Source organism: Paenibacillus sp. IITD108 (genome assembly GCF_036541265.1).
In the GTDB taxonomy this organism is placed as follows: Bacteria; Bacillota; Bacilli; order Paenibacillales; family Paenibacillaceae; genus Pristimantibacillus.
The window spans coordinates 57,223-113,116 of sequence record NZ_JAZHCT010000007.1; the positions used below are offsets into that span (position 1 = coordinate 57,223).

Here is a 55,894-nt window from a genome sequence, read left to right on the forward strand (position 1 = left end):
CATAAGCAAGCGCTCTTTCTCATAAGGTGTACAAAAAGATTGCTGGACAATCTGTTGCGTGCGGAAAGGGGCTGGACATGATCGTTTTTTCATTTCGGCAATGGCTTAATCGAGTGCTGTTTATCGTATTATTTGTTATTCTATTAATAGTAGCTGTTGGAGGCTACCGCTGGCTGCTTGGGGTCGTCTCCCCGATACATCCCCATAAAGAGCCCCGCGGAGCGGCAGTTAAAGTATTTGTAACGGATCCTGCCTCGCCTGACGGCAATAAAACGTTGGATCGGCTGCGCTGGTTTTACTGGTATGGCGAATAAGCCGAAGAAGCGCTGCGGCAAAATAGTGCGGAGAGGAAATAAGTATGGAACTGGAATGCGAACAGTATATGAACTATTTAAAGAAGGATCGCCGGCTATCCGATAATTCTTTGGCTTCGTACAAGCGCGATCTTTCTTTTTTGCAGAAATATATGAAAGGGCTCGAGCTGGCTTCTTGGAGCGACGTGCAGAAATATCATATTTCAAAATATGTGCATGCACTTAAGGAGGAAGGACGCAAGCCTGCAACTATAGCAAGAAAAATTGTAACGCTGCGCGCCTTTTTTCAATATTTGACAACCAGTCAGATCATTCCAAAAAATCCTGCTGATCAGATTGAGTCACCGAAAAGTGAGAAGCGCTCGCCCGCTATTATGAGCCAGAAGCAGATAGTTGCTTTGCTGGATGCTCCGGGCATATTGAATGCTGTAGGAAAACGGGATAAAGCGATGCTGGAGCTGCTCTATGCAACCGGCATTCGAGTAACTGAGCTGATCAGCTTGAATATTGAGCATGTTCATGTTGAGCTGGGCTATATTCAATGTACAAGCAGTTCTTATAAAGAGCGTATCGTGCCGATCGGCCAAGCCGCCAAACAGGCGCTTGCCAGCTATTTGGAGGAAGGCAGGGAAGAGCTGGTCACCTCAAGAACAGACAGCTCTGCGTTATTTTTGAATCATTTGGGAACTAGATTGACGAGGCAGGGCTTTTGGAAAATATTAAAAAAGCATGCAGGAGAAGCGGGGATTGACGAGGAAATAACTCCGCAGATGCTGCGCCATTCTGTAGCTGCGCATTTGCTGGAGAACGGAGCAGATATACGAACCGTGCAGGAAATGCTCGGACATGTTGAAATTGCAACAACTTTGAAGTATATTCAAAGTGCTTCGCCTCGGCTTATGGACGCGTACCAGCAAGCACATCCGAGAGCATGATTGGCGGCATTATTTTAGGAATACGGAGGATTACAATGAACAATTTGACGATTACTCATATTAAAGAAGCAGCGCAATACATACTGGACAAGGCTGACAGCAAACCGGAGATCGGGCTTATTATGGGCTCGGGCCTGGGCGTGCTTGGTGACTATATCGAACAAGCAATAACGATAAATTATAAAGATATCCCTCATTTTCCTGTCTCAACCGTAGAAGGCCATGCAGGCGAGCTTGTTATCGGCACATTATCGGGCAAGACGGTTGTATTGATGAGAGGCAGATTCCATATGTATGAGGGCTATGAGCCCGCTCTGACGGCTTTTCCTGTTCGTGTAATGAAAGAGCTTGGCGTACAGAAGCTTGTTGTTACGAATGCAGCTGGAGGTATTAACACAGCATTCGCTTCAGGCAATTTGATGTTGATCGCTGACCATATTAATATGACTGGAAAAAATCCGCTGATTGGTCCAAACGATGATGAGCTCGGTCCTCGTTTTCCGGATATGTCGGAAGCATACAGCAAGCGTCTTCGCAAAATTGCGCATGAAATCGCACAGGAGCAGCAACTGGCTTTGCAGGAAGGCGTGTATGCCGGGCTGCTTGGGCCGAGCTATGAAACACCTGCAGAAATTAGAATGCTTAGAACACTCGGAGCAGATGCTGTCGGAATGTCGACTGTTGCCGAAGTTATTGCAGCAAGGCACTGTGGTATAGAAGTTGTTGGTATTTCTTGCATTAGCAATATGGCTGCCGGAATTTTAGATCAGCCTTTGTCACATATTGAGGTTATGGAGACGACTGAGCGTGTAAAATCGCAATTTTTAGCCTTAGTTTCTACCTTAATCGCTAAAATTTAGACAAAACTGTAACACAATTGTAATATGTTGCTCGACGTAAACTGACAGTATTTGAATGCTTATTCGTCGTATAATGTCCATGATCATCAAAGAAAGATGGAGTGTTGTTAGAAATGGACAAGCAATTTTTACTACAGCTAGAGCTTTTACGACATGAAATGGTTGAAACTGCGATGCAAGAGCAGAATTTATTACATCATGATGTTATACAGCTTAGCCAATCGCTTGATGAAATGATTAATATTGTTCAATCGCATCAACGAGAATTAGTCAAAGTTATTCATTGAATAGTATCAATTGCGAAATCAATTGTTGAGCATAGCAGATGCAGCCATGTAACAACAAGAAACGCCTGCAAAAGTATTTATACTTTTGCGGGCGTTTCTATTTCCCCCGCCCAAATGAGCCTTCGAATGGAATAATTTTCATAGTTGATGTCAACAATGAGAACGATAGTGTAATTAATAAGGAGGAGCTACTCAATATGAAGTTAAAATCTATGAAGCTATTTACACTTTTTATTGCATGCTTGTTGCTTGTGCCAAGCGGCGCTTTTGCGATGGAGGAAAGTGCGGAGCAGGCAGCTGAGCAGCAATCGGCAACGCCTGATCTGGCCCCTTCAGCGATGTCGGCAATTTTGATGGATGCGGAGAGCGGTACGATCATTTACGATAAAAATAGTAATGAGAAGCTGCCGCCGGCGAGCATTACGAAGGTTATGACGCTTTTGCTCATTATGGAGTCATTGCAGGATGGCAAAATTAAAATGACTGATAAAGTGCGCACAAGTGAGAGAGCTGCCTCCATGGGCGGATCGCAAATATTTTTAGAGCAAGGCGAGGAAATGACGGTTGAGGAGATGCTGAAGGGCATCGCTCTTGCATCCGGAAATGACGCGTCTGTAGCAATGGCGGAGAAGCTGGCTGGCACCGAGCAGCAATTCGTCGACATGATGAATAAAAGAGCTAAAGAATTAGGCATGAATAATACCCATTTTGTTAATGCAAGCGGTTTGCCGGCAAACAATCATTATTCAACTGCGCTGGATATAGCGATCATGTCGCGAGAGCTGCTGAAGCATCCTGAAGTGCTCGCATATACAGGGCTGTATCAGGATTATTTGCGCAAAACCTCGGAAAAGCCTTTTTGGCTTGTCAACACTAATAAGCTTGTAAGGTTTTACAGCGGGGCTGATGGTTTGAAAACGGGCTACACAAGCGAGGCGAAATATTGTCTCACTGCAACTGCCAAACGCGACAACTTGCGCGTGATTGCCGTCGTAATGGGAGAGCCGACGACCAAGCAAAGAAATGCTGAAGTATCGCAAATGCTTGACTATACGTTCTCTCAATATATGAATCACACATTGGTTAATAAGGGCGATACGATCGGCCAGCTTGCCGTGGAGAAGGGCAAGGAGTCGCAGCTGACGCTTATGGCTGACAAGCCGCTCACCATGTTGCTTAAAAAGGGAACGCCTGTTGAAAATATTCGTCAGGAGCTGCATTGGAATGAGCCGTTGAAGGCGCCTATTAAGCAAGGAGAGCAGCTTGGAAAGCTGAAGGTTTATCAAAATGAACAGCTGGTGAAGGAGTTTGACATCACTGCGCCACAGTCTATTTCAAAGGCGAATTGGTGGCATTTGCTGAAGCGTTCTGTATCCGGACTGTTTACGTAGCATAAATGAAGTCGAATTTATTAGCGGATAATGTCAGCTTGTAGATGTTTGCTTCTAGTTTTGTCGCCATGCAGGAATCATAGAGCGCTATGGAGAAATGCTAGTCAATCGCGCAATATAATAACCTGAAGGAGATGAACAGCTTAATGAGCCTACAAGCAGAACTGGAACAGTATCGCAATGTGCTGATCGTGCGATTGAAAGGCGAGATGGATCATCATACCGCCGATGCTGTTCGCTATAAGATGGAGGAAGCATTGCTGCGCGGAAGCGTAGAGCATATCATCTTAAGCCTCAAAGATTTGCAGTTTATGGACAGCTCCGGCATTGGCGTTATTCTTGGCAGATACAAGCAAGTAAGAGGCAAGGGCGGCAAGATGGTTGTCTGTGATGTTAATCCGAATGTTCATCGGCTGTTCGAGCTTTCCGGATTGTTTAAAATTTTGACAGTGCATGACAACGAACGAAATGCAATTTCAAGCCTGGAGGTGGTGTCATGAAAGGCAGAAATGAAATGACTTTCACATTCAGCGCTCTATCGCAAAATGAAGCTCTGGCCCGTATAACCGTTGCTGCCTTTGTATCACAGCTTGATCCGACGATGGATGAGCTGAATGATCTTAAAACGGCAGTTTCTGAGGCGGTAACCAATGCGATTATTCATGGCTATGAAAGCGATCCGACCAAGTTTGTCAGGCTGGAGGCTGTCATTGAAAATGATGTTGTAACGATAGTTGTATCCGATGATGGAATTGGCATTGAGGATTTGGAGCTGGCAAAGCAGCCTCTATATACGTCGAAGCCTGATTTGGAGCGCTCAGGCATGGGCTTTACGATTATGGAAAACTTCATGGACAACTGTGAAATTGTTAGCAAACCAAATGGCGGTACGACGATTTCAATGATGAAAAGAATTGAATCAAAAAAAGCGCTTTACAACTAGTGCATAGGGGTTGAACCTCATGAATGTCGATGTAAAACAATCCGCTCAGCCGTATTTGGATGATTCTGAGGTGAAGCGGCTGATTGCCCTGAGTCAGGCTGGCGATTCAGTAGCCCGGGACACGTTGGTTCAGTGCAATATCCGACTCGTATGGTCTGTTGTTCAGCGATTTATTAACCGCGGCTATGAGCCCGAGGATTTGTTCCAAATAGGCTGTATTGGACTGCTGAAGTCTGTTGACAAGTTTGATTTGTCCTACGACGTCAAATTTTCCACTTATGCAGTGCCTATGATTATTGGGGAAATCCAGCGGTTTTTAAGAGACGACGGCACGCTGAAGGTTAGCCGATCATTGAAGGAGACAGCCAATAAGGTTCGGAAGATGAAGGATGAGCTTTCCAAAACCTTAGGCCGCCTTCCAACGATCAACGAGGTTGCGGAAGCGCTTGAGCTGACGCCGGAGGAAGTCGTATTTGCACAAGAGGCTAACAAGCCTCCTACTTCCATTCACGAAACGGTATTTGAGAATGATGGCGATCCAATTACACTGATGGATCAAATCGCTGATGATTCCCAGGAACGCTGGTTTGACAAATTAGCTCTCAACGAAGCGATTGAAGGACTAGGCGAGCGGGAGAGGCTAATCGTTTATTTAAGATACTTCAGAGACAAAACTCAGTCAGAGGTTGCTAGCAGGCTTGGCATTTCGCAGGTGCAGGTGTCGAGGCTGGAGAAAAAAATATTGCAGTCAATCAAAGACCAAATTGCTCTTTAGAGCGATTTGGTCTTTTTCAATATGTAGGAAAGTATAAGTTTTTACTTTATACATGTTCCTATATTTCATCGGTAAACGCGCCTGTCTAAAGGACGGCGGACCGTTTATCCTTGATAGCTGGATTGAATTGGCTGATTAGAGAAATGCTTCAATTCTCATACTAAAGATTACATAAAAGATTGCAAGGCTTGGAAAGGATATCGTTAAGATGAATTCAAATCCAACACCTACTCTTTATTTGAGATTAAAACGGAAAATGTATATCAAGCCTGAGGAAACCGTTACACTCGGTCAAATCGCGAGGCTCGTTACAGATAACAAGGCGCTTGAGCAAAGGCTGATGGATGCTGAATTATATAAGCACAGGCAGGAGGACGGCAATCGCGTAGTCGTTGATTTGCTGCAAATTGTTCAAGCTATTCGTCAAATCGAGCCGCTGCTGTCTATTGAGTCATACGGAGACCCGCAGGTGCTACTGATGGTAGCCGAGAAGCGTGCCCAGCCGCGAGTGGCCGTGCTGCTAGTCAGCTGGGTGCTGCTGTTCTTTGGCTCAGGGCTGGCGATTATGAATTTTCATACAGATGTTGGGATGAAGGATGCGCAAATACGAATCGTAGAGCTGATTACTGGACAAAAAAGCGAGCGTCCGCTTTGGTTTCAAATTCCGTATTCGATAGGCATAGGAGCGGGAATGGTCTTATTTTTTAATCACTTGTTCCGCAAACGATTTAATGAAGAGCCTAATCCGCTGGAGGTCGAGCTGTTTATGTATCAGGAAAATATGAACGATTATGTTATCGCTGATGAGATGCGCAAAAAGTCGAGCCATGCGGAGCAGGAGGATTGAAATGGCGGGCTGGCTGACAGATGTTGGGCTTAAAGTATTTACCATCATGCTCGGAATATCCGGCGGCATAGCAGTAGGCAGCGGACTGGTCGCTCTTTTAATCGTATTTGATATGATTCCTCGTCTGGCTCAGCTTTCCAACGCTTTTCGCATGTCTATCTGGTTTGAGACAGCCATTATTAGCGGCACCCTGTATTGGACACTGGCGGATTTTCTTAACTTTAAAATGGGGCTGCCATCCCGGATGCTGCAGGCCGGCGCAGGGTTTCTCGATGGCATTTTTGTAGGGATGCTGGCCGCCGCGCTTACTGAGGTCATGAATGTGATTCCGATTTTTGCAAAGCGCCTGCGGTTGTCGCGCTATATTATCGCGCTTGTGATGGCGATGGTGCTGGGCAAAATAACCGGCTCCTTATTTGACTGGCTAGTTTATCAGCAATAAAAACAGAAATTAGGAAGGGGCCCATACCAATGACTAATGAAAAGAATAACAATAAGGAACAAGGCCAAAATGCAGATAATCAAAGCAGCGGCAAACAAATGATTCAGATCCGCAGAAATGGTGATACACTGCCTCCCAAGCCGGTAATTGCAAGCAAGCAAAAACGGGAAAACACCTTACAAAAAGAGAAGCAAAGCAGCAAAAAAACGGATCAAAACGACCAGGTGAAGCCCGATAAAAAAAGTAAAAATGACAGCAGTATAAATAAAGACGACAAAAACGGCAAAAACGATGAAATATCAACCAGTCTTGATCAAATCAAAACAAGATTGAAGGATGAGGTTGGCTACGAAATAAGCTTTGATATCGTCGTGCGGGAAATGACGATCGGAGATAAGCCGATTATTTTGTTTTACATGAACGGCCTTGTCAACAGCGAGCTGTTGACAGATGTGCTGAATCGTCTTACCTATGTGGATAAAGAGGAGCTTGGAGAACGCACCTATTATGACTTTTTGAAGCGCTACATACCTTCTAACCAGGCTTCCAAGGAAGAAAGCTGGAACAGCATGCTTACAGCTGTGCTGTCTGGCGCTGCGGCATTGTTTATTGAAGGCGAGCAGGCGGCAATTATTGTCGATGCAAAAGAATTCCCTTGCCGGAGTCTGGAGGAGCCTTCCCTTGAAAAGGTAGTGCGCGGCAGCCGCGACGGCTTTAATGAATCTTTAATGATCAATATTACACTTGTACGCAGAAGAATTCGCGATCCACAGCTTCGCTATGAGCTTATTCGTGTTGGCGAACGAACGCAGACGGATGTTTGCATAGCTTATCTTGACGATATTGTAGATAAAGAAATGCTTGAAGCTTATAAAAGCAAAGTAAAAGGCGTCTGTCTTGATGGATTGCCGCTAGCCGATAAGCAGCTGGAGGAAGCGACGGTCAATCGCGGTTGGAATCCTTTCCCTCTCGTACGATATTCAGAAAGGCCGGATACAGTATCCGAGCATTTGCTTGAAGGCTCGATGGCGGTTTTTGTTGATACTTCGCCGAGTGTGATGCTTTTGCCCACGACGTATACGGATTTGATCCAGCACGCTGAGGAGGCGAGGCAAACCCCGTTTATTGGAACGTATTTAAGATGGGTACGATTTTTTGGCATTTTGGCGTCGCTGATCATGCTTCCGCTTTGGCTTTTGTTTGTTACTCATCCTGAATTCAAGCCGGCGATGCTGGAGTTTCTTGGTCCTGAGAAGGAAGGGAAAATCCCTCTAATTTTGCAATTTTTAATTGCTGAGCTCGGTATAGACCTGATGCGAATGGCTTCGGTGCACACGCCATCCTCCTTGGCGACTGCCATGTCCTTAGTAGCGGCTATTTTGATTGGAGATATCGCTGTCAAAACAGGCTTGTTCAATAACGAAGTTATTTTGTATATGTCTGTTTCTGCGGTCGGCATGTTTGCGACGCCAAGCTATGAGCTTGGGCTAGCCAATCGTATCGTACGGCTTGTGCTTTTAATTGCCGTAGGGCTGTTCGGTGCGACAGGATTCATTGTAGCAATTACCATGATCCTGCTGTTCCTGGTAGGGGCACGCTCGCTGAATCGCCCTTACATGTGGCCGTTCATACCATTTGACTTTAAAGCCGTATTAGCGATAATTGTACGCAAACCTGTGCTGCTTAGTCGAAAAAGGCCGAAAATTTTACGAACACAGCAGCGCGATAAGATGCCGGAGGCAAATTCATGATGCAAATGCATAGAATATTGCGTTATACTATTAGGTATAAATTCTAACTGTAAGTAGGTAGAAAGTTGAGGGGAAACAATGGACTTGCACGGAACTAGTATAATTAATGACAAAGGACATCTTCAAATTGGCGGCTGTGACGCAGTTGACCTCGTTAGCCGATTTGGCACGCCATTATATGTAGTAGATGAGGCGCTAGTCAGGTTACGGGCCCGTCAATTTAATGAAGCATTTCAAGCTTCCGGATTGAAATATCAGGTTGCATATGCGAGCAAAGCGTTTAGCGTTATGGCAATGTGCGTTATCGCAGAACAGGAAGGGCTGTCGCTGGACGTCGTTTCTGACGGCGAGCTTTATACGGCGCTGCAGGCGGGCTTCCCGGCGCAACGCATACATTTTCATGGCAACAACAAAACAATAGCAGAGCTGGATATGGCTTTACATGCAGATATCGGCTGCTTTGTAGTTGATAACTATTACGAGCTGGAGCTGCTTAATGAGCGTGCTGCGCTGCAGGGCAAAACGGCAAATATTTTGCTTCGCATTACACCGGGCGTAGAAGCCCATACGCATGATTATATTTCAACGGGCCAGGCGGATTCCAAATTTGGCTTTGATCTGGGCAACGGGTCAGCGGAAGATGCGATCATACGAGCATCCGGCTATTCTCATTTGTCTCTTCTGGGTGTTCATTCCCATATCGGCTCGCAAATTTTCGAGGTCGAAGGCTTCAAGCTTGCAGTCGAAAAGCTGTCCCAGTTCGCTATTCGCATGAGAGATCAGCATGATATTGCTTTTACGGTTCTTAATGTGGGCGGCGGCTTCGGCATCCGTTATACTGCTGAGGATTCACCGCTCCCTGTCAAGGAATATATTGCTGCAATCGCAGATGCCGTGATTACGAATTTCAATTCGGCAAAATATGACATCCCGGAAATTTGGATCGAACCAGGCCGCAGTATGGTGGGCGATGCCGGAACAACCTTATATACGGTAGGTTCCACAAAAGATATTCCTGGCGTTCGCAAATATGTCGCTGTTGATGGCGGAATGACAGATAATCCCCGTCCTGCATTGTATCAGTCCAAATACCATGCGATTTTGGCTAATCGGGCAACTGAAAGCAATGAAGAGACCGTTTCGATCGCGGGCAAATGCTGTGAGAGCGGCGATATGCTAATATGGGATTTAGAGCTGCCGAAGGTTAATGCGGGCGATGTGCTTGCTGTATTCAGCACAGGAGCCTATAATTATGCCATGGCGAGCAACTATAATCGGATTCGCCGTCCTGCAGTTGTATTTGTTAAGGATGGGGAAGCCGATGTCGTAGTAGAGCGAGAATCGCTGCAGCAAATTACGTGCAACGATGTTGTCCCCGCAAGATTGCAAAAAACTTCACTTGCGAAATAAGGGGAGAATTGGTAACGTAGTCTTATTAGCACATAGAGAGGAAGATTAAATCATGGCAAAACAAGCAAAAATTACTTTGGCAACAGGAGAGGAAGTTATCCTTGACCTGTTTGATCAAGATGCACCAAATACAGTAGCAAATTTCGAAAAGCTTGCTAATGACGGCTTTTACAACGGTCTTACTTTCCACCGTGTTATTCCTGGCTTTGTAGCACAGGGAGGATGTCCTAACGGTACTGGAACAGGCGGTCCCGGCTACCAAATCAACTGCGAAATCAACCCGAACAAGCATGAGCGCGGTACGCTTGCAATGGCGCATGCTGGACGCAATACAGGCGGAAGCCAGTTCTACATTTGCTATCAGCCGCAGCCGCATCTTGACGGCGGACATACTGTTTTCGGCAAAGTAGCTAAAGGCATGGAGTTTGTTGACGCGTTAAAAGGCGGAGATAAAATGACTAAGGTAGAAGTGTACGAAGTCTAAAATTGGAAGCCCCGCCTTTGCTGGCGGGGCTTTGTTTAAAATATAAGAGACTGTCGATTCATTGTGGGCAACTATTGATAAGCAATGAGAAAGGGGAAACGGAGAGCAAGATTGGAAATGGAGAAGCGGCAGCGTCCGCCTTTGTAGGCCAATTCTATCCTTTACACCGGGTTATTTATTCATAAAAATTAGACTACAACAGCGGTCGGAATCCCAATCTTGATTGCAGTGATACCCCTTTCTATTGCTTGTTGCAACTATCCACAATGAATCAATCAATAAGTTCCTTTAAAAAAGCAACAAAGAAATTATATCCAACCAATACGGTTGAATTTTACGACGTTTAGTGGTAAGATGCAAATAACAATTTTATTAGATCAGCTTTCCTTCGGGGTGGGGTGCAATTCCCAACCGGCGGTGATCGGCAAGTATTCATGGAGCCAATGGGCTGCAAGCTTGCCGTCAGTCCGTGACCCGTATTAATGATTATTTCTTGCGAGAGAAGTAATGCAGTACATTTTTACGGTGGACCTGGTGCAAATCCGGGACCGACAGTATAGTCTGGATGGGAGAAGGAGAAGCGTCGACAGCTATGATTAGAATTTCACTCTACTACATGTGCATTTTTTCACATGCAGCTTGAGCAGAGCTTTTCTTTCATAGAGATCAATTGGGCACCGCTGCTGCGGTTTCTTTGTGAACGGCTCAAAGCCGATATCACTATATAAGAGCTGCAGTAGACAATCGTATGCCTTAATACATGGACGGCAGGGCCGCTCTTTGTTATTTGATCTGCATATGTTGACTTTCTCATAACCAATCACCCCTTTCGGTAAGCTGCCGATGGGGGTTTTTTTATTGATGGATGTTCTAAGCGATGAACATTATATGCGAATTGCGCTTGAGCTTGCAGCAGCAGCTTCAGGACAAACCGGAACGAATCCAGTCGTCGGGTGTGTAGTCGTCAATGAAGGCAGAGTTGTAGGCATGGGCGCGCATTTGAAGCAAGGGGAGGCCCATGCGGAAGTACATGCGCTCCAAATGGCCGGCGAGCTTGCCCGCAATGCCACCGTATACGTTACTTTGGAACCATGCAGCCATTACGGAAGAACGCCGCCGTGCAGCGATAGAATTATTGACGCAGGCGCAGCCAAGGTTGTGATTGCCTCGCTTGATCCTAATCCGCTCGTTGCAGGAAGCGGGGCTGCCAAGCTTAGAGCGCGTGGCATCGAAGTTGTTGAGGGGGTTATGCAGCGTGAAGCTCAGCTGCTTAATGAAAAGTTCAATCATTATATTACAACGGGCTTGCCATTCGTTACGATAAAGACAGCCAGCACGCTAGACGGCAAAATTGCCAGCCAATCGGGCGACAGCCGCTGGATTACGGGAGAAAAGGCAAGGGCGGAGGTGCATACGCTCAGACATCAGCATGAAGCGATTATGGTGGGGGTTGATACCGTAATTGCGGATGATCCTTCACTTACGACCCGAGCTGTTGTTCCTGCGCTGCTCCCAGTTAGAATTGTGGTCGACTCCAGCTTAAGAATACCGCTTGAGGCGAAGCTGCTGTCTGATCAGCTGGCACCGGTTATTGTGCTTACAACTTCTCGGGCAAATCAGGAAAAACTAGCTGGACTGACAGAAAAAGGCGTGCAAGTGATTAGCTGCGGCGAAGGTCCCAAGGTTGATTTGGCCGTGGCAATGAAAAAGCTTGGAGAGCTTAAAATCAGCTCTATTTTGCTTGAAGGCGGCGGCAAGCTGAATGGGGCCATGCTTCGCGCAGCGCTTGTCAATAAAATTATAATGTATTACGGTACGAAAATTATAGGCGGCTTTCATTCGCCCAGCTGCTTTGCTTTTGAAGGGATAGAGCGCATGAACGATGCGATTGAACTGGACAATGTTGCTGTGTCTATGGCTGGAAATGATATTTGTGTTGTCGGCTATCCCGTGTATTAAGCTGAGAGGAGGTAATTTGCGATGTTTACGGGTCTTGTAGAGGAAGTAGGGAAGCTTAAGTATATAAAGTCGCAAGGCGAGGCGCTTCTGTTGACGATCTCAGCAAGCAAAATATTGCAAGATGTGCAAGTGGGCGACAGTATTGCAGTCAACGGCGTCTGTCTTACCGTAACATCCTATGATTCAGTTTCCTTTATAGCCGATGTTATGCCGGAAACCTTTCGTCGAACGACATTGCAGCATTTAAAGCCGGGTGATTCGATTAACGTGGAGCGCGCAATGAGCGCTTCAAGCAGATTTGGCGGACATATCGTTCAAGGCCATGTAGATGGCGTCGGTAAGGTCGTATCCAGAGTAATAGATGCCAATGCGGTTGTTTTTACGATTCGTCCGAGTGATCCAGACGTATTTCGATATATTATCCCGAAAGGCTCTATTACAATTGATGGTATTAGCTTGACGGTCGTAGAAGCGGATGGCGATATTTTTTCAGTATCGATTATTCCGCACACTTTGGCTGAAACTGCGCTTAATGACCGCAAGGCTGGCGCCGAGGTCAATCTGGAGTGCGATGTAATTGGCAAGTATGTAGATCATCTTCTGCATTATAATAAGCCGGCTAAAAAAGAGAAAGGCTCAAGTATTACTGAAAGTTATTTAGCTGAGCATGGCTTTATTTGATCCTATAGGAGGGGAAAGAAATGAGACAAGAAGATGAAAATATGTTTGATACGATTGAAGCGGCAATCGAGGATTTGAAGCAGGGCCGTCCTGTTATTGTCGTAGATGACGAGGATCGGGAAAATGAAGGAGATCTGGTAGCGCTGGCTGAGAAGTCTACTCCTGAAATTATTAATTTCATGATAACTGAGGCAAGAGGCTTGGTATGTGTGCCTATTACGCCAGAGCGTGCCGAGCAGCTCGACCTTACGCCGATGGTAGCGCATAATACAGATTACCACGGTACTGCATTTACCGTATCGGTTGACCATATTAGCACATCGACTGGCATATCTGCCTATGAGCGTTCGCAATCCATCAAGGCGTTAATTGATAATACGACCAAGGCGGGGGATTTCCGCAGGCCGGGACATATATTTCCGCTAATCGCGAAAGCCGGCGGTGTATTGCGCCGTGCCGGACATACCGAAGCGGCTGTTGATTTAGCTACTTTATGCGGTTCAGCGCCAAGCGCTACGATATGCGAGATCATTAACGATGACGGCAATATGGCCCGCTTGCCTGATTTGATTGAATTTAAAAAGAAGCATGGCTTGAAGCTGATTACGATTGAAGAACTGATCCGTTATCGCAATGAGAAGGAAAAGCTGGTTGACCGCGTCGTAGATATTAAGTTGCCTACAGATTTTGGCGATTTCCGAATGGTTGCCTATACGAACCAGGCCGACGACAAAGAGCATGTAGCCTTAGTTAAAGGCGAAATTGATCCTGATAGACCTACGCTTGTCAGAGTTCATTCCGAGTGTCTTACCGGCGATATCTTTCATTCGCATCGCTGCGATTGCGGTCCGCAGCTTGCTGCTGCCTTGCAGCAAATTGAAGAAGAGGGCACTGGCGTGCTTCTTTATATGCGGCAGGAGGGCAGAGGCATCGGCTTAATTAACAAGCTTAAAGCCTATGCTTTGCAGGAGCAGGGACTCGATACAGTTGAAGCAAATTTGAAGCTGGGCTTTGCGGCAGATTTACGCGAGTATGGCATCGGAGCGCAAATTTTAAAGGATCTTGGCGTGTCGAAGATGAAGCTGCTGACAAACAATCCGCGCAAAATTAGAGGGCTTGAAGGCTATGGCCTTGAAGTGGTTGAGCGCGTGCCGATCAAAATGGAGCCTAATGAAAGCAACCGCGGCTATTTGCAAACTAAAAAAGCAAAGCTTGGCCATATGCTTTAATAGCTCAGTTCCCAGGAGAGCTTCGCTGTTTAATCCTTGAAAATTTAGCTGTTTAACAAACAATTATGCAAATATACAAGGATAAACGGCTCCGCCGTCCTTTTGAAAGGCGGCGCGTTTACCGATGAAATATAGAATCAGGATAAGTTAAAAACTTATACTTTCTATTATTTCAAAAAAAAACATTGAGAGGAAGTTAAGAAGATGGTACGTTATTATGAGGGAAAATTAGTTTCTGACGGTTTGAAATTCGGTGTTGTTGTAGGTCGTTTCAATGAATTTATTTCAAGCAAGCTGCTTGGCGGCGCGCTTGATGCTTTTAAACGCCATGGCGCAGAGGAAAGTGAAGTTGAAGTAGCTTGGGTTCCTGGCGCTTTTGAAATTCCGCTAATGGCACAAAAGATGGCTGAAAGCGGCAAGTATGACGCTGTTATTACATTAGGCGCTGTTATTCGCGGCTCTACACCGCATTTTGATTATGTTTGCAACGAAGCTGCAAAAGGAGTTGCAGCAATTGCTCTTAAAACCGGAGTACCCACTATATTTGGTGTGTTAACTGTAGATTCAATTGAACAAGCAATTGAGCGTGCAGGCACAAAAGCAGGAAATAAAGGCTATGAAGCAGCGGTTACCGCTATTGAAATGGCTAACTTAACGAAGCAGTTTCAGCAATCCTAATACCTGAGCTGCTTCTAGCAGGAGGTTGCACTCGTGTCAGTGCTATACAAGCTGGAAACGTTCGAGGGTCCTCTAGATTTGTTGCTCCATTTGATCGACAAGGCAGAGATTGACATCCACGAGGTTTCAATTAGTGAGATAACGATACAATATATGGATTATTTGCACGCGATGCAGGAGCTAGAGCTTGAGGTAACTAGTGAGTTTCTTGTAATGGCGGCGACGCTGCTTGCGATGAAGAGCAAGCAGCTGCTGCCTAAGCCGCCTGTATTCGAGGAGGAGGATTACTCGGATTGGGAGGATTATGAGCTTGATCCTAGAGACGAGCTTATTCAAAAGCTGATTGAGTACCGCAAATACAAGCAAATAGCAGAGCAATTGCGCGATAAGGAGCTTGAACGCAGTCTTGTGTATTCCAGAGAGCCTGAGGATATGACTCCTTATTTGAAGAATAAGGAAGTTAATCCCGTGGAAGGCCTCCACGTATCTGATTTGATCAGGGCTTTCCAGAAGGCGCTGCGCAGAGCGGCCAGACGCAATATTATTGCGACCGTGCATCGGGATGAAATATCTGTAAAGGATCGGATTAACGATATCGTTCAAGTGCTGCGAAAATTCGAAACGGTGCGTTTTTCCAAGCTCATTAGAACGAATATGAATCGCCATGAGATCGTTGTTACTTTTTTAGCAATTTTAGAGCTTATGAAGATGAAGCATATTCGTTGTTTTCAGCATGAGCTGTTCGAGGATATCGTGATTCACTGGAGAGGAGAAGCTTTGCTGGATGGAATATCAGAAGTTGAAGTCGATTATTGAGGGTCTTCTGTTTATGGCTGGCGATGAAGGGCTGACTAAGCGCCAATTAGCAGATATTATGGAAATTGATGCTGATTTCGCGGTCGATTTAGTATATGATTTACAGCGTGATTTGGAGCGTGAAGAACGGGGCATACAAATAAGCGAGGTTGCTTCATCTTTCCGGCTAACTACGCATAAGGATCACGCTGCTTATTTCGAGCGGATGGCCTATACGCCGACGCGTGCCCAGCTGTCACAAGCTGCGCTTGAGACGCTTTCCATTGTTGCCTATCGGCAACCCATTACAAGAATTGATATTGAAGAAATTCGCGGTGTCAAGAGTGAACGTGCCATACATACTTTAGTATCGAAGGATTTAATTGAAGAGGTAGGACGTGCGGAAGCGATTGGCAGACCGATTTTATATGGCACAACAAAATCATTTCTTGATTACTTCGGTTTGCCGTCCTTGAAGGAATTGCCTGAGCCGAAGGGTGATTTGGAGGAAGGCTTGGAAGAAGAAACTCAGCTATTATTCGAACGTCTTGAAGGCACGCAAATGACAATTGACGAAATGAAAGAATGAGATAAGACTGTTAGGTCATACTATATCCAATGTAATTTGGGATGAAAGGAAGCATGCTTATGCTGATGAACCCATATGCTTGGATTGTGGCCGGCAGTCTCTTTTTTTTGATTATAGCGATTGTTGTCTGGTTTTCCCCCATTATTATTGAAGGAAGCTATCGCAGACATGAGAACAAAGACGAAGCCTTCATAAAAATAAGCGGATTATACGGTTTAGCTCATTATAAGCTGTCTATTCCTGAAATGCGCGTTAAAGGGCTAAAATTATTTGTGAAAAAAATGTCAACGGTTCAGCAGCCGATATCTACCAACAAAAACCGGTCCGATGAGGCGATTTCCCCAAATGATATTGCCAATTACTTGGATACGGCTAAACGAATTATGCACGCTACAAAGGACTTGACCCAATGGATGAAGCGGGCGATTCGGCGTCTGGAGCTGAAGGATTGGCGATGGCATACCTCTGTTGGAACAGGAGATGCAATGTGGACTGCGATGATTACTGGAGGTTTTTGGACGGTTAAAACGACGCTGGTAGGCTTTTTGTCGCAGCATATGCGATTCAAAGCATTGCCTACAATGAAAGTGGAGCCTGTATATTCACATCCTTCTTTTTCAACTCAATGGTCATGCATAGCTGAAATTCGCTTCGGCAATGCTATTGTTGCAGGACTTGCACTTATTGTCCGTATGCTGAAGGAGAAAGGAGGAGTTAAAGCATGGCAGAGCATCCTATTCAAGGCTTGATGCAAACAGCAATGGAAAATATTAAACAAATGGTCGATGTGAATACAATTGTCGGCGACCCTGTACAAACTCCGGACGGTTCGATTATTATGCCGATAAGCAAGGTGGGGTTTGGTTTTGTAGCAGGCGGAAGCGATATGAGCTATGAGTATCATGAGCATTCCGATGCAAATAACGCTTCTGTTGCACTTCCGTTTGGAGGCGGGAGCGGCGGTGGTGTATCGATTACGCCTATCGCATTCTTAGTTGTAGGCGAGCAAGGCGTAAAGGTTGTACCGCTTGATAATCAGACTCATCTGATTGAGCGTGTCATTGACTATGCACCGCAAATGCTGGACAAATTCCAATCTTGGATAAAATCATCCAGCAGTACGGAAGTTGTCAAGACGACCGTCATTGATTAGAAAATAATAAGCTGAAAAATAAAAGAGCTGTCAGCACTGAACCTGGGTGCTGACGGCTCTTTTTCCCTCCCATCGCCATTGGACGAGTATACTCGCTAATGTACAAGCATATACTTCTATATATGCTGGTGGAATAAACAAGCTTTAGCTACAAGAATTTGAAAGGAGCGGCTTACATTTTGAGTTATTTTGCATCCAGACAGCGGCTTATTCATTTATTGTTATGCATCATGATTGGTTTAGGCAGCTCTTTGACGGTTAGTGATGCGGTGCTAGCGGACCGATCAGCCAAATCAAGCGCTGATGATCTCAATGAAGTAGATACAAGCGCAAAAGCCTCCGCATTGATTGACGTTACTTCAGGCAGGCTGCTGCATAGTGAAAATGGCGACAAGCCGATGAGAATTGCCAGTCTTACTAAAATTATGACAGCTATTGTTGCAATTGAGCACGGTAATTTGCAGGATATGGTCAAGGTTAACAAGTCGGCTGTCGGCAAGGAAGGCTCATCAATTTATATTCAGCTGAACGAGGAAATGAGCTTATCCAATTTGTTGTATGGGCTTATGCTCCGTTCCGGCAATGATGCGGCGGTCGCAATAGCTGAGCATGTTGGCGGTTCAGAGGAGGGCTTTGTTCATCTGATGAATGAAAAAGCCAGCTATATCGGTCTTGCTAACACTTCATTTAAAAATCCTCATGGTCTGGACCAGGACGGGCACTATTCCACGGCCAACGATTTGGCAGTGCTAACGGCTTATGCGCTTAAAAATAAGGCGTTTGCTGAAATTGTGAAGTCCAAGGAGAAAACAGCGCCAAACCCGCATGAGGATTGGGACTATCGCTGGAAAAATAAAAATAAAATGCTTACTTTGTATGAAGGAGCGGACGGGGTGAAAACAGGCTATACGAAAAAAGCATTGCGTTGTCTCGTAAGCTCTGCGACCCGTAATAAGCATCAGCTTGTAGCTGTAACGATAGCTGCCGGTGATGACTGGAATGACCACCGATTAATGCTTGACTGGGGATTCGAGCATTTCAAGCTGGAGAAGCTGGCGCAAAAAAACAAGCAGCTGCGCGGTTATCCTTATCAGGCGGGACAAACTTTTTATTATCCGCTTAAGCAAGTTGAAGCTGAACAAATTGAAGTAAAGGTAATTCCTTTTAAGGACGTGAAGCCATTTCGCTTTGGAATGCGCGGCAAGATGGAGTGGTACCTGAACAACGAGGCAATCGGCTCTATACCAATTTATGATGCGAAGGGCATAGCCGGCTATTAGCCTTAACTATTACTTAATATTACGCTCAAACGGGGGAGGAGAGCGCGTGGTAAACTGGATCTGGTTATTTTTTATTGCGAGCAGCGTTATTGTTGCTGCGGCGACTGGAAAGATGGAGGCTGTTACCCAAGCTGCGTTTGATGGCGCAAAGTCGGGAGTAACAGTCAGCTTTGGTTTGATTAGTATAATGGTTTTTTGGCTCGGCATGATGCGGATTGCGGAGGACGCCGGATTGCTCAGCAAGCTGGCTCGTTTAATGAGTCCTATAGTTACGCGTTTATTTCCTGATGTGCCAAAGGGACATCCTGCGCTTGGCTACATTATGAGCAATTTGAGTGCAAATATATTTGGCCTTGGCAATGCGGCAACGCCAATGGGCATTAAAGCGATGCAGGAGCTGCAAAAGCTTAATAAGGATGAAACGACGGCAACGCCGGCAATGTGTACGCTGCTGGCTTTGAATACATCAAGCATAACGATCGTGCCTACAACATTAATCGCCATACGAATGAATTATGAGTCGGCCAACCCCGCCGAAATAATAGGCACCACTTTAGCAGCGACCTTTATAGCAACGGCTGCGGCCATATTAGCGGATCGCTGGTATCGCCGCAAAGCATCTTCCTCCCCGCCGCACGGTCCGGACATCAAAGGAATTAAAGGGCGGGCTCTGAAAAAGTCAGACGACAGCCAGATGCCGGCGCCGGGTGGGGGTGGAAAGCTTGTATGAACTATTTTCTCAGCTTTCGATTTGGCTGATTCCTTGTTTGATCGTTTTTATTCCGCTGTACGCGGCTATGCGCCGCAAAGTTCCCGTTTATGAAACCTTTGTAGAGGGCGCAAAGGACGGCTTTGGCACGGCGATAAATATTATTCCTCATTTGGTAGGCATGATGGTAGCAATCAGCATGTTTCGGGCATCCGGAGCTATGGAACTCATTCTTTCTGGCGTCAGGCCGCTCTTTGATTCGCTAGGCATTCCTAGCGAGGTGCTGCCCCTAGGCTTGCTGAGGCCCCTCACAGGAGCGGGCTCGCTTGCGTTTACGGCTGATTTGATTCAAACCTACGGTCCTGATTCCATGATTGGCAGAATTGCTTCAACCATTCAAGGCAGTACGGATACCACCTTATATGTGCTGACGGTGTATTTTGGAGCAATAGGCATCCGACGTTCGCGCTATGCACTAAAAGTTGGATTATTCTCAGATATTGTAGGATTTTTTGCCGCTATTTTTATTTGTTTATACATATTTGGATAGTAGAGCTTGTGATTTATTCGCCATATCGCTATGATGGAGAATGAGGTGAATGAATTGGAACGTTTACAAAAAATACTTGCGCAGGCAGGCGTAGCCTCCAGACGCAAATGCGAAGAAATGATAAAAGCGGGAATGGTTGAAGTCAATGGAGAAAAGGTAACCGAGCTTGGCGTGAAGGCAGATCCTGCGACAGATACAATTACAGTGAACGGAAAGCCGATTCGTAGCGAAAAGAAGCTTTATTTGATGCTTAATAAATCGAAGGGTGTTATAACGAGCGCTCAGGATCCGCAGGGACGGAAGGTAGTATCCGACTTTTTGCCCGGCATTAAAGAAAGAGTGTATCCGGTAGGCAGGCTGGATTATGATACGGAGGGCTTGCTGCTGCTTACGAATGATGGGGAATTTGCCAATAAGCTGACACACCCGAGCTATAAGGTTCCAAAAACGTATTTGGCTACCGTTCGGGGCGTTCCGCATGGCACGCTGCTGGAAAAGCTTGCTTCCGGGATCGAGCTTGAGGATGGCATGACAGCTCCGGCTGAAGTGGAGTATTATGATGTTGATACAGACAATAATGTTGCGACTATTTCCATTACAATTTACGAAGGCCGCAATAGACAGGTGCGCCGCATGTTTGATGCGATTAACCATAAGGTCATTCGGCTTAAGCGCGTAAAATATGGGGAGTTAACGCTGGAAAAGCTTGGCCGGGGCAAATACCGCCATTTAACGGAGCAAGAGGTAAAGGACTTGCTAGGTCAAGCTGACAAGACACATAAAGTTCATAAAAAGTAATCGACGGCGGCAGTAATTGCCGTCGACTTTTCGTTATAATGATACTGGATTGTTGTGAATGCAGAATTGGTGGTGAAAGCAATAATGAAGAAGTCGCGCAGGCCGATGCAGATTGTTATATTAATTGCAGTTTTAATAATTGGCGGTTATGCCATCGGTTCAACGTTGTTTGAGAATGATAAGACAAAGGTAAAGATAGGAGCACCGCCTCCAGATTTTCACTTAGCAGATCTTAGCGGCAGTCCTGTTCAGCTGGCCGATTACAGCGGCAAGGCGCTCGTTATTAATTTTTGGGGCACCTTTTGTGAGCCTTGTGTGACTGAAATGCCTGAATTTGAGCGACAATATGAAAAGTGGAAGGATAAGGGACTAGTTATTGCAGCTATTAATTTGAGCGAAGACACGCTGACAGTGAACAACTTTGTCAAAAGATTCAATCTTTCTTATCCGATCCTACGCGATGTCAATCGAAAAACAGAAAGATTGTATGGCCTTCGATCATATCCTACTACTTTCTTTGTGAAGCCTGACGGCAATATAATGGATATCGTAGTAGGCGGCATGACTGAAGCAGCTATCGAGCAGCGAGTTACTCTACTGCTTGAGCAATAGGAGGTAGTTGTTTTGCTTAACATCAAAAACACAAAGTGCGAGTGCGGGCACCAAAATGCAGTGGGCACCGTACTGTGCGAATCATGCGGTAAGCCGCTTAACGAGACGGAAAAATCGAACGAGCCTCTTGAAATGCGCTATGACGGGGTAGCAAGGCGGTCACAGAAAAAAAATCCAAATCCGATTGATCGCGTGTGGAATTTCTTTTCATCAGTCAAAATTGCTATTTATTTAATTGTGATTACACTGGTTACCTCGATGCTGGGTACGATCTATCCTCAGGAAAGCTCTTTTATTAACAATTTTAATCCAGCGGTTTATTATGAGGAATCGTATGGTTTGCCGGGAAAGATTTACTATTTGCTAGGCTTGTCTCATACATATGAGAGCTGGTGGTTTATCACTTTGCTGGTCATGATCGGCACCTCTCTAGTTATTTGCAGTCTGGATCGCGTGCTGCCGCTGTATCGAGCCTTGAACAAGCAGCAAATACGCAAGCATCTTGATTTTATTTTACGTCAAAAAACGGTGTATAAGGCAAAGCTTGATGCTGATGCGGAGGAATGGGTCGAGGCATACGGCAAGCAATTGAAGCGCAAAGGCTACAAAGTTCATCGTGACGGCACAGCGCTCTTAGCCGAAAAGAACCGTTTCAGCCGTTGGGGGCCGTATATTAATCATATCGGGCTTATTCTGTTTTTGCTTGCTATACTGGCGCGAAGCATTCCAGGCTGGCAGATGGACAGCTATGTGACTGTTCCGGACGGCGACACGGTTCATATTACTGGCACCCCGTATTATTTGAAAAGCGAGAAGTTTACGGTAGAGTTCTATGAGGATGATGAGCTTCCAGACAGCTTGAAAGGACAAAATCGCGCCAAGCTCTTTAAGACAAGCGCTGTGTTGTACACTTGCACCAGCAATTGCGGAGACCCGCTTCAGGAGCCCGTACTGGAAGAATTGAAGCGGCATGAGATCATCGTTAACGAGCCTCTAGTATACAAGGGGCTTAAGCTTTATCAGTTTGATTTTGACCTGACGCCCAGATTGAACGCTGTTCATCCGACGCTGTTCAATAAGGAGACGGGAGAGGCTTACGGATCATTTGATCTTCCTATGAAAGAAGCAGCCCTGCATCATGAGGTTGGTCCGTATACGCTGGATTTGGTTGCAAACTATATGGAGTTTGCGCTGGATAGCAACGGTAAGCCGACGACGCTGTCGAGGGATCCGATTGCTCCTGCATTCGTATTCAGCATCAAAGGGCCAGGCCTTGACCCAGAGGGCGAGCCATATATTTACTTCCCGATGCAAAAGGATAAAGTGCGCTTTGCTCAGGATGTAATCAATGGCAAGCTGGCTGAAAAGCTGGAAATTAGAGTGGATGGCATGGAAAATGTTAATTTTTCTGAGGCGACAACCTTCTTGAATGTAAGAATTGACAAGGCTGTTCCTTATTTATGGATAGGCGCATTTTTCTCCATGCTTGGCCTTTTAATGGGCTCTTACTGGCAGCATCGCAGAATTTGGCTGCGCGTTGATGACGGCGAGCTGGCACTTGGAGCGCATACGAATAAAAATTGGTATGGCATGAGGGCGGATGTTGCTGCCGCTTTGAAGCAAATGGGTACTGAAATAGATCCTAAGCTGCTTGATAATGGAGGGAACAAAGGATGAGTTTGGTTGAACTAAGCAATAATGCGTTTTTAGCCGCATTTTTCTTGTATTGCTTTGCGTTTATGTTTTACGGGATTGCAATTATGGGGAAAAGGTGGAGCAACCGTAATGTGGAGCAGCATGAAAAACGCTGGGGACGCATCGCATTTATAGTATCCTCTGCAGGGCTGGCTGCTCACCTGGCCTTCTTCTTCTTGAGATGGATAGGCAGCGGCCAGATTCCAACCAGTAATATGTATGAATTTATTACGTTTCTTGGCATGGCTATTATGATTGCCTATACGATTGTTTATTTTATATACCGCAAGCCGCTGCTTGGCATGTTTGCCCTGCCGCTGACAATTATTATTATTGCATACGCATCTGTATTTCCGCAGGAGGTACAGCCGCTTATCCCGGCGCTTAATTCGATTTGGCTGAAGGTGCATGTTACGACTGCAGCGCTCGGCGAGGCATTTTTTGCAATCGGCTTTGCAGCCGGACTAATGTATTTGCTGCGCGTTGTCGATTTTAAAGATAAATCCAAGAAGTCGCGCAAAGCACAAAATTGGCTCGAATTCACACTTTATTCTATCGTATTAGTTGTCGGTTTTATTATTGTTGTGTTTGCCTTTAGAGGCATGGGATATTCAGCTGAGTTTTTAGAAGAAAAAGTAATGATAGACAGCCGTGGACAAGATAGCACGATCACTGAAAATGTGCATTATACATTGCCGCCGATCGTAAAGCCTTATAACAGTCAGACGGTTTCCGTAGATTCTTTCCTTGGCATGGATAAGCCGCTTATGGAAGCGCCTTACTGGATGAATGGCGTAAACGCCGGCCGAAAGCTGAATACAGTAGTTTGGTCGATTATTGCCGGTTCTCTATTATATGGCTTGCTAAGATTAGTATTCCGTAAAAAATTAGGGGCAGCAATCAGTCCGGCGCTTGAAGGCATAGATCCGGATGATCTGGATGAAATCAGTTATCGCGCAATTGCAATAGGCTTTCCGATATTCACATTAGGCGGATTAATATTTGCAATGATATGGGCAGACATTGCCTGGGGCAGATTTTGGGGATGGGATCCAAAAGAGGTATGGGCGCTTATTACATGGCTGTTCTACAGCGCATATTTGCATTTCAGACTATCGCGCGGCTGGCAAGGCTTTAAATCTTCATGGCTAGCTGTAATTGGATTTGTTATTGTATTATTTACCCTAGTAGGCGTAAACTTAATTATAGCAGGTTTGCACTCTTATGCTGGCGTATAAGAGGAGCTATAGACGTATGCTAATGGAAAGGAGCATCAGTAATGGCTGATTTCATTAATCGTATTTTAGTAGTAGATGACGAAGAACGCATACGGCGCCTTCTCAAAATGTACTTGGAAAAGGAAGGCTATGTTATTGATGAAGCGGAGGACGGAGAAACTGCGCTGCGCATGGCCACAGGCGCAGACTATGCGCTTATCCTGCTTGATGTCATGCTGCCGGGAATCGACGGTATTGAAGTTTGTTCCAAGCTGCGGCAGGTGAAAGCGACGCCTGTTATTATGCTTACGGCAAAGGGAGAGGAAATGAACCGCGTGCAAGGCTTCGAGGTTGGTGCGGATGATTATGTCGTTAAACCGTTCAGCCCGCGTGAAGTTATTTACCGGGTGAAGGCAATTTTGCGTCGCTCCTCCGCTACGGCATTTTTAACTAAAGAGCTGAATACAAGCAATAATATTGTATTTCCGCATTTGGTTATTGAGCATGATGCGCACCGTGTTACTGCAGGCGGCCAGGAGGTCAGCCTAACTCCGAAGGAATATGAGCTGCTGCATTATTTGGCGGTTACGCCGGACAAAGTGTTTTCCCGGGAAGAGCTGCTGAAGGATGTTTGGAACTATGAGTTTTTTGGCGATTTGCGCACAGTCGATACACATGTGAAACGTCTCCGCGAGAAGCTGAACAAAGTATCGGTCGAGGCAGCAGCCATGATTACTACGGTATGGGGCGTTGGCTATAAGCTCGAGGTGCCGAAATAAATGAAGCTATGGAACTATTTGTCCCGCTTGCTTTGGCATAGTGTAGTCGGTAAGCTTTGGGCTACAATTATGCTGCTGGTTGCAGTGGTTCTGTTAATACTTGGGGTTTTCCTGCTTCAATATATTGATATTTGGTTTGCTGAAAACTCAGACTCACATGATATTAAAGTATTGTTCGTAATTACAGCAATAATCGGCTTTTTGCTTTCCACCTTTTTTGCTTTCTTCTTATCTACCAAATTGCAGCAGCCGCTGCTGCAGCTGAAAAATGCTGCTGACTCTGTAGCGCAGGGAAATTATACGACGAGAGTCGATATTCGTTCCTCGGACGAGATTGGCCAGCTTGCGAATATGTTCAACCATATGACTGAGCAGCTGGACAAGCTGATTCATGATTTGAATCATGAGAAAAAGCACTTGGCAAGCATACTCAGAAGTATGGGGGATTCCGTTATTACGTTTGATGCTAAGGGTCAAATTATATTAACGAATCCCAGCGCCGATTTGTTGATTAATAACTGGTCTGATCTCGAAATTGCCAGACAGGAGCAATCCTTAGTTGCAGACTCGACTTACTTGGGTGTTCCGATGCCGCTGCGTGATTTGTTCCAAAATGTGATGAGTGAAGGCCGTGATATGACCGATACGGTTCATGTACACAGCTTTGTATGGTCGGTCGTAATGGCGCCGCTGCATACGAATCAAGAAGTTCAGGGCGCTGTAGCGGTCATACGGAATGTTACGGAAGAGCATAAGCTGGATAAGCTGCGACGCGATTTTGTAGCAAATATTTCGCATGAAATACGTACGCCGCTGTCTATGCTGCAAGGCTATAGCGAAGCGCTGCTGGATGAAATCGTAGTCGATCCTGAGGATCGCCGCGAGCTGGTGCAGGTCATTCATGATGAATCGCTTAGAATGGGACGGCTAGTAAATGGCTTTCTGGATATTGCCAGAGTTGAAGCAGGCCATATTGAGACGAATATGCAGGAAATTGATTTGCATTATTTAATTGCCCGTGTTCATCGTAAATTTTTAGTGCTATCCAAGGAGCACGAGGTGCACATGCATGTTGAAGCGGCAGAGTATCCGCTTATTCTTAAGCAAGCGGATGAAGACAAGCTGGAGCAGGTGCTGACCAATTTGCTTGATAACGCGCTAAGGCATACGCCAAGCGGCAAGGCAATTACGATCAAAGCTGACCAGCAGTGTCTGAACGGAAGCTACTACATTCAGCTGATCGTAGAAGACGAAGGACAAGGGATACCTCAGGAGGACCTTCCTTATGTGTTCGAACGCTTCTACAAGGCAGATAAAGCCCGCAAACGGGGTGCCAGCGGCGGGACAGGCCTCGGTCTTGCTATCGTGAAGAGCTTTATTGATTTGCATCAAGGGGAGATTACGGTTAAGAGTGCTAAAGGAAGGGGCACAACCTTTACGATGCTTCTTCCCGTTGAACCCAAAACAAAATAGCGGCCAGCTGGCAGCTATGCATAATTTAGAACAAAAAAAGCGTTCCTGCTGAAGGAACGCTTCTTTTGTTGAATGAAGCCGATAAATCTTGTTGCTCGTGAAACAATCAAGGGAAGTGAATCGGCTATTTATAAAGTAATTTCTTTAGCTGTATTGAGCTCGGAAATTTTTGTAAGCTGCGCAAGAACTGCTTTTGGCGTCACTTTATCTACACCAAGCACCATGATGGCAAGGCCGCCTACAAGCTTGCGTCCCACCTGCATCGTTGCAATATTAATTTCATTGCTGCCCAGCAAAGTTCCCACATGGCCGATAATGCCCGGTTTATCATTGTGCGAGATAAGCAGCAGATTGCCGTAAGGCGCAACATCGACTGGGAATTTGTCGATTTGCACAATTCTTGGGCCGTAGCCTGTAAGAAGCGTGCCTGCAACGTTGCGTTCCTCTTTATTAGTTTTCAGTGTAACTGTCAATAAATTTGTAAAGTCTTTTGCAGCGTGCGATTTTTGAATCACAATGTTGACGTCGCGGTTTTTGGCCAGATGCATGGAGTTGACGATGTTAACCTGATCTGCACCAAGGTGATGAGCGAGTACGCCTCTTGCAATATAGCGAGTGATTGGCTGAGTATCAACTTCCGCCAGATCGCCGGCATAGCTGACGACAATTTCCTGTACAGCACCTTCAGTTGCCTGAGCTATAAAGCTGCCAAGCTTTTCTCCAAGCTCGTAGTAAGGCTGGAGCTTGCTTTGAAGATTTGCTGGAATTGGCGGCATATTTACTGCATTCATAAACGGTTCATTGCGTAAAATATGAAGCACCTGCTCAGAAACGTCAATCGCTACATTTTCTTGTGCTTCGACTGTTGAAGCGCCAAGATGCGGTGTAACGATAATTTTTGGATGCGACAGGAACGGATGATCTGCTGCAGGCGGCTCAGCTTCGAAAACATCGAATGCCGCGCCCGCTACAATGCCTTCATCTATCGCTTCAACGAGCGCCAGTTCATCAATGATGCCGCCGCGCGCGCAGTTGACGATGCGCATGCCTTTTTTCATAATAGAAAATTTCGCCTTGTTGATCATGTGGCGTGTCTCGGCAGTCAGCGGTGTATGGACAGTCATAAAGTCTGCCTGCTGCACGATTTCATCTACCGATGCCAGTTTAATGCCGATTTTCTCAGCGCGTTCTTCTGTCAAGAACGGATCATAGCCTAGAATGGTCATGCCGAATGCTTTTGCGCGCTTTGCTACCTCGCTGCCAATGCGTCCCATGCCAAGAACGCCCAATGTTTTGTTGCGCAGCTCTACGCCCAGGAAGGATTTGCGGTCCCAAGTGCCGCTGATTGTTTTGGCATAGGCTTGCGGAATATGGCGGGCAAGCGCCATAATCATTGCGAAGGTGTGCTCGCATGTCGTAATCGTATTGCCGTCCGGCGCATTGATCACGATTATGCCGCGCTTAGTAGCTGCGTCGAGGTCGATATTATCTACACCAACACCTGCTCGCCCAACCACTTTAAGCTTTTTGCCTGCCTCCATAATAGCCGGAGTAACCTTAGTCTGGCTGCGCACAAGAAGTGCATCGTACTCGCCGATAATAGCGATTAGCTCTTCTTCGCTCAGCCCTGTTTTTTTGTCCACTACAACATCGTTTGCTTCTGTTAATTGCTGAATACCATGGTCGCTAATCGGATCAGAAACCAATACTTTAAACATCGAATAAAGCCTCCTAAAGCGGGCAGTGCTTGTACAAACGTACACAACGCCCAATAATTATGAACAGAAAAACCCTCTCCCCGGCACCGATGTGATGCAGCGGGTCGAGAGTTTCATCATCGAAATGTTAGACTTTACTATTTTATAGTAAGATCGGTCACAATTGCAATGCTTAAACTTGCTCAAATGTGAAAATTTCGTTATGATTCAAGCATAAGAAGCAAATTTCGACAAGTTTTTTAAAATATTTAGGAAAGCATAAGTTTCCACTTTATAGCACCTTACTTGGCGCCCGGGAAGAAATAAGGCACCTGCGGCATTAATTCATTTTGATAGTATTTGTTTTTGTTTCTAATAAAATCACCAGCGCGAACGGCTTCCGTATCAATGAGAAGCTGTACGATCTGCTCGTAGGTTTCCAGCATCATTTTATCTGCTTGTCCAGATTTGATAAAATCATCTATGCGGCTGGAAAGATCCTGCGGATAAAAAGGCAGCAGCAGCTTTTGCTCTTTCAGCTGCTCCGCATTCAAGCGATTTTTAATTGCGATTGGCAATGTGCTCCAATCGGACAGCTTGAGCGGTTTGGATGCTTTGTAGTCTTTCACAATATTAGGATCGATGGAAGATGCCCATTTCTCCATCGCTTCAAAATAAGCTTGCTGCGCGGCATAGGCTTCTTGTACGGCCTGGACATATATTTTTTCCTTTTCAATTTGATCCTTTAGATTACCTGCTTTTGCTGATTTGCCAAGGCTTGCTGCCTTGTCGGAAGCATCTTTGAACAGCTTCAAGCTGCGTATGTAACTGTTTTGGGCTTTTCCCAGCAGGGGTGACTTCTGCATATCAAAGGAGCTGGCTTCTTTGGCTTTGCTGCCGGCAAGCTTGGAGAGGCCTTTAAACAGTGCTGATTCATCGATCGTTTGACCTTGCGCCAGCTTGTTCATTGCGTCCAGCCATTCGTCCTGAAATTCTCTATACGGTGAAAATACGGTATGATAAAAGGAGACAAGATCCTGCTGCTGATAATGGCTTGGATCCGTGCTGCTTTTTTCATTCTCGGACGCATATTTGGCTTCTACCTTGGAGGAGCCGATATGCATGCCATAAAAAAAGGCTCCCACAGCGCAGACAAGCATAAATATAAAGCCGACACTAAATAACATAGCTGAGGTTGTTAAACGTTTTTCCATAAAATATAACTCCTTTTATACATAAGTAAATTAATAACAGCAATATTAAATACAATTGCAGACAGGCGGGTAAGCATGAAAAAGTTTGATTTTAAAAAAATTAGAGTTCGTAAAGTATCGATTGATGAATTGGATGACCGCATGCTGCTTGTCAATTTATATACTACGCAAGCACTTACTTTTATTATCGGTTTTATTTGGCTGTTATTTCAGCGGCAAAACATAATATCTTTATTTTCTTATCCCTATTCGCTTCATCCGCTTTGGTGGGGGCTCGGATTGGCCGGCGCCGTAATCATAGTCGATCTGGTCATTTCCAGATTTGTTCCCGATGAGGTTGCTGATGACGGGGGCATTAACGAGCGGATATTTCGCACCAGGCCAGTATGGCATATCGCGCTTCTTTCCTTCATTGTAGCTATTTGTGAAGAAACGTTATTCCGCGGAGCCATTCAGCATGCAATTGGTCCATATTGGACAAGCATCGTATTTGCCGCTATCCATGTCCGCTATTTGCGGCACTGGATTCCGACCGGTCTTGTTTTTTCCATCAGCTACGGGCTTGGCTGGATCTATATTCAAAGCGGCACGATTTGGGCGCCCATCATCGCCCATTTTGTAATCGATTTTGTGATGGGGTTAATTATTCGTTTCAGGAGGGAGCCATGAGCAGAAAGGAAAAGTTCAGCCGCTCCGCTAAAAAAATGCAATCCAAATTAGATCAATCGACGCCGGAAGCAAGCAGCAACGGATTGACCAAGCTTCCGCCGCGCAGTAAAAAATTCCCTTCAAGTAAGCACAAATTGACGAAATGGTATTATAATTTTTTATTTTTTTTATTTGTTTGCTTGGTAGCCTTTCTTTTTTGGTATGGCAATCGTTTTAGTGTGAGTGAGCCTTAATTGTAACATCTTGTCGAATTATCCAACAGGTTTAATTGTTTTTCCTTTAATTATTGCGCATTCAAATTTCATTGCGAGACACAATAAGAAATGCAGTTAATGATGAAATGGGGTGCAGACAGCATGAGGATGAGCAGTTTATTGGTAGGTTCAATTATGGGTGCAGCAGCTGTTATGGTATTGGCCCGCAAGCGGCCGGCCGCGATTGCGGCTGTAAACGATGCAGTATGCGATACAGCTTCTGCCATTAGCCACAAGTCGATGGAAGCTTTTGACGCCATGAAAAAAATGAATTGGAGAAGTGAGGGAAAGAAATACGTCCCAAAGTTTTCTGAGCGTGAGCCGAACGGCAGCGCAATCGAAAAAGGAATAGATAAAATGGAGGCTGCTATTGACGACGCCTCGCACATGACGGAAAGAGTTAAAAATAAAGCAGTTGACGCCGCATCGCAAGTTACGCACTAGATTATCCTTTTTAACACAATAATGGCATGAAAAAGGATCGTATATGGCTGAATTTGCCCCAGAAAATAAGGGGAAAGGCCCATATGCGATTCTTTTTTTTCAATAATAGTGCAAACGCTGATCATACATGATAAAGTATTTACATAGTATGATAAGATCAAGTGAGATATATCATGCAATTTTTATGGTTAAGAATGCTGCGGCAAAGGAGGATCCTGTCATGAAAATTGAACGCCTGAGTCAGGATAGAATAAGGATATTTCTGACATTTGACGATTTGTTGGAACGGGGGATCCAGAAGGATGATATGTGGCGTGAGCCGCCCAAATTGCATGATCTATTCAGTGAAATGATGGAACAAGCATATAACGAGCTTGGTTTCGAAGCGAGCGGACCGCTTGCAGTAGAAGTATTTGCAATGCCGGCTCAGGGCATGGTTGTGATTGTGACTAGAGGCAAGCCAGGCAGTCACGATCAGACTGAGGATGATTTGGACGATGAGCTGTACGAAATGGAAGTCACCTTGGAGCAAAGCGATATCATGATGTATGCTTTCCGTGATTTCGAGGATGTGATCTCAGTTTCTAAGCAGCTGGATGCTTCCAATCTGACAGAAAGCGGCAGATTGTATTCCTACAACTCCAAATGGATTCTTGCTTTGGAGCCGGCTTTAATCGATTCAGCCAAGCAAAATGCAGTCATTGCCCTGCTGGCTGAATATGGTGAAGCAACTTCAGTCACCTATGCGGTGCTTGAAGAGTATGGCAAGCTCATCATTGCAGAAAACGCCATCGAGCAAATCAATCGTCATTTTTCCTTCTAAAATCGAGATCCCTTGTAAAGTCGAAGAGCAACTGCGGGCTTTCTTAAGCTGCTTGCTCTTTTTTTGAAAATATGCAGCATACTATTTTAAAGTTAATTTCGCTTAATTCCATTAGCAGAAAGCAGGTTCGATATGCTGTTGTTTGCACTGTTAAGCGCAGCGGTTGCTCCCGGTGTATCGCTGCTTACTTATTTATATTTGCGCGACCGCTATGATTCGGAGCCGATTCATATTGTAGTCCGCATGTTTATATTAGGCTTAGTGATTGTTATTCCTATTATGGTTATTCAAAGAGGGCTGCAATTATTGCTCGGCGATGCCTCTTTATTATTTGCCTATGTAGAATCGGCCGGCGTTGAGGAATTTTTCAAATGGTTCGTGCTGTATCATTTTATTTATCATCATGCAGAATTCGATGAGCCTTATGACAGCATTTTATATGCAGCAGCTATTTCGCTTGGCTTTGCCACGATGGAAAATATTATGTACGCTGTATTTTCCAGCTCATCCTTTACAGTTATGATCGGACGAGCCTTGCTTCCCGTTTCTGGCCATGCCATATTCGGCATTATGATGGGCTATTATATGGGCAAGGCCAAATTTACGTCCAAAACAAGATATTATTTGCTTATCTCATTTTTGCTGCCCGTTTTTTTGCACGGCACTTACGATATGATTTTAATCAGCGTTAAAGCTAATTGGTTTTGGTTTGCCATACCATTTATGATTATGCTGTGGATATGGGGTGTGAAAAAAATGGATCGGGCGCATGCCAGGTCGCCTTATCGCTTACTTACTCGCGAGGATGAGGTTAATTTATAAAAAATTCGTCCATACTGCCATTTAGGAAAATTTGATGTCAGTAAGGAGGACCTTATGGAAGCGGCAAGAACGAAAGTGACGATACGCTGCAATGTATGCGGCGAAAAATTTATTTTACGGGGCAGACGCTCCAAATCAGGTATCGAAACCGGATTTAAGCAGTGTATCTGCAGCAATAGCGAGGACTTGGAAGTGGAAGAGCATCATTAAACTCGCCGTCTTCTTTTAAATGAAGCAGGGCGGAGCCGGTTATCCTTGTTTTACAAATTTCATTTAATAAAAAATGTATAAAGCTCCTTTATGCAAACCAAACTAACGGAAGGTTTTGTATATGAAAGGAGCTTTTGCATATGTATAAACGATTAAGTGCGATTATGTTTCCGATAGCGCTTGTGCTGCTTATTGGCTCAGTTTATTGGGGCTATCAGGAGCATCAAGAAAAAAATTCGATTCTGATCAAAGCGGAAAATCAATATCAGCGTGCTTTCCATGATTTGACCTATCATGTCGATAAGCTTCATCAGCAGTTAGGCAATACACTGGCTGTTAATTCAACCTCTCAAGGCTATCATCGCAAGGGACTGGTGAATGCTTGGAGATTGTCAAGCCAGGCGCAAAACGAGATCAGCCAGCTTCCGCTCAGCTACTTGCCATTTACGGATGCAGAGGATTTTCTATCACGAATCTCCAATTTTGCTTACAAAACCTCTGTGCGCGATTTAACGAAGCAGCCGTTAACAGAGGATGAGTTCAAAACTTTAAATACGCTTTATGAAAAGTCCAAGGAAATTTCTAAAGATTTAAATCATATGCAGCAGCAAGTGCTTTCCAATAATATGCGCTGGATGGACATTGAAATTGCAATCGCTAAGGACAGCGCCAAGGGCGGCAATATTATCGTGGACGGCTTGCGTGATGTAGACAAGCGAATTGGCGAATATCCCGAGTTGAACTGGGGGCCTTCTGTTGCAAGCATGTATGAAAAGCGGTCATTTAAAGCGCTTGGCGGTGAGGCGGTATCGGCAGAGCAAATTAAAGAAAAGGCCGCCAAGCTGCTCAAAGCGGATCCTTCAACGATAGAGGTAGTCGAGAACGGCAACGGGACTGACTATGCCTCGTATTCCGCAGTACAAAACAAAAATGACCCGGCTAAATCCGTGCACATGAACTTTACCCGCCAAGGCGGCAAACTGATGATGTATATGAAGAACAGGAATCTTGGCAAGGCTGCCATTTCAATGGATCAGGCAAAAGCATCTGCTGACGCTTTCCTGGAGCAGTATGGCTATAAAAATATGAAAGCTGTAAGCTTCGACAATTTTGAGCAGACTGGAACCTTTACCTATGTGGGATCTCAAAATGGCGTGCTGATTTATCCGGATAAACTTACAGTTAAAGTTGCTATGGATAATGGCGAAGCTATCGGCCTGCAAGCGGGTGATTATGTTCAGAAGCATGTGGAGCGCGAGCTTGCCAGCCCAACGCTTAGCTCAGCTGAAGCGAGAGAGGCGCTTAATCCGAATATGAGCATCAAGCATGAGCGGCTAGCGATTATCGATGGCGAGATGGGCGAGGAAGTGCTATGCTACGAATTTACTGGCCAAATTAACGGCGGCTTGTACCGTATCTATATTAACGCCGAATCGGGCATCGAAGAATCGATTGAGCAAATGAGCACGATGGATGAACAGGTTGAAACGGCAGAAGCCAAGCATTAGGTTACCGATTTAAAATTTGAATTTCAGATAGCTCCCCTTCTGGAGGCATGATATAATGTCCGTATACAGGAGGGGAGCCGTTTGTTTCCTAAGGTTAATCAAATGCTATTTTACAACATCGCTTCCTCGGATGAGGAAGAAGCTGCAGTGCAGTATAAATCCCGAATAGCTGACGAAGAGGATGGGACGCTGCTAATAGAGTATCCTATCAACGAAAAAACGGGAAAGTTTAAGAGATTGTTTCTGGGGGACGAGCTTTCTGTCTATTTTGTAAACAATGAAGGAGTCAAGCATTATTTTGACTCGCATGTTTTGGGATTTGTAGAGGACAAGCTGCGTCTTATAAAGATCATGAAGCCAGACCCTGACAAAATGACCAAAATTCAGCGACGTAATTTCCTTAGAGTATCTGCGGATTTGGAAATTGCCGTAAAGCTGCCTAACCAAGAGCGTCATGTTTTTATGACATACGATGTCGGCGGCGGCGGAATATCTTTTATTTGCGATAAAAAATCCAATGTGGAAGCAGAGCAGCAGCTGGAGAGCTGGCTATTGCTGCATTACAAAAACGGCTCCATCGAGCATGTTCCCTTTACTGCAGAGGTAGTACGGATTAATGTGCTTGAAACAGGCAGAAAGCAAGTAATGAGCAAGTTCATTGCGATCAATGACAGCGACCGGCAAAAAATTATCCGTTATTGCTTCGAGCGCCAGCTTGAATTTCGCAATCGATGAATAACGGCAGGCAATTATTGGAACGATACCTCTAACGATACGGTTAGAGGTGATTGGTCTGTCAATCGATAAAACAAAACGCTCCCTTCATAAGAAGGCGCTCGTTGCAAAGTCAGATCGCATAAGTAAAGTGCTTCACAGCTGTATAATAATTTTGCTAATCCTCGTGGTAATCATTCAAGCAGCCCTTCAAAACGATCACATTCGCAGAACAATAACGAGTGTGGAGAACAGCGAAGGAATGCTGCTGAAGCAAACGAGAGAAAGTCCATAGGCGGGTCCGGTTTTTGCATGCGTACGCATTCTATGGTATAATTTTGACGTTCGCAGGCAAAGCCTGCTTTTTCTTTGGAAGGTACAAGGATAAACTGCTCCGCCGTCCTTTGGATAGGCGCGTTTACCGATGAATTATAAGAAGAAGTTTATAAAAAACTTATAAATCCTTATAATTTAATAAAAGAAAAAGCAGCCGTCTTGAGTTAAAAGGGGGTTGACTGAGAGTGTCACAGCAAGAGGGTGACCGTGACCGGATCAACATTGCGATTGATGGGCCTGCAGGCGCAGGCAAAAGCACGGTTGCAAGAATGGTCGCTGGCCAATTGAATTATGTTTATATCGATACAGGAGCTATGTATCGCGCAGTTACTTTAATGGCGCAGCGCTCTGGCATCGAGGCTAATGACACTGATGCTTTAGCCAAGCTTGTAGAACAGCTTCGCATTGTGCTTATGCCAGGTGAGAAGGCGCAGGCGGTTTTTGTAAATGGCGAGGATGTAACGAATCAAATTCGTTCCAGAGAGGTTACCCTTCAGGTATCGCATTATGCAGCCCAGGAATCCGTACGCAGCATGCTTGGCAAGCTGCAGCGCGAGATGGCCGCCTCCAAGGGTGTCGTCATGGACGGCAGGGATATCGGCACACATGTGCTTCCAGATGCCGAGCTGAAGGTATTTCTGACTGCCTCCGTGCAGGAGCGTGCGCTTCGCCGGTATAATGAGATTAAGGAAAGCCAGCCCATCAGTTTGGCTCAGCTTGAGCAGGAAATTGCCGAGCGTGATGCGCTGGATGAGAAACGCGCTATTTCACCGCTTACTCGAGCGGCTGATGCCTTGCTGCTTGATAGCACAGGCAAGTCGATTGAAGAGGTAGTTGAAGAAATTGTACGTTTGAAAAACAGGGTATCTACATTGTAACTTGGCGGGAGCGTAGCAAATTATGTCGTACTTATTTTTTCGGGCTCTCCTTCGATTTATGTATCGCGTTTTATTTCGCCTAGAAGCCAGAGGGATAGAACATATACCAGAAGCAGGACCAGTTATTATCGCATCCAATCATATAAGTAATTTGGATCCCCCGACTGTAGGCGTATTTGTAAAGCGCAAGGTACATTTTATGGCGAAGGAAGAACTGTTCAAAGTGCCGGTATTAGGTCCGCTTATCCATTCGTTTGGCGCATTTCCCGTAAAGCGCGGCGGTGTAAGCAAGGATGCGATCAAGACGGCCATCGCCCTGGTCAAATCAGGCAAGGTGATGGGGATTTTTCCCGAAGGAACACGTAACAGTTCAGCCGGCATGGCAAAGAAAGGCGCAGCTATGATCGCTATGAGAAGCGATGCGGTTATTGTTCCGGCAGCAATTGTAGGCAGCTACAAATTGTTTAGGAAAACATATATTTATTATGGAGAGCCAATCAATCTGCAGGAAGCGATAGATGAAAACGCAGAGGATATGCTCGAAGCTGTAACTGAAGTGATGATGAGCCGCATTCGCGACCTGATCAAGCAGCATAAATAAGTTTTAAATGCCGTTTTCAAATTTTGAACAGCGGATTTAAATAAAGTAGGGGTATGAATCGAGGAGGTTATTTCAATGTCAGAAGAAATCAATGTGCAAGAAACTGTTGCTGAGGAAGTAAATCAAGAGGCAATGGACAATTTTGTGTCTTTGAAGAAAGGCGATTCCGTAAAAGGAACGATCGTCAAAATCGAGGATAACCAAGCTTATGTAAGCCTTGGATATAAATATGACGGTATCATTCCAATTCGTGAGCTGTCCGCAGTGCAAGTGGAAAACGCTGCTGATGCTGTTCAAATCGGCCAAGAGGTAGAGTTGAAGGTAGTCAGCATCGATGACAACAAAGAAGTATTGCTTCTTTCCAAGCGTCTTGTAGACGGAGAAAAAGCATGGGATCAGCTGCAGCAACAGTTTGACAGCAAAGAAGTGTTTGAAGCAGTTGTTGCTGATGTTGTCAAAGGCGGCTTGGTAGTTGATCTTGGCGTTCGCGCATTTATTCCTGCATCGATGGTTGAGCGTCATTTCGTTGAAGATTTCAGCGATTACAAAGGACGCACTTTGCGCGTTGTTGTAAAAGAGCTTGACCGCGAAAACAACAAAGTGATCCTTTCTCAAAAGGATGTGCTTGATGCTGAATTTGAAGAGAACAAACAAAAGGTTCTAGCTTCACTGCAAGCAGACCAAGAGCTTGAAGGCACTGTTCAACGCTTGACGCCATTCGGCGCTTTCGTTGATATCGGCGGCGTAGACGGACTTGTTCACGTATCCGAGCTTTCCTGGGAGCATGTAGCTCATCCGAAGGATGTCGTAAGCGAGGGTCAAAAAATCCGCGTTAAGGTGCTTAAAGTTGATGCTGCAGCTGGCAAAATCAGCCTGAGCGTGAAAGCAGCTCAGCCAGGTCCTTGGGACACAGCAGCTGCTCAATTCAAAATCGGCGATATCGTAACGGGCACTGTTCGCCGTATCGTTACATTTGGCGCGTTTGTTGAAATTGCTCCTGGCGTTGAGGGCTTGGTGCATATTTCTCAAATTGCACACCGCCACATTGCGACTCCGCATGAAGTGCTTAAGGAAGGTCAAGAAGTTAAAGCAAAAATTCTTGATCTTAACGTTGCAGAGAAGCGTGTAAGCCTAAGCATCAAGGAAACAGAAGAAGCTCCTGAGCAAACTGAGCAAGCTCCTAGACAAGAGCGCGCTCCGAAAACTCCAAAGGTTGAAGAAATTAATAATCCGAATGTAAGCTTGAACAGCTCCAGCATGAGCTATTCCCTGGCTGAGAAGTTTGGCGATAAGCTAAGCAAGCTGAAATAATATAACAATCAAGGATAAACGGCTTCGTCGTCCTTTGGACGAGCGCGTTTACCGGTGAAATATAAGAACAGGTATAAGGTAATAACTTATACTTTCTTATATTTTAATCAAGAGGCTATTCCTGCCATTTCAGGAATAGCCTCTTTTTTATTAGCGCATAATATGGTGCGAGAGGTGGTGACAGCATGAACCCCGGCTTTTTATCTATTTGGATCGCACTTATTATAATGATTTTACTTCTTACCGGGTGGAAGTCGTTACTGGCTCCCGATTTTAATAAAAAGCCGTCTTTGCTTGTAATAGCAATTATTGCAGTTTGTTTGCCTCTTCCTTTGTGGTGGCCGAATATTTCTGCAGCAAAATGGCAAATCCATGCCTCTGTCGTCGTATTGTTGGCAGCTGCAGCGCTTTCGCTCTATTTTCAGGCAGAGAAATGGAGCACTCGCAGCTATTTAATAACAGCAGCTGTTATTATCGGCGCAGCATGGGGACTGATGCGAAAAATGTACAGCTTTGATCCAATCTACCATTGGCTCGGGCCGATGTGGGATGCTCCGCTTCTGGCGGCGTTGCTCAGCTGTATGTTTTCCAAAAGCTCTGTTGGGCAGTTTACCTTGATTGCATGGGGTTCCTTTATAGGAAGCTTGATATATTGCATGCTTGCCGGAGTCAGCCAGCAAGTGCTGATCGGGGCTTGGAGCTGGTGGGATGAGCTAGCCCTTGCGCTGCTGTTTGCGGCAGTTATAAGAATTGTTATGGCGGCGGCTGCTGGCATTAAAAATAAAATCAGCGCATTTTGGTTTAACAATCGAAGAGGGGGGACGGCTTGATGCTTTCGTATATACAGCAAAATCATCATTTGATAGTTATCATGCTGGCGATCGTTATCGGGGTTTGCGCAAGACTCCTTATGCTGCAAACAGACTACAGGCAATATCCTACATATCCGCATGGAAGAATAATTCATATCTCGCTAGGCATTATAGCTGCTGCGTTAGGCTCTGTCTCGGTACCTGCGCTTATGAATAAGGATTATACAGCTATTACTTTTTTAACGCTGGCAGCCCAGCAGTTCAGAGATGTGCGCAAGATGGAGAGAGAAACACTAACCAAAATCGACAGTCAAGAGCTTGTAAGCAGAGGGCCTACCTACATTGAAGGGATCGCAATGGTTTTTGAAGGCCGCAATTATTTGGTCATTATGACCTCGTTAGTGACCAGCTTATTTGGTTTATGGCTAAATATATGGTGGGGCCTGCTTGCAGGCGGAATTGCCTTGATCATCGTCAGTAAGCTTAAATCTGGCAAGCAGCTTTCGCATATCGCGACGGTTGAGGAGGCAAAGGTGAGCGTTAATGGACCGGATTTGTTTGTAGGCGACGTATACATTATGAATGTAGGGCTGAAGTCGAACCAAAAAATAATGGAGGAGCGCGCAATCGGCTTTATTGTAAAACCGCGTAATCCGAATGGCAAGGTGACCATTAGCAACTTAGGACAGAGGCAGGCTATATTGTACGACCTTGCAACTATTTTGGGAGTGTATAGAGATTCAGGCGAGCCGGCGCTTGTTCCTATGGCCAAGCTTGAGCTTGGAAGCGGTACGCTGGGCGTATTTATTTTGCCGCAGGAGAAGGATGCGAGAAAGGCAAAACAGGTAATTGAGCAAGTGCCGATTCTTGAATCCGCTGTGCGAATGCCTACTGAAGCATCTGTCAATCAGAAGGAGAATGTGGAGCATGGCTAAAATCACAGCAATTGTATCAACAAATGATAAAATGGTAGATGGCGGGGCGCCGATATTTATTGTGCCTGACGAACATCAGCTGCAGGAAATGGCGTTCCTGCTGGAAAAAATATTGGACGCCAGCGCACATGATTTGAAAAATGGGGTATTTATTCTAGTCGATCACAAATGAAAAGTTAGCCAAGAGCGTTCTTTTTTGCTATGATGAGTAACGTGAGAATGATTGAAGGAGTGAACTGACTACTATGGCTAGACCCGTTATTGCTATCGTTGGTAGACCTAACGTAGGTAAATCAACAGTATTTAATCGAATCATAGGTGATCGATTGGCAATTGTTGAGGATAAGCCTGGCATTACTCGTGATCGTTTATATGGTACGGGCGAATGGAATGGCAAAGCTTTCAGCATAATTGATACAGGCGGTATAGAAATTGACGACGATGATGAAATCATGCGTTCTGTTCGTGTGCAAGCGGAGCTTGCAATCGAGGAAGCGGACGTTATTATTTTTATGGTAGATGTGAAGGCCGGCATCACGCATTCCGATGATGAGGTTGCACAGATGCTGTTTCGTTCCAGAAAGCCTGTCGTGCTTGGCGTGAATAAAGTCGATAATGACAACCGCATGAACGATGTATATGAATTTTACTCTTTAGGATTCGGAGAGCCAATCGCACTTTCCGGCTCGCACGGCATTGGCATCGGCGACTTGCTCGATGCGGCTACAGAGCTTTTGCCGGTTATTGAAGATGATGATTATGATGAGGATGTTATTCGTGTTGCGTTGATCGGCCGTCCAAATGTAGGCAAATCCTCTCTTGTTAATGCGCTTCTCGGCGAAGATCGCGTAATTGTGAGCAACGTTGCCGGCACGACTAGAGATGCGATAGATACGCCGTTTGAGCATGAAGGACAACGTTATGTGCTTATAGATACAGCAGGTATGCGCAAACGAGGCAAGGTGTATGAATCCACTGAGAAATACAGTGTTATGCGCGCAATGAAGGCCATCGAACGAGCTGACGTCGTGCTTGTGCTTATTAACGGAGAAGAAGGCATTATCGAGCAGGACAAGCATATTGCAGGCTATGCGCATGAAGCTGGAAAAGCTTCTGTATTTGTAGTGAATAAGTGGGACGTTGTTGAAAAAGATGATCGTACGATGCAGGAATTTACCCGTAATGTTCGCGAGCAGTTTCTGTTTATGACCTATGCGCCGATTGTGTTTTTATCAGCCCTGACCAAATCAAGATTACATAAGCTGCTGCCTGTCGTGAATTATGTTTCGGAACAGCATGCAATGCGCATTCAGACGCATTTGCTTAATGATATTGTTTCTGATGCAGTTGCCATGACGCCGCCGCCATCAGACAAAGGAAAAAGACTGCGCATCAATTATGTGACGCAGGTTTCAACCAAGCCGCCGACGATTGTTTGCTTTGTAAACGATCCGCAGCTAATGCATTTTTCTTATGAGCGATATTTGGAAAACAAAATTCGCTCAGCATTTAACTTTGAAGGTACGCCGGTTCGCATCTATACGCGACGGAAGTCCGAAGAGGATTAGGGGAGAGGCCTTTTGTTATACGATGTAATTGCGGTTGTTTTAAGCTATTTGCTTGGCTCTGTTTCGTTTAGTATAGTCATAGCAAAATTTGTGAAGGGAATAGATATCAGACAGCATGGAAGCGGCAATGCAGGCGCCACCAATACGCTGAGGGTACTTGGCAAAGGACCCGGTTTGCTTGTGTTTTTGCTCGATTTTACAAAAGGTTCCGCTGCAGTATGGATTGGTTACGGATTAAGCGGTAATGAATGGGTTCCGGTGCTGTGCGGGCTAGCGTCTATAATTGGTCATAATTGGCCGATATGGTTCCGGTTCAAGGGAGGCAAGGGGATAGCTACCACAATCGGCGCAATGGCGTCGCTTGCCTTTATCCCGGCGCTTCTTGCAGGCATCATTACGATTATCATTATTGCGATTACAAGATATGTATCATTAGGTTCATTGATTATGACCGTATTAATTCCTATATTTGTTGCCGTTTTTCATTTTTCCTGGCCCTTATTCGGCGGAACGCTCATTATTTGCTTATTCGCGTTTGTAAGACATCGTTCTAATATTATGAAGCTTATACAAGGAACAGAGAATAAGCTGGGTGCAAAGAAAGGATTGTGAGCTAGCAATGATGGATGAGAGGTTGTCTGCGCCGCGTAAGGCAGCTGTTCTAGTCGCAGGAAGCTGGGGAACAGCGCTGGCATCTGTACTTGCTGACAATGGATTTGCAGTAAAGCTGTGGACGCGCAGCGGCGAGCATGCCAATCAAATAAATACAGAGCATATGAATAGCAAGTATTTGCCTGGAGCAGCGCTTCCTGAGGCGATTGTAGCGACAAGCGATATGAAGCAAGCGATAGAAAACAGCGAGCTTGTGCTATTCGTTGCGCCTTCAAGCGCATTGAGGTCAGTAGCCAAAGAAGCGGCGAAGCATATTACGGAATCAATGATTTGTGTCCATGCTACGAAAGGCTTCGAAGCGGATACGCTGAAGACGATGAGCACCGTATTGGCCGAGGAGCTGCAGCGGCCATCTTCTCAAATCGTCGTCCTGTCCGGGCCGAGCCATGCAGAGGAAGTGATCCGCAAGCTGCCCACCACCGTAGTTGTAGCGGCAGCTGATATCCATGCAGCTGAAAAAGCTCAGGACGCCTTTATTAACTCTACTTTTCGAGTGTATACGAACACGGATACGGTTGGCGTTGAAGTATCCGGAGCGCTCAAAAATATTATAGCGCTAGGTGCCGGTCTGTCGGACGGCTTGAAATTTGGCGATAACGCCAAGGCAGCACTTATTACAAGAGGATTAGCTGAAATAAGCCGTTTGGGGGCAGCGATGGGAGCCAGCCCGTTAACCTTTGCCGGCTTAGCGGGGGTTGGCGATCTTGTCGTCACCTGTACGAGCCAGCATAGCCGCAACTGGCGCGCAGGCTATATGCTGGCGCAAGGCAAGCCGCTAGAGGAAGTGCTTGAAACGATGGGCATGGTTGTCGAAGGCGTCAAAACGACGCGGGCGGCTTATGAGCTTGCCAAGCGCTATGAGGTCGAGCTGCCTATCACAGATCAGCTGCATGAGGTGCTGTTTGCAGGCAAGGAGCCCAGAGACGCTGTTGAAACGCTTATGGGCCGTTTAAAAACAAATGAAATAGAAGCTATTTTGTAACAGGCACGAGCCTACACCAATTAGCCCTCCCTCTCATATGATGCTAGGAGCGTAACTGGCTGAGAAGGGTGGAGCAAATGATGTCAAAAAACAGCTCAAAGGATGTTCTAAACGCAATTAATAAAAAGGCAGGTAAAAATATATCATCTGCCGCAGTTCAAAAACTGGCTAGTAAAGTTAGCCCGTCCACACTAAGCAGTGAGGATGAGCTGCGCAAGCTGATCAAGCAAGTGGCCGCTATGGCTAAAGTCAAGGTTGCTGATTCCACAATGGAAGATATAGTGAGAGCTGTAAAAGCAAGCGGAATGAGCACATCGAATATGGAGTCTCTAATCAAAATGATGCTGAAGAAATAAGATACTATGCGACAAAAGCGATAGTAGAGTAAATTCTCTGTCAGCTTTTGTCCTTTTTTTTATGCAATGCTATAATAGACTTTGATTTATAAATTAATTACATGGTAGCAGAGTAGGGGATAAAATATGGATGCAATGACAAAGATGTGGATATCTTTTTTAGGCATAGGATTAATGGCGATTGCTGCGCTCATTATTACTTTCGCGCGATTGAAAACAAAAGGCGTCGTTAAGCTTGTCCTATCCCTAATTGCTTTTATTATGCTTGTGTTCGGATTTATTTATGGCTTATTTTCAATATTGTAACCGGCGGGCATACATACTGGGCTAACTATGTACAAAGGAGATACTGCAATGATTGAGCTTAAAGGCAGAACGATAACGGAAGTAGTCGAGGCAGAGGAAGGCATGTCGATTCTAGATCTTGCGATCAAGCATAAAGTAGACTGGAGCTATTCTTGTACAAGGGGCACCTGCGCCCGCTGCAGATGTCTTGTAACGGAAGGCGGAGAGTTTTTAGATGAGATAACCGATGCGGAATGGGACCGCCTGGAGCCTGAGGAGTTCGACGAAGGTTACAGACTGGGCTGCCAGGCTGTTATTAAAGCTGGGGCGGGAACGATTAAAGCGATGAATAAAACTTATTTCTAATGAGTAAAAAGGAAGTGCTTGCATGAAAAAGGCCAGTCCTATATATAATGCTCTGGCTGCCCTGGCAAAGCTGCTGCATGATTCGTCTGCAAAATGGATAGTCGGCGGCAGCGCAGGATTGCTGCTAAGAGGCTTGCCTTTGTCTGCAATGCCTCGCGATATCGATATTTATTGTGATGAAGAAGATTTGCCATTTATTTATGCAGCCTTGCAAAAATATGCAGTCGACGCTCCTCATTACAGCGAAACAAATATATACCGCTCTACGCTTGCCCATTTCGAAATAGAAGGCATGCCTATTGAACTGGTCGGCGGCTTTAAGGTGGATGCAGCTAAAAGCAGCTATGAAGTACGGGTGTCAGAGCTGCTGATCCCCTTTGGGGAGCGCTTTAGCATCCCGGATTGCCGTTACCCGCTTATGGTCGTGCCGCTAGCGCATGAGCTATGGTTTAACCAGCTGCGAGGCAGAGAGGATCGCGTAGAGCTGATTGCAAAGGCTTTTATGAAGATGCGCGGCATTCATGAGCCTGCATTGCAGGCTATAGAAAAAAGCAATCATTTTACGGCAGCAGCAGTGGATCAAGTGCATCAAATCATTTCGCTGGAAGAGGCTGGTGAGGTGGAATGGACGCAGAGGTAACCTTTTGGCCCTTGGAGAAGAAAGTCAAAGTGAAGCCCGGCACGACGGTGCTGATGGCTGCACGACAGGCGGGCGTATTAATATCAACGCGCTGCGGAGGCAATGCGGCATGTTTCCTGTGCAAAATAAATTTGCGCCCGGGAAGCAGTGTGCTGCCGATGTCTGATATTGAAAGACGCAAGCTGGGCGACGCTGAGGAGCCGCCATTTCGCCTTGCTTGTCAGGTTCGCGTTCAGGGCAAAACGGATGTAGACGTCCCCCCAGACCCATTGCGCGCTGCTGTAGCGCGTCAGCTGGCGAAGCAAAAGGAGCAGGACGATTCGCTTTGGTAGCAGAAACGGAGGCAAAGTAATGAGCTTTGGAATAAATAAATTGAAATGGACAGGACGAGCCGTTTTGACGCTTGCTGCTGTCTGCTTGATGATGGCAACGCTGACCGGCTGTCTTTATCCTAAGGACAGGCTGAAGCAGAATCAGGCTGCCCCAAAGGAAGCAGTAAGGAATGTGCAGGCTGCAGTCGACGATTATTTCTCTCAGACGGGCGTGCTGCCTATTCAAAACAGCGAGTCAAATGTTCCTAAATACGAGAAATACAAAGTCAATTTTACTACGCTGCAGGCTAAAAATTTATTAAGCTCAATTCCGCCGGCAGCTTTTGAAAACGGGGGCAGCTATTATTTTTTAATCATTGACGAAGAGACAGCTCCCCGCGTGAAGCTGATGGATCTAGTTACGCTGCAGAAGGTGAATGACTTGCAGAGCAAGGTAAACTCCCATTTGAAACAGACTGCAAAAGTGCCCAAGGGTGAGCAAAAGTACAAAGGCTTCTATAGTATCGATTACAAACAGCTCAGCATGAAAGCGCCGGACATTAGAAGTGTATTCTCAGGTCAAACGCTAGAAGCGCTTACGAATGAAGCGGGAGTCGTTTTTGTTGATTACGGAATTGATATTATGCAGCTTATTTCCAAGAAGGAGTATACCGAGGATGAGCTGAAGGTTGATTTGCGTGAATTACTGGTAGACGCTACGGAATATGTGCCGGTCAAATCTCCTGCCTATCATTTCGAAAATGGAGAGCCGGTAGCCGTAAACCCATAGATGCTGAACAAAGCATGTAAAGCAGGAGATGATCCGCTTTATGTGCTTTTTTTATTAAATAGTCATAGTTTTTAATAAAGTCTCATATATTTCAGTCTTGGAAGGGCAGAAAAAGATTCGTCTGAATTTTTACAGATGAAATCAGCATAATTGGACAGTCTGCACATATGATGTTACTAGTCCTAAAGTTTGTACGAGTTGCGTCGCTGGCCTGCCCTCTTATCCGGTGGATGGCGGCGAACCGGAAAATCAATCAGGAGGGGATATTCAGTGGAAAAAGTGGACATTTTCAAGGACATTGCCGAACGAACCGGTGGGGATATTTACCTCGGCGTAGTGGGTGCGGTCCGTACGGGCAAATCTACCTTTATTAAGCGGTTTATGGAAACGGTTGTGTTACCTAATATACCGAATGAATCGGACCGTATTAGAGCCGTTGACGAGCTGCCGCAAAGCGCCGCGGGAAAAACGATTATGACGACAGAGCCTAAATTCGTGCCTAATCAGGCCGTGCAGCTTCGTGTAACGGAAGGGCTTGAAGTTAACGTTAGAATGGTAGATTGCGTAGGTTATGCCGTAGAAGGAGCAAAAGGGTACGAAGACGAGAATGGTCCTCGAATGATTACGACACCATGGTTTGATGAGCCGATTCCATTCCAAGAGGCAGCTGAAATTGGCACGCGCAAGGTTATTCAAGAGCATTCAACCCTGGGGGTTGTCGTGACAACGGATGGAACGATTGCCGAAATTCCTAGAAGCTCTTATGTTGAGGCGGAAGAACGAGTCATTGATGAGCTAAAGGAAGTAGGCAAGCCATTTGTCCTAATCATTAATTCAACACATCCTAGGAGTGCGGAAACTGAGCAGCTTCGCAGCGAACTGCAAGCGAAGTATGATATACCTGTTATGGCATTAAGCGCTGCTACTATGGGTGAAGAGGAAGTAATGACAGTGCTGCGCGAGGTGCTTTATGAATTCCCGGTGCATGAAGTAAACGTCAATCTTCCTAGCTGGGTTATGGTGCTGCAGGAAAATCATTGGCTGCGCAGCAACTACGAAAATTCGGTTCGCGATACGGTCAAGGATATCCGCAGACTGCGCGATGTCGACCGAGTTGTCGATCAATTTATGGAGTATGAATTTATTGCCAGAGCTGGACTCAGCGGCATGAATATGGGCCAGGGTGTTGCAGAGATTGATCTTTATGCGCCGGATGAGCTTTATGATAAAATTTTAATGGAGGTTGTCGGCGTAGAAATCCGCGGCAAGGATCATTTGCTGCAGCTTATGCAGGACTTTTCTCATGCGAAGCGTGAGTATGACCGTTTTGCCGAGGCGCTTGAAATGGTTAAGACGACCGGTTACGGAATTGCTGCTCCATCGCTTGCCGAGATGGCGCTTGATGAACCGGAGCTGATTCGTCAAGGCTCTCGATTCGGCGTTAGACTTAAGGCGACGGCACCTTCGATTCATATGATTCGAGTCGATGTCGAATCCGAATTTGCTCCAATAATCGGCACAGAGAAGCAAAGCGAGGAACTTGTACGCTATCTGATGCAGGATTTTGAGAATGACCCGATTAAAATTTGGGAGTCAGACATATTTGGCAGATCGCTGCACTCTATCGTACGGGAAGGCATACAAGGCAAAATTGCTATGATGCCTGACAATGCGCGGTATAAGCTGCAGGAGACACTGGGCAGAATCATTAACGAGGGCTCCGGCGGTCTCATTGCAATCATTTTGTAGATATATCCATAATCTGAAAGATCGAATGCGGACATTTGCGATGTCTTTGCATTCGGTCTTTTTTTTAACTGCCCTTTTTCAGAAATGAAAATTAAAAAAATTTCACTGGCATCCACTAATAAGTTCGGTATATGTTATTCCTATGGCCTTGCTGCTGTATTTTATATTGCATAACAGGATAGGTACTTGAAATTGCCTTTTGGCTGTATTACTATAAGTTTGTTCGGTCAATAGGTATATATTTGAAGTTTTCGGTTAATAAGATGGATAAGATGATTCAATTGCATCATGCCTAGATCAACATCAAGGTTTATTTGTAAGGAGGTGAAATCATGAATAAAACAGATTTGATAACAAAAGTAGCTGAATTGACAGAGCTATCCAAGAAAGATGCGACTAAAGCAGTTGACGCTGTATTTGAAGCAATCGCTGGCGCTTTGCAACAAGGCGACAAAGTTCAACTTGTTGGCTTTGGAAACTTTGAGGTTCGCGAGCGTCAAGCTCGTAAAGGCCGCAACCCGCAAACAGGTGAAGAGATCGATATTGCTGCTAGCAAAATCCCTGCGTTTAAACCAGGTAAATCTCTTAAAGATCAAGTTACCAACTAATCACATAATTGCAATAGGCGCTTGAACATGATGTTCAAGCGTTTTTTGTATATGCAGGGGACTGCCTGGTATTGCTTTCGGCATAGCTTTGTTGAAATAACATTGCTTAAATAAAGAAGTTCAACTATAATTTTTTTGGATGCTTGTAAAACGGTCTGGGAGGGATTGCAATGGAGCCTAATCATGGTGATTACGTAGTAGTAAAGGCAAAAGAACAAGGTGTTCAGGTCATTGGTTTAACTCGTGGACATGATACTAAATTTCATCATATGGAAAAGCTTGATAAAAATGAAATATTGATCTGTCAGTTTACAGACCATACATCGGCCATCAAAATACGTGGCAAAGCAACCGTAATGACAAAGTACGGGAATGTTGATACGGAGGAATAGGTTTTTTTGGATGAAGAGCGGGCTTTAGCCTGCTCTTTTTCGCTATATAGGGCCGACTTGGCGTGACCTTCACTAGCAATACCAAGTTTTTCGCATAATCACTGCATGCGCCGAATAATGAGCAAGCTAAGCTCGTACACTATACAATAAGCTTCAGCTGGCATGGATTAGAAAATCGGAGGTTGTGCGGTGAGGAATATAAAATGGCTCGTTTCGATAATGGCAATTACAATATTCAGCTTGTTCATTCTCGCTCAGCTGCCTAGGCAGGCGGGTTATTCTTTAAAGGAAAAGCATGGGGTAGAAGTATTTGAACAGCTTCCGTTTCGTAAGCTTACAAATCACAATATTGTGGAAGTTATGTTAGGCGTTCGCTTATCGTCAAAATTAGGGAAGGTGGAATGGCAAAACGCCATGCTGCTAATAGAGCTTCGCGTCGATCCGGTGGACGGCCGTCCTGAAGCTTGGTTTCATGATGTCGATAAGCTGATAGAGCTCTCCTTCGTGCAGCTTGCCAACGTCAAGCGCGTGTTAATCCGGTTGATTGAAACGGAGCAGACAGGCGGGCGGCTGATGGCTGCGATAGACGTCAGAAGTGGTGATAAGTGGCTCGCAGATGAAATTGCATATTTAAAATACAGCGATCCTGTACATGAAGAAATTTGGCGGCAGCGTCTGCGCGTAAGCTTTACTTCTGCATGGGAGGAACGCTTTGGTCCCGTTACCGGCTATACTTCGCTGCCTCGGCAAATGCCGTAATTTGCAACATCCTATTTGAATCGTATGCTCTTTAAAAAAGTTGTGCTATAATAGTTTAGATTATTGAGCAGCGATTGTGCTACTCTGCTTCGGAGGCTTCAACGATGAGAGAATACCGGATAACTGAACTAGCCTATAAATATGTAAATTATGACATGATTCATACATATACTGAGCTTCCCCCTTTATCGGAACCTAGACTGCGCTTGCTGAGCGCAGTTCTTAATGAGAGCGACCATGCAGACAACAGCGAATTGTATGCGCTCGTTACCTCGCTCGTTCAGCTGGGCATGGATACGCATGATAGAATTGATAGTTCAACAACCGGCCGCAGTGAGCTTGAAATGCGCTCCACGCAGCTGAAGGTATTGGCAGGCGACTATTTTAGCACCCGTTTTTATCAATTGCTGGCGCAGCAAGGCCAAATTTCTATGATCGCCTCGCTCAGCGCCGCTGTTTGTGATGTAAACCGTTTGAAAATTGACTTTTATACTAAGCGCAAAAGAAACGAATTGACTACTGAGGAATATTTCAGCTATCGCGTCAAGATTAAAAGCCAAATGTTTCTCCAATACGGCGAGCTGCTCAAAGGAACTACAGCAAGACTGTGGCCTCAGCTGCTGCTTGGCATAAGCCGCTGCGAGGCCATTGTTGAAGAGCTGGAAGACGCCCGCCATCCTGAGCGCGTTACGAACAGCTGGGCCTATTGGCATCTTCAGCAGGCGGCAAGCGAGCAGGAGCAGCAGCTGCTACAGAAGGCTCAGCCTGAGCAAATCTATGCACTGCTTGTCCAGCATGCTATCGTGCAGCAGCTTAAGTCGCGTATGGATGACGCACTGAGCGAAGTACAGACAGCAATACGAAAGCTTGAATCAGAGGGACTGGCAGCAGAGCTGCTTGCGATTACAGATTCGCTTCGCACTAAATCTTTATTGTTTATTCCTGCATTGAATGAAACGAGGTGAGAAATAGATGAGTACATCATCCAAGAGTCATGTTCATGATTTATTTGAATCGATTGCGCCTAAGTACGATTTTATGAATGATCTTCTCAGCTTCAGAAGGCATAAAGCATGGCGTAAATTTACGATGAGGAAAATGGCGGTGCAAGAAGGGCAGACTGCTCTCGATTTATGCTGCGGTACTTGCGACTGGACGATTTCACTTGCTGAAGCGAGTAAGACAGGAAAAATTACCGGACTTGATTTCAGCCAAAATATGCTGGATGTCGGTGCCGTTAAAATTAAAGAGCAAAATTTGCAGCAGCAAATTGAGCTGGTGCAGGGCAATGCCATGGATCTTCCGTTTCCGGACAACAGCTTTGACTATGTTACCATTGGCTTTGGCCTGCGGAATGTTCCGGATTATAATCGGGTGCTGAATGAAATGAGACGGGTTGTAAAGCCTGGCGGGCATGTTGTGTGTCTGGAGCTTTCGAAGCCGATGTGGCAGCCTTTTAAGGGCTTGTATTATCTTTATTTTGAGAAGATACTGCCTATGATTGGCAAGATAGTTGCAAAAAGATTCAAAGAGTATCAGTGGCTGCCTGAGTCTTTAAAATCTTTTCCAGATGCAAAGCAGCTGGAGCAAATGTTTCGCGATGCCTCGCTGACTGAAGTGAAGGTGCATACTTTAACTGGCGGAATAGCGGCATTGCATATAGGCAAGAAGGAGCAGGTGCACTAGGATGTTTCGTAAATTACGCATAATTTTAGAGATGATCAAATTTGAACATACTATATTCGCGCTTCCGTTCGCTTATATGGGGGCGCTGCTAGGCGCAGTAGTGTTAGAGAAGCGGATGCCGACATGGTCCGAAATCGGCTGGATTACGCTCGCGATGTTCGGCGCAAGAAGCGCCGCGATGGGACTTAATCGATTGATTGACAAAGCGATCGATTTGAAAAATCCGCGCACGGCGCAAAGAGCTTTGCCGGCAGGCCTGCTGAAATCGGCAGAGGTATTGGCATTTATTATAATTTCATTCGCGTTATTATTTATAGCTTCCGCAAATTTATCGCCTATTACGATGAAGCTAATGCCGATTGCGGTATTCATGCTTGTCCTGTATTCCTATACGAAGCGCTTTACATGGCTATGCCATGTGGTGCTGGGGCTTACGATAGGGCTTTCACCGCTCGGCGGCTGGCTTGCTATTACCGGAACCGCATCATTGCCGGTATGGCTTCTCTATGTAACTGTAGCGCTGTGGATTGCAGGCTTTGACATTATTTATGCGACGCAGGATTACGAATATGACCGCGATAATGGCGTTCACTCTATCCCTGCCCGGTTTGGCATTGCAGGCGCGATTTGGATATCCAGAAGTTTTCATGTGGTAACGGCTGCCGGATTTTTATTGCTGTTTTGGCTGACAGATTTAAGCTGGGCCTATTTAGCAGGCACTGTTATTTCAGTCGCTTTACTGTTTTACCAGCACTGGCTTGTAAGGCCGAATGATTTGTCGCGAGTGCCTACAGCCTTTTTCGGGATGAATGGTACACTTAGCGTAGTGTTATTTATATTTACTATTTTTGATTTGGCGGTGCTGCATCAATGGTAGAACCAAAAAGGTGGATAGTGGGCATTACCGGAGCTAGCGGTGCGATTTATGGCATTAGGCTTATTGAAGAGCTGCTTGCCGGCGGTTTTGAGGTTCACCTTGTTATATCAGAGGCTGGCTGGCGTGTGCTGAAGGAAGAGCTGCTGTGGAGCGCATCACACAGAAAGGCTTCACTGCAAAAGCAATTCGGGGCTGCCATCGATTCGGGGCGGTTAATTTATTATCCGAGCGGCGACATTGGAGCCGCAATAGCAAGCGGCTCCTTTAGAACGGAAGGGATGATTATCATGCCTTGCTCGATGGGAACGGCTGCTTCGATCGCACATGGCGCCTCCAACAATTTATTGACACGTGCGGCTGATGTTATGCTGAAAGAAAGTAGGCGGCTGCTGCTGCTTCCGCGAGAGACTCCTTTCAATTCCATTCATTTGGAAAATCTGTTGAAGCTCTCAAGATTGGGAGTGAGAATTGTTCCAGCGATGCCGGCTTTTTATTTTATGCCGCAATCTATGGACGAAATGATTTCATTCATAGTAGGCAAGGTGCTGGACAATGTCGGCATAGAACATCAGCTGTATCGAAGATGGGGAGAGGAACAAAATGAGCATACACCATCGCTTCACCATCGGACAGATTGATTACGCGAATAGCTGGCCGTTGTTTTATGGATTGGACAAGCGGCTTGATCAAATCGAGTCCAGCATAACTTCCGCTGTGCCCTCTGATCTTAATCGCATGCTAGGCAGCGGTTTAATCGATGTATCCGGCATATCGTCATTTTCTTATGCGCAATATGCAGAGGATTATATATTACTGCCAGGCCTGTCTGTAGGTTCTGTCGGAAGAGTAAATTCAATACTGCTTTTTTTGAAGGAACCGCTTGGACAAAAACTGCCGGCCACTATCAATCTTTCGTCTACTTCAGCTACTTCTGTGAATTTGCTGAAAATAATGATGGAGTTGAGATTCCACTGCAAGCCGGCGTATGAAACGTCCTCAGGCAGTCTGGAAAGCATGCTTGAATCGGCCGATGGGGCATTGCTGATCGGCGATCCGGCAATTGCTGCTGCGTGGAGCAATAAGTCGCTGTATGTAATTGATCTAGGTGCAGCGTGGCATGAATGGACAGGCTACGGTATGACGTATGCGGTCGTTGCAGCCCGCAAATCAGCATTTGCAAGCTGTCCGCAGCTTTTGCATGAGCTGCATCGGGCATTGCTGGCGAACAGGATACATAATTGCAATCATATTAATCCGATAATAGATAAAGCCTGTACACAATTAGGCGGGCAGTACAGCTATTGGGATGATTATTTCAAATGCCTCAATTATGAATTCGGGCAGCAATTACAGGATGGACTTTCGCTTTATTACAGGTATGCCAAGCAGATTGGCTTATTGCAAAAGGATGTAACACTTTCTTTTTTGGAAGGCAAGCAAGCATAATGATTTATATTTTTAATGGACGGCGGAAGCCGTATATCCTTGAAAGACAAATTGCCCAATAGGTGAAAGAATGAAACTATTAGATTTGTACGCCAAATTAAAAGGGGATCTTCAGCAAATTGAACAGGAGCTTGAGCGTGCTGTATCCGATGACCATGCTCTGCTTAGCGACGCCTCGCTTCATTTGCTTAAGGCTGGTGGAAAAAGAATACGGCCTGTTATGATTCTGCTCGCAGGAAAATTTGGCCAATATCAGCTCGATGTACTGAAAAATGTAGCTGTTCCGCTTGAACTCATTCATATGGCATCACTTGTGCATGATGATGTTATTGATGATGCCGAGATGCGAAGAGGCAAGCCGACCGTCAAGTCCAAATGGGATAACAGAATCGCGATGTATACAGGTGATTATATTCATGGCAAAGCGCTGATGCTTGCGACCAAGCTGACAAACCCGCGTATTCATCAAGTGCTTTCCAAGGCGCTTGTTCAGATGTGTATAGGAGAAATGGAACAAATTCGTGATTTTTTCAATGTAGACCAGTCTGTTCGCAATTATTTGCTGCGTATTAGAAGAAAAACTGCCTTATTAATTGCTGTAAGCTGCCAGCTTGGGGCTATAGCGGCAAATTGTCCGCCCAAGTATGTTCAAGCTCTTTACAAATATGGATATAATGTAGGCATGGCCTTTCAAATTCGCGATGACCTGCTTGATTTATATGGAACTGAGAAGCAAATCGGCAAGCCGCCAGGGTCGGATTTGCGCCAGGGCAACATAACCTTGCCTGTTATAATGACACTGCAGGAGCCGGACAAAAAAGAAGATCTGCTTGCAGAGCTGGACAAAATCAGACTGCAGGAGCATGCCAATTCGCAGCATGCCGTTCAAATTGTAAAAAGCGGAAAAGGCGGCGGCATTGCCGATGAGCTTGCGAATCGCTATATTGAAAAAGCTTTAAAGGCGTTGGAGCAGCTTCCGGCTATTCCAGCTAGAAAAAATTTAGTTGATATTGCCCGCTTCGTAGGGAAGCGAAATTATTAAAAGGCAGCAGGAAGGAAGAGATGGCATGGAAAAAACGTTTTTAATGATCAAGCCTGATGGTGTGCAAAGAGGATTAATCGGAGAAATTGTCAGCCGCTTTGAAAAAAAAGGCCTGCAGCTGCTTGGAGCAAAATTTATGCTCATTCCGACAGAATTGGCTGAGCAGCATTACGCGGAGCACAAAGGGAAGCCGTTTTATGAGCCGCTGCTGAAGTTTGTAACGTCCGGCCCTGTATTCGCGATGGTTTGGGGCGGCGATAATGTGATAGCCCTGACAAGAGCAATGATTGGCAAGACAGATGCAGTTGAGGCTTATCCAGGAACGATTCGTTCAGATTTTGCAGTACATACGAATTTTAATTTGATCCATGGATCAGACTCTGCTGAAAATGCAGAAAGAGAAATAGCGCTTTTCTTTAAGGATGAGGAGATTATTTCATACGAGCATACCATTTCGCGCTGGATTTAACTCGTATTCATGGAGGCATGGGAGATGGAGGATGAGGATTTCAACCTCTTTATTGCTTATATTAAACGTAAAACAGCAATCGATTTGGCGCAGTACAAAGAAGTGCAAATGAAACGCCGCTTGACGACACTTAGGCAGAAACGCGGATTTTCCAGCTTTGCAGAATACAGCAGGGCGTTGGATCATGACCCGACATTGTTTGACGAATTTCTGGATCGGATGACGATTAACGTCTCGGAGTTTTACCGCAATCCAGCCCGATGGGAGGTGCTGGAGCAGCGCTTCCTGCCCGAGCTGTTTAAGAAGCAGTCGAGATTGAAAATATGGAGCGCCGCTTGCTCGACAGGCGAGGAGCCCTACACGCTGGCAATGATTTTATCAGAGCTGGGCATGCTGCAAAATACCGAGCTGCTTGCCACGGATTTGGATATGGGCGTGCTGAAAAAAGCACAGGAAGGCGTGTACGTCGAGCGATCGCTGCGAGATGTCCCGGCCAATTGCAAGAAGCAGTACTTCAAAGAGCAGGACGGGCAATTTTTTGTCGATGAACGTTTGAAGAAAGCTATCCGGTTTAAACAGCAAAATTTGTTGCATGACCGATTTGATACTGGATTTGATTTGATCGTATGCCGCAATGTTATGATCTATTTTACAGAAGAAGCAAAGCAGCAGCTGTATGCAAAGTTCGCAGAAGCTTTGAAGCCGGGAGGCTTGCTGTTTGTCGGCAGCACAGAGCAAATATTTTCGCCCGCCCAATTTTCTTTGGAGACAGCGGATACGTTCTTTTATCGTAAAGCAGCTATAAACGTATAGCAAATTGTCTTTTCTCCTATACTGATCATAACGACAGTCTATAGGAGGATTTTGCATCTATGGAAAAACGGAAGGTACTGGCAGCTTATCGTCGCGGCTTCCTTACGCTTGAGGAATGTGCGCAAATCATCGGTGTGGACAATCAGCAAATGGATCGGCTGCTTAAAGATTCAACCATATTTATGGATAGGAAAGAAGAAACCTATCACCAATCAGCAG

The 55,894-nt window shown here is 45.5% G+C and carries 69 protein-coding genes and 1 riboswitch (1 of these 70 cut by a window edge); of the genes, 66 read left to right on the forward strand and 3 right to left on the reverse strand.

What is annotated here, in order from left to right; all coding sequences use genetic code 11:
* The first annotated feature begins 77 nt into the window (after positions 1-77).
* The 13 genes from V1L65_RS08090 to V1L65_RS08150 all read left to right on the forward strand — a co-directional run bounded on the left by V1L65_RS08090 (position 78) and on the right by V1L65_RS08150 (position 10,439).
* A complete protein-coding gene (locus tag V1L65_RS08090; protein ID WP_331698609.1) occupies positions 78-314 on the forward strand; it encodes a DUF4227 family protein in 237 nt (78 codons plus the stop codon).
* A gap of 44 nt (positions 315-358) precedes the next feature.
* Positions 359-1,249, forward strand: a complete 891-nt coding sequence (gene xerD, locus V1L65_RS08095) for a site-specific tyrosine recombinase XerD (protein ID WP_331698610.1) — start codon at positions 359-361, stop codon at positions 1,247-1,249.
* Between the two features lie 35 nt (positions 1,250-1,284).
* Positions 1,285-2,109 (forward strand): purine-nucleoside phosphorylase, encoded by an 825-nt coding sequence (locus tag V1L65_RS08100; protein ID WP_331698611.1) that lies wholly within the window; start codon positions 1,285-1,287, stop codon positions 2,107-2,109.
* A 113-nt stretch (positions 2,110-2,222) separates the two neighbouring features.
* Entirely contained in the window at positions 2,223-2,396 is a 174-nt protein-coding gene (locus tag V1L65_RS08105; protein WP_331698612.1) for an aspartyl-phosphate phosphatase Spo0E family protein, read from the forward strand.
* 197 nt (positions 2,397-2,593) lie between these two features.
* Complete coding sequence (locus V1L65_RS08110; protein ID WP_331698613.1) at positions 2,594-3,787, forward strand: D-alanyl-D-alanine carboxypeptidase family protein; 1,194 nt, start codon at positions 2,594-2,596, stop codon at positions 3,785-3,787.
* Positions 3,788-3,933: 146 nt separating this feature from the next.
* Positions 3,934-4,287 carry an anti-sigma F factor antagonist gene (gene spoIIAA / locus V1L65_RS08115; RefSeq protein WP_331698614.1) on the forward strand — a complete coding sequence of 118 codons (354 nt, stop codon included), beginning with the start codon at positions 3,934-3,936 and terminating at the stop codon, positions 4,285-4,287.
* Entirely contained in the window at positions 4,284-4,730 is a 447-nt protein-coding gene (spoIIAB, locus tag V1L65_RS08120; protein ID WP_331698615.1) for an anti-sigma F factor, read from the forward strand. Before spoIIAA ends, spoIIAB begins: the two co-directional genes overlap by 4 nt.
* Before the next feature lie 19 nt (positions 4,731-4,749).
* Positions 4,750-5,505: an RNA polymerase sporulation sigma factor SigF gene (gene sigF, locus V1L65_RS08125; RefSeq protein WP_331698616.1), complete on the forward strand. Its 756-nt coding sequence runs from the start codon at positions 4,750-4,752 to the stop codon at positions 5,503-5,505.
* A gap of 208 nt (positions 5,506-5,713) precedes the next feature.
* Positions 5,714-6,352 (forward strand): stage V sporulation protein AA, encoded by a 639-nt coding sequence (locus V1L65_RS08130; RefSeq protein ID WP_331698617.1) that lies wholly within the window; start codon positions 5,714-5,716, stop codon positions 6,350-6,352.
* Between the two features lies 1 nt (position 6,353).
* Positions 6,354-6,794, forward strand: a complete 441-nt coding sequence (locus V1L65_RS08135) for a stage V sporulation protein AB (protein WP_331698618.1) — start codon at positions 6,354-6,356, stop codon at positions 6,792-6,794.
* 29 nt (positions 6,795-6,823) lie between these two features.
* On the forward strand, positions 6,824-8,545 hold the full coding sequence (locus V1L65_RS08140) for a spore germination protein (protein WP_331698619.1): 1,722 nt from the start codon (positions 6,824-6,826) through the stop codon (positions 8,543-8,545).
* 78 nt (positions 8,546-8,623) lie between these two features.
* On the forward strand, positions 8,624-9,955 hold the full coding sequence (gene lysA / locus V1L65_RS08145) for a diaminopimelate decarboxylase (RefSeq protein ID WP_331698620.1): 1,332 nt from the start codon (positions 8,624-8,626) through the stop codon (positions 9,953-9,955).
* Positions 9,956-10,007: 52 nt separating this feature from the next.
* Positions 10,008-10,439: a peptidylprolyl isomerase gene (locus V1L65_RS08150; protein ID WP_331698621.1), complete on the forward strand. Its 432-nt coding sequence runs from the start codon at positions 10,008-10,010 to the stop codon at positions 10,437-10,439.
* A gap of 380 nt (positions 10,440-10,819) precedes the next feature.
* Positions 10,820-11,020: riboswitch (FMN riboswitch) on the forward strand.
* A 47-nt stretch (positions 11,021-11,067) separates the two neighbouring features.
* Here V1L65_RS08150 and V1L65_RS08155 read toward each other — a convergent pair.
* Positions 11,068-11,253, reverse strand: a complete 186-nt coding sequence (locus V1L65_RS08155; RefSeq protein WP_331698622.1) for a hypothetical protein — start codon at positions 11,251-11,253, stop codon at positions 11,068-11,070.
* Positions 11,254-11,300: 47 nt separating this feature from the next.
* Between V1L65_RS08155 and ribD the strand changes: the two genes are divergently transcribed.
* From ribD to V1L65_RS08240, 17 genes are all read left to right on the forward strand, one after another.
* On the forward strand, positions 11,301-12,398 hold the full coding sequence (gene ribD, locus V1L65_RS08160; protein WP_331698623.1) for a bifunctional diaminohydroxyphosphoribosylaminopyrimidine deaminase/5-amino-6-(5-phosphoribosylamino)uracil reductase RibD: 1,098 nt from the start codon (positions 11,301-11,303) through the stop codon (positions 12,396-12,398).
* Positions 12,399-12,419: 21 nt separating this feature from the next.
* On the forward strand, positions 12,420-13,079 hold the full coding sequence (ribE, locus tag V1L65_RS08165; RefSeq protein WP_331698624.1) for a riboflavin synthase: 660 nt from the start codon (positions 12,420-12,422) through the stop codon (positions 13,077-13,079).
* Between the two features lie 20 nt (positions 13,080-13,099).
* The gene (locus tag V1L65_RS08170; protein WP_331698625.1) at positions 13,100-14,308 is read left to right on the forward strand and encodes a bifunctional 3,4-dihydroxy-2-butanone-4-phosphate synthase/GTP cyclohydrolase II; all 1,209 of its coding nucleotides are present in this window, start codon (positions 13,100-13,102) and stop codon (positions 14,306-14,308) included.
* A gap of 204 nt (positions 14,309-14,512) precedes the next feature.
* Positions 14,513-14,986 carry a 6,7-dimethyl-8-ribityllumazine synthase gene (gene ribH / locus V1L65_RS08175; protein ID WP_331698626.1) on the forward strand — a complete coding sequence of 158 codons (474 nt, stop codon included), beginning with the start codon at positions 14,513-14,515 and terminating at the stop codon, positions 14,984-14,986.
* Positions 14,987-15,019: 33 nt separating this feature from the next.
* Complete coding sequence (locus tag V1L65_RS08180; RefSeq protein ID WP_331698627.1) at positions 15,020-15,802, forward strand: segregation and condensation protein A; 783 nt, start codon at positions 15,020-15,022, stop codon at positions 15,800-15,802.
* Positions 15,771-16,370 (forward strand): SMC-Scp complex subunit ScpB, encoded by a 600-nt coding sequence (gene scpB, locus V1L65_RS08185; RefSeq protein WP_331698628.1) that lies wholly within the window; start codon positions 15,771-15,773, stop codon positions 16,368-16,370. Before V1L65_RS08180 ends, scpB begins: the two co-directional genes overlap by 32 nt.
* A gap of 59 nt (positions 16,371-16,429) precedes the next feature.
* Positions 16,430-17,119 (forward strand): DUF2953 domain-containing protein, encoded by a 690-nt coding sequence (locus tag V1L65_RS08190; RefSeq protein ID WP_331698629.1) that lies wholly within the window; start codon positions 16,430-16,432, stop codon positions 17,117-17,119.
* Positions 17,092-17,523 (forward strand): GerW family sporulation protein, encoded by a 432-nt coding sequence (gene ytfJ, locus V1L65_RS08195; RefSeq protein ID WP_331698630.1) that lies wholly within the window; start codon positions 17,092-17,094, stop codon positions 17,521-17,523. Before V1L65_RS08190 ends, ytfJ begins: the two co-directional genes overlap by 28 nt.
* 179 nt (positions 17,524-17,702) lie before the next feature.
* Positions 17,703-18,803, forward strand: a complete 1,101-nt coding sequence (locus V1L65_RS08200) for a D-alanyl-D-alanine carboxypeptidase family protein (RefSeq protein ID WP_331698631.1) — start codon at positions 17,703-17,705, stop codon at positions 18,801-18,803.
* A gap of 46 nt (positions 18,804-18,849) precedes the next feature.
* Positions 18,850-19,533: a nucleoside recognition domain-containing protein gene (locus V1L65_RS08205; protein ID WP_331698632.1), complete on the forward strand. Its 684-nt coding sequence runs from the start codon at positions 18,850-18,852 to the stop codon at positions 19,531-19,533.
* The gene (locus tag V1L65_RS08210; protein ID WP_331698633.1) at positions 19,526-20,062 is read left to right on the forward strand and encodes a spore maturation protein; all 537 of its coding nucleotides are present in this window, start codon (positions 19,526-19,528) and stop codon (positions 20,060-20,062) included. The genes V1L65_RS08205 and V1L65_RS08210 overlap by 8 nt, the downstream gene beginning before the upstream one ends.
* Positions 20,063-20,116: 54 nt before the next feature.
* Entirely contained in the window at positions 20,117-20,860 is a 744-nt protein-coding gene (locus tag V1L65_RS08215) for a pseudouridine synthase (RefSeq protein ID WP_331698634.1), read from the forward strand.
* Positions 20,861-20,932: 72 nt separating this feature from the next.
* Positions 20,933-21,472 carry a thiol-disulfide oxidoreductase ResA gene (gene resA, locus V1L65_RS08220; protein ID WP_331698635.1) on the forward strand — a complete coding sequence of 180 codons (540 nt, stop codon included), beginning with the start codon at positions 20,933-20,935 and terminating at the stop codon, positions 21,470-21,472.
* Between the two features lie 12 nt (positions 21,473-21,484).
* Positions 21,485-23,149 carry a cytochrome c biogenesis protein ResB gene (resB, locus tag V1L65_RS08225; RefSeq protein WP_331698636.1) on the forward strand — a complete coding sequence of 555 codons (1,665 nt, stop codon included), beginning with the start codon at positions 21,485-21,487 and terminating at the stop codon, positions 23,147-23,149.
* The gene (gene ccsA, locus V1L65_RS08230) at positions 23,146-24,405 is read left to right on the forward strand and encodes a cytochrome c biogenesis protein CcsA (RefSeq protein WP_331698637.1); all 1,260 of its coding nucleotides are present in this window, start codon (positions 23,146-23,148) and stop codon (positions 24,403-24,405) included. The genes resB and ccsA overlap by 4 nt, the downstream gene beginning before the upstream one ends.
* Positions 24,406-24,446: 41 nt before the next feature.
* On the forward strand, positions 24,447-25,163 hold the full coding sequence (locus tag V1L65_RS08235) for a response regulator transcription factor (protein WP_331698638.1): 717 nt from the start codon (positions 24,447-24,449) through the stop codon (positions 25,161-25,163).
* Entirely contained in the window at positions 25,164-26,636 is a 1,473-nt protein-coding gene (locus tag V1L65_RS08240) for a HAMP domain-containing sensor histidine kinase (RefSeq protein WP_331698639.1), read from the forward strand. It abuts the gene before it with no gap.
* A 128-nt stretch (positions 26,637-26,764) separates the two neighbouring features.
* On the opposite strand, the gene serA is transcribed toward V1L65_RS08240, so the two are convergent.
* Entirely contained in the window at positions 26,765-28,354 is a 1,590-nt protein-coding gene (gene serA / locus V1L65_RS08245; protein WP_331698640.1) for a phosphoglycerate dehydrogenase, read from the reverse strand.
* Positions 28,355-28,635: 281 nt separating this feature from the next.
* Positions 28,636-29,547 (reverse strand): hypothetical protein, encoded by a 912-nt coding sequence (locus V1L65_RS08250; protein ID WP_331698641.1) that lies wholly within the window; start codon positions 29,545-29,547, stop codon positions 28,636-28,638.
* Between the two features lie 75 nt (positions 29,548-29,622).
* On the opposite strand from V1L65_RS08250, the gene V1L65_RS08255 reads away from it, so the two are divergent.
* From V1L65_RS08255 to V1L65_RS08430, 36 genes are all read left to right on the forward strand, one after another.
* Entirely contained in the window at positions 29,623-30,216 is a 594-nt protein-coding gene (locus V1L65_RS08255; RefSeq protein WP_331698642.1) for a CPBP family intramembrane glutamic endopeptidase, read from the forward strand.
* Entirely contained in the window at positions 30,213-30,449 is a 237-nt protein-coding gene (locus tag V1L65_RS08260; RefSeq protein ID WP_331698643.1) for a hypothetical protein, read from the forward strand. Before V1L65_RS08255 ends, V1L65_RS08260 begins: the two co-directional genes overlap by 4 nt.
* A 129-nt stretch (positions 30,450-30,578) precedes the next feature.
* Positions 30,579-30,914, forward strand: a complete 336-nt coding sequence (locus tag V1L65_RS08265) for a hypothetical protein (RefSeq protein ID WP_331698644.1) — start codon at positions 30,579-30,581, stop codon at positions 30,912-30,914.
* 220 nt (positions 30,915-31,134) lie between these two features.
* Positions 31,135-31,737, forward strand: coding sequence for a genetic competence negative regulator (locus tag V1L65_RS08270; protein WP_331698645.1), 603 nt, complete (start codon positions 31,135-31,137; stop codon positions 31,735-31,737).
* 132 nt (positions 31,738-31,869) lie between these two features.
* Positions 31,870-32,559, forward strand: a complete 690-nt coding sequence (prsW, locus tag V1L65_RS08275; RefSeq protein ID WP_331698646.1) for a glutamic-type intramembrane protease PrsW — start codon at positions 31,870-31,872, stop codon at positions 32,557-32,559.
* Between the two features lie 54 nt (positions 32,560-32,613).
* The gene (locus V1L65_RS08280; protein WP_331698647.1) at positions 32,614-32,769 is read left to right on the forward strand and encodes a hypothetical protein; all 156 of its coding nucleotides are present in this window, start codon (positions 32,614-32,616) and stop codon (positions 32,767-32,769) included.
* A 140-nt stretch (positions 32,770-32,909) separates the two neighbouring features.
* Positions 32,910-34,277, forward strand: coding sequence for a germination protein YpeB (ypeB, locus tag V1L65_RS08285; RefSeq protein WP_331698648.1), 1,368 nt, complete (start codon positions 32,910-32,912; stop codon positions 34,275-34,277).
* An 81-nt stretch (positions 34,278-34,358) separates the two neighbouring features.
* Positions 34,359-35,012 (forward strand): flagellar brake protein, encoded by a 654-nt coding sequence (locus tag V1L65_RS08290; protein ID WP_331698649.1) that lies wholly within the window; start codon positions 34,359-34,361, stop codon positions 35,010-35,012.
* 500 nt (positions 35,013-35,512) lie between these two features.
* Entirely contained in the window at positions 35,513-36,205 is a 693-nt protein-coding gene (gene cmk / locus V1L65_RS08295) for a (d)CMP kinase (protein ID WP_331698650.1), read from the forward strand.
* Positions 36,206-36,227: 22 nt separating this feature from the next.
* Positions 36,228-36,806 (forward strand): lysophospholipid acyltransferase family protein, encoded by a 579-nt coding sequence (locus V1L65_RS08300; protein WP_331698651.1) that lies wholly within the window; start codon positions 36,228-36,230, stop codon positions 36,804-36,806.
* Positions 36,807-36,881: 75 nt separating this feature from the next.
* The gene (gene rpsA, locus V1L65_RS08305; RefSeq protein WP_331698652.1) at positions 36,882-38,117 is read left to right on the forward strand and encodes a 30S ribosomal protein S1; all 1,236 of its coding nucleotides are present in this window, start codon (positions 36,882-36,884) and stop codon (positions 38,115-38,117) included.
* 185 nt (positions 38,118-38,302) lie between these two features.
* The gene (locus V1L65_RS08310; protein WP_331698653.1) at positions 38,303-38,947 is read left to right on the forward strand and encodes a YphA family membrane protein; all 645 of its coding nucleotides are present in this window, start codon (positions 38,303-38,305) and stop codon (positions 38,945-38,947) included.
* A complete protein-coding gene (locus V1L65_RS08315; protein WP_331698654.1) occupies positions 38,947-39,864 on the forward strand; it encodes a YIEGIA family protein in 918 nt (305 codons plus the stop codon). The genes V1L65_RS08310 and V1L65_RS08315 overlap by 1 nt, the downstream gene beginning before the upstream one ends.
* Complete coding sequence (locus tag V1L65_RS08320; protein ID WP_331698655.1) at positions 39,857-40,036, forward strand: capping complex subunit for YIEGIA; 180 nt, start codon at positions 39,857-39,859, stop codon at positions 40,034-40,036. Before V1L65_RS08315 ends, V1L65_RS08320 begins: the two co-directional genes overlap by 8 nt.
* Positions 40,037-40,109: 73 nt before the next feature.
* On the forward strand, positions 40,110-41,432 hold the full coding sequence (der, locus tag V1L65_RS08325; protein ID WP_331698656.1) for a ribosome biogenesis GTPase Der: 1,323 nt from the start codon (positions 40,110-40,112) through the stop codon (positions 41,430-41,432).
* Between the two features lie 12 nt (positions 41,433-41,444).
* Positions 41,445-42,044 carry a glycerol-3-phosphate 1-O-acyltransferase PlsY gene (gene plsY, locus V1L65_RS08330; protein ID WP_331698657.1) on the forward strand — a complete coding sequence of 200 codons (600 nt, stop codon included), beginning with the start codon at positions 41,445-41,447 and terminating at the stop codon, positions 42,042-42,044.
* A gap of 7 nt (positions 42,045-42,051) precedes the next feature.
* Positions 42,052-43,086: an NAD(P)H-dependent glycerol-3-phosphate dehydrogenase gene (locus tag V1L65_RS08335; RefSeq protein ID WP_331698658.1), complete on the forward strand. Its 1,035-nt coding sequence runs from the start codon at positions 42,052-42,054 to the stop codon at positions 43,084-43,086.
* Between the two features lie 80 nt (positions 43,087-43,166).
* Complete coding sequence (locus V1L65_RS08340) at positions 43,167-43,442, forward strand: stage VI sporulation protein F (protein ID WP_331698809.1); 276 nt, start codon at positions 43,167-43,169, stop codon at positions 43,440-43,442.
* Between the two features lie 126 nt (positions 43,443-43,568).
* Positions 43,569-43,748: a DUF2768 family protein gene (locus V1L65_RS08345; RefSeq protein ID WP_331698659.1), complete on the forward strand. Its 180-nt coding sequence runs from the start codon at positions 43,569-43,571 to the stop codon at positions 43,746-43,748.
* 48 nt (positions 43,749-43,796) lie between these two features.
* Complete coding sequence (locus V1L65_RS08350; protein WP_331698660.1) at positions 43,797-44,093, forward strand: 2Fe-2S iron-sulfur cluster-binding protein; 297 nt, start codon at positions 43,797-43,799, stop codon at positions 44,091-44,093.
* Positions 44,094-44,115: 22 nt separating this feature from the next.
* The gene (locus V1L65_RS08355) at positions 44,116-44,733 is read left to right on the forward strand and encodes a nucleotidyltransferase domain-containing protein (RefSeq protein ID WP_331698661.1); all 618 of its coding nucleotides are present in this window, start codon (positions 44,116-44,118) and stop codon (positions 44,731-44,733) included.
* Positions 44,718-45,065, forward strand: coding sequence for a 2Fe-2S iron-sulfur cluster-binding protein (locus V1L65_RS08360; protein ID WP_331698662.1), 348 nt, complete (start codon positions 44,718-44,720; stop codon positions 45,063-45,065). Before V1L65_RS08355 ends, V1L65_RS08360 begins: the two co-directional genes overlap by 16 nt.
* Positions 45,066-45,084: 19 nt before the next feature.
* Positions 45,085-45,834, forward strand: coding sequence for a hypothetical protein (locus V1L65_RS08365; protein WP_331698663.1), 750 nt, complete (start codon positions 45,085-45,087; stop codon positions 45,832-45,834).
* A 270-nt stretch (positions 45,835-46,104) separates the two neighbouring features.
* Positions 46,105-47,583 (forward strand): stage IV sporulation protein A, encoded by a 1,479-nt coding sequence (gene spoIVA / locus V1L65_RS08370; RefSeq protein ID WP_331698664.1) that lies wholly within the window; start codon positions 46,105-46,107, stop codon positions 47,581-47,583.
* Between the two features lie 332 nt (positions 47,584-47,915).
* A complete protein-coding gene (locus V1L65_RS08375; RefSeq protein WP_331698665.1) occupies positions 47,916-48,191 on the forward strand; it encodes an HU family DNA-binding protein in 276 nt (91 codons plus the stop codon).
* 170 nt (positions 48,192-48,361) lie between these two features.
* The gene (mtrB, locus tag V1L65_RS08380) at positions 48,362-48,583 is read left to right on the forward strand and encodes a trp RNA-binding attenuation protein MtrB (RefSeq protein WP_331698666.1); all 222 of its coding nucleotides are present in this window, start codon (positions 48,362-48,364) and stop codon (positions 48,581-48,583) included.
* A 189-nt stretch (positions 48,584-48,772) separates the two neighbouring features.
* On the forward strand, positions 48,773-49,342 hold the full coding sequence (locus V1L65_RS08385) for a hypothetical protein (protein ID WP_331698667.1): 570 nt from the start codon (positions 48,773-48,775) through the stop codon (positions 49,340-49,342).
* A gap of 104 nt (positions 49,343-49,446) precedes the next feature.
* Positions 49,447-50,307, forward strand: coding sequence for a heptaprenyl diphosphate synthase component 1 (locus tag V1L65_RS08390; RefSeq protein WP_331698668.1), 861 nt, complete (start codon positions 49,447-49,449; stop codon positions 50,305-50,307).
* A 7-nt stretch (positions 50,308-50,314) separates the two neighbouring features.
* On the forward strand, positions 50,315-51,028 hold the full coding sequence (locus V1L65_RS08395; RefSeq protein ID WP_331698669.1) for a demethylmenaquinone methyltransferase: 714 nt from the start codon (positions 50,315-50,317) through the stop codon (positions 51,026-51,028).
* 1 nt (position 51,029) lies between these two features.
* Positions 51,030-51,905, forward strand: coding sequence for a UbiA-like polyprenyltransferase (locus tag V1L65_RS08400; protein WP_331698670.1), 876 nt, complete (start codon positions 51,030-51,032; stop codon positions 51,903-51,905).
* Positions 51,899-52,543, forward strand: a complete 645-nt coding sequence (locus V1L65_RS08405) for a UbiX family flavin prenyltransferase (RefSeq protein WP_331698671.1) — start codon at positions 51,899-51,901, stop codon at positions 52,541-52,543. Before V1L65_RS08400 ends, V1L65_RS08405 begins: the two co-directional genes overlap by 7 nt.
* Positions 52,506-53,351 (forward strand): menaquinone biosynthetic enzyme MqnA/MqnD family protein, encoded by an 846-nt coding sequence (locus V1L65_RS08410; RefSeq protein ID WP_331698672.1) that lies wholly within the window; start codon positions 52,506-52,508, stop codon positions 53,349-53,351. Before V1L65_RS08405 ends, V1L65_RS08410 begins: the two co-directional genes overlap by 38 nt.
* A gap of 70 nt (positions 53,352-53,421) precedes the next feature.
* Entirely contained in the window at positions 53,422-54,393 is a 972-nt protein-coding gene (locus tag V1L65_RS08415) for a polyprenyl synthetase family protein (protein ID WP_331698673.1), read from the forward strand.
* A gap of 25 nt (positions 54,394-54,418) precedes the next feature.
* Positions 54,419-54,862 carry a nucleoside-diphosphate kinase gene (gene ndk / locus V1L65_RS08420; RefSeq protein ID WP_331698674.1) on the forward strand — a complete coding sequence of 148 codons (444 nt, stop codon included), beginning with the start codon at positions 54,419-54,421 and terminating at the stop codon, positions 54,860-54,862.
* Positions 54,863-54,886: 24 nt separating this feature from the next.
* Positions 54,887-55,675: a CheR family methyltransferase gene (locus tag V1L65_RS08425; RefSeq protein ID WP_331698675.1), complete on the forward strand. Its 789-nt coding sequence runs from the start codon at positions 54,887-54,889 to the stop codon at positions 55,673-55,675.
* 59 nt (positions 55,676-55,734) lie between these two features.
* Positions 55,735-55,894: the 5' portion of a hypothetical protein gene (locus V1L65_RS08430; protein WP_331698676.1), read on the forward strand. The gene runs 8 nt beyond the window's last position; the window shows 160 of its 168 coding nt (coding positions 1-160); its start codon is at positions 55,735-55,737; its stop codon lies beyond the right edge, outside the window.

Excerpts from the sequence above, each read along its gene's own strand:
- V1L65_RS08090 (WP_331698609.1), top strand. The coding sequence starts at position 78 with ATGATCGTTTTTTCATTTCGGCAATGGCTTAATCGAGTGCTGTTTATC.
- xerD (WP_331698610.1), top strand. The coding sequence starts at position 359 with ATGGAACTGGAATGCGAACAGTATATGAACTATTTAAAGAAGGATCGC.
- V1L65_RS08100 (WP_331698611.1), top strand. The coding sequence starts at position 1,285 with ATGAACAATTTGACGATTACTCATATTAAAGAAGCAGCGCAATACATA.
- V1L65_RS08105 (WP_331698612.1), top strand. The coding sequence starts at position 2,223 with ATGGACAAGCAATTTTTACTACAGCTAGAGCTTTTACGACATGAAATG.
- V1L65_RS08110 (WP_331698613.1), top strand. The coding sequence starts at position 2,594 with ATGAAGTTAAAATCTATGAAGCTATTTACACTTTTTATTGCATGCTTG.
- spoIIAA (WP_331698614.1), top strand. The coding sequence starts at position 3,934 with ATGAGCCTACAAGCAGAACTGGAACAGTATCGCAATGTGCTGATCGTG.
- spoIIAB (WP_331698615.1), top strand. The coding sequence starts at position 4,284 with ATGAAAGGCAGAAATGAAATGACTTTCACATTCAGCGCTCTATCGCAA.
- sigF (WP_331698616.1), top strand. The coding sequence starts at position 4,750 with ATGAATGTCGATGTAAAACAATCCGCTCAGCCGTATTTGGATGATTCT.
- V1L65_RS08130 (WP_331698617.1), top strand. The coding sequence starts at position 5,714 with ATGAATTCAAATCCAACACCTACTCTTTATTTGAGATTAAAACGGAAA.
- V1L65_RS08135 (WP_331698618.1), top strand. The coding sequence starts at position 6,354 with ATGGCGGGCTGGCTGACAGATGTTGGGCTTAAAGTATTTACCATCATG.
- V1L65_RS08140 (WP_331698619.1), top strand. The coding sequence starts at position 6,824 with ATGACTAATGAAAAGAATAACAATAAGGAACAAGGCCAAAATGCAGAT.
- lysA (WP_331698620.1), top strand. The coding sequence starts at position 8,624 with ATGGACTTGCACGGAACTAGTATAATTAATGACAAAGGACATCTTCAA.
- V1L65_RS08150 (WP_331698621.1), top strand. The coding sequence starts at position 10,008 with ATGGCAAAACAAGCAAAAATTACTTTGGCAACAGGAGAGGAAGTTATC.
- V1L65_RS08155 (WP_331698622.1), bottom strand. The coding sequence starts at position 11,253 with ATGAGAAAGTCAACATATGCAGATCAAATAACAAAGAGCGGCCCTGCC.
- ribD (WP_331698623.1), top strand. The coding sequence starts at position 11,301 with ATGGATGTTCTAAGCGATGAACATTATATGCGAATTGCGCTTGAGCTT.
- ribE (WP_331698624.1), top strand. The coding sequence starts at position 12,420 with ATGTTTACGGGTCTTGTAGAGGAAGTAGGGAAGCTTAAGTATATAAAG.
- V1L65_RS08170 (WP_331698625.1), top strand. The coding sequence starts at position 13,100 with ATGAGACAAGAAGATGAAAATATGTTTGATACGATTGAAGCGGCAATC.
- ribH (WP_331698626.1), top strand. The coding sequence starts at position 14,513 with ATGGTACGTTATTATGAGGGAAAATTAGTTTCTGACGGTTTGAAATTC.
- scpB (WP_331698628.1), top strand. The coding sequence starts at position 15,771 with ATGGAATATCAGAAGTTGAAGTCGATTATTGAGGGTCTTCTGTTTATG.
- V1L65_RS08190 (WP_331698629.1), top strand. The coding sequence starts at position 16,430 with ATGCTGATGAACCCATATGCTTGGATTGTGGCCGGCAGTCTCTTTTTT.
- ytfJ (WP_331698630.1), top strand. The coding sequence starts at position 17,092 with ATGGCAGAGCATCCTATTCAAGGCTTGATGCAAACAGCAATGGAAAAT.
- ccsA (WP_331698637.1), top strand. The coding sequence starts at position 23,146 with ATGAGTTTGGTTGAACTAAGCAATAATGCGTTTTTAGCCGCATTTTTC.
- V1L65_RS08235 (WP_331698638.1), top strand. The coding sequence starts at position 24,447 with ATGGCTGATTTCATTAATCGTATTTTAGTAGTAGATGACGAAGAACGC.
- V1L65_RS08240 (WP_331698639.1), top strand. The coding sequence starts at position 25,164 with ATGAAGCTATGGAACTATTTGTCCCGCTTGCTTTGGCATAGTGTAGTC.
- serA (WP_331698640.1), bottom strand. The coding sequence starts at position 28,354 with ATGTTTAAAGTATTGGTTTCTGATCCGATTAGCGACCATGGTATTCAG.
- V1L65_RS08250 (WP_331698641.1), bottom strand. The coding sequence starts at position 29,547 with ATGGAAAAACGTTTAACAACCTCAGCTATGTTATTTAGTGTCGGCTTT.
- V1L65_RS08255 (WP_331698642.1), top strand. The coding sequence starts at position 29,623 with ATGAAAAAGTTTGATTTTAAAAAAATTAGAGTTCGTAAAGTATCGATT.
- V1L65_RS08260 (WP_331698643.1), top strand. The coding sequence starts at position 30,213 with ATGAGCAGAAAGGAAAAGTTCAGCCGCTCCGCTAAAAAAATGCAATCC.
- V1L65_RS08265 (WP_331698644.1), top strand. The coding sequence starts at position 30,579 with ATGAGCAGTTTATTGGTAGGTTCAATTATGGGTGCAGCAGCTGTTATG.
- V1L65_RS08270 (WP_331698645.1), top strand. The coding sequence starts at position 31,135 with ATGAAAATTGAACGCCTGAGTCAGGATAGAATAAGGATATTTCTGACA.
- prsW (WP_331698646.1), top strand. The coding sequence starts at position 31,870 with ATGCTGTTGTTTGCACTGTTAAGCGCAGCGGTTGCTCCCGGTGTATCG.
- V1L65_RS08280 (WP_331698647.1), top strand. The coding sequence starts at position 32,614 with ATGGAAGCGGCAAGAACGAAAGTGACGATACGCTGCAATGTATGCGGC.
- ypeB (WP_331698648.1), top strand. The coding sequence starts at position 32,910 with ATGTATAAACGATTAAGTGCGATTATGTTTCCGATAGCGCTTGTGCTG.
- V1L65_RS08300 (WP_331698651.1), top strand. The coding sequence starts at position 36,228 with ATGTCGTACTTATTTTTTCGGGCTCTCCTTCGATTTATGTATCGCGTT.
- rpsA (WP_331698652.1), top strand. The coding sequence starts at position 36,882 with ATGTCAGAAGAAATCAATGTGCAAGAAACTGTTGCTGAGGAAGTAAAT.
- V1L65_RS08310 (WP_331698653.1), top strand. The coding sequence starts at position 38,303 with ATGAACCCCGGCTTTTTATCTATTTGGATCGCACTTATTATAATGATT.
- V1L65_RS08315 (WP_331698654.1), top strand. The coding sequence starts at position 38,947 with ATGCTTTCGTATATACAGCAAAATCATCATTTGATAGTTATCATGCTG.
- V1L65_RS08320 (WP_331698655.1), top strand. The coding sequence starts at position 39,857 with ATGGCTAAAATCACAGCAATTGTATCAACAAATGATAAAATGGTAGAT.
- der (WP_331698656.1), top strand. The coding sequence starts at position 40,110 with ATGGCTAGACCCGTTATTGCTATCGTTGGTAGACCTAACGTAGGTAAA.
- V1L65_RS08335 (WP_331698658.1), top strand. The coding sequence starts at position 42,052 with ATGATGGATGAGAGGTTGTCTGCGCCGCGTAAGGCAGCTGTTCTAGTC.
- V1L65_RS08340 (WP_331698809.1), top strand. The coding sequence starts at position 43,167 with ATGTCAAAAAACAGCTCAAAGGATGTTCTAAACGCAATTAATAAAAAG.
- V1L65_RS08345 (WP_331698659.1), top strand. The coding sequence starts at position 43,569 with ATGGATGCAATGACAAAGATGTGGATATCTTTTTTAGGCATAGGATTA.
- V1L65_RS08350 (WP_331698660.1), top strand. The coding sequence starts at position 43,797 with ATGATTGAGCTTAAAGGCAGAACGATAACGGAAGTAGTCGAGGCAGAG.
- V1L65_RS08355 (WP_331698661.1), top strand. The coding sequence starts at position 44,116 with ATGAAAAAGGCCAGTCCTATATATAATGCTCTGGCTGCCCTGGCAAAG.
- V1L65_RS08360 (WP_331698662.1), top strand. The coding sequence starts at position 44,718 with ATGGACGCAGAGGTAACCTTTTGGCCCTTGGAGAAGAAAGTCAAAGTG.
- V1L65_RS08365 (WP_331698663.1), top strand. The coding sequence starts at position 45,085 with ATGAGCTTTGGAATAAATAAATTGAAATGGACAGGACGAGCCGTTTTG.
- V1L65_RS08375 (WP_331698665.1), top strand. The coding sequence starts at position 47,916 with ATGAATAAAACAGATTTGATAACAAAAGTAGCTGAATTGACAGAGCTA.
- mtrB (WP_331698666.1), top strand. The coding sequence starts at position 48,362 with ATGGAGCCTAATCATGGTGATTACGTAGTAGTAAAGGCAAAAGAACAA.
- V1L65_RS08390 (WP_331698668.1), top strand. The coding sequence starts at position 49,447 with ATGAGAGAATACCGGATAACTGAACTAGCCTATAAATATGTAAATTAT.
- V1L65_RS08395 (WP_331698669.1), top strand. The coding sequence starts at position 50,315 with ATGAGTACATCATCCAAGAGTCATGTTCATGATTTATTTGAATCGATT.
- V1L65_RS08400 (WP_331698670.1), top strand. The coding sequence starts at position 51,030 with ATGTTTCGTAAATTACGCATAATTTTAGAGATGATCAAATTTGAACAT.
- V1L65_RS08405 (WP_331698671.1), top strand. The coding sequence starts at position 51,899 with ATGGTAGAACCAAAAAGGTGGATAGTGGGCATTACCGGAGCTAGCGGT.
- V1L65_RS08410 (WP_331698672.1), top strand. The coding sequence starts at position 52,506 with ATGAGCATACACCATCGCTTCACCATCGGACAGATTGATTACGCGAAT.
- V1L65_RS08415 (WP_331698673.1), top strand. The coding sequence starts at position 53,422 with ATGAAACTATTAGATTTGTACGCCAAATTAAAAGGGGATCTTCAGCAA.
- ndk (WP_331698674.1), top strand. The coding sequence starts at position 54,419 with ATGGAAAAAACGTTTTTAATGATCAAGCCTGATGGTGTGCAAAGAGGA.
- V1L65_RS08425 (WP_331698675.1), top strand. The coding sequence starts at position 54,887 with ATGGAGGATGAGGATTTCAACCTCTTTATTGCTTATATTAAACGTAAA.